The organism is Noviherbaspirillum sp. ST9 (genome assembly GCF_048799745.1).
Taxonomy (GTDB): Bacteria; Pseudomonadota; Gammaproteobacteria; order Burkholderiales; family Burkholderiaceae_D; genus Noviherbaspirillum.
Genome location: NZ_JBLWFR010000004.1, coordinates 507,882 through 563,967 on the forward strand (window position 1 = coordinate 507,882; position 56,086 = coordinate 563,967).

Genomic DNA, 56,086 nt, shown 5'->3' on the forward strand with positions numbered 1-56,086 from the left:
TTGGCGTGCATGACATCCGACATTTTCAGCTTGCCGAAGTCCTGGACGTTCTCGATCAGTCGGCGCAGGTCGCCGTCAGTGAAGATGCCGACGGCGCGTCCGGCATCGTCCACCACGGCCGTCATTGCCATGCCTTTCCGGGTGATTTCAAGCAGGGCGGCCGGCAGGGACACGTCCGGCTTGACCATGGGTACTGCGGCACCGCTGCGCATGACATCCCGCACATGGGTCAACAGGCGGCGACCAAGTGCACCGCCGGGATGGGAGCGTGCGAAATCTTCTTCGCGGAATCCGCGCGCGTCCAGCAAGGCCACGGCAAGCGCGTCGCCAATGGCCAGCGTCGCGGTCGTGCTCGCGGTCGGTGCGAGGTTAAGCGGGCAGGCTTCCTTGTCGACGTGGACGTTGAGGTGAACGTCGGCGAGTTGCGCCAGGCGCGAAGCGTCATTGCCGGTAATGGCGATCAGCTTGGCGCCCATGCGCTTGATGATGGGAATGATGGAAACGAATTCGGCCGCTTCGCCGGAATATGAAATCGCGATGACGGCATCGTTCTCCGTGATCATGCCAAGGTCGCCGTGCAGGGCTTCCGCGGCGTGCACGAACAAGGCAGGCGTGCCGGTAGAGGCCAGCGTGGCCGCAATTTTGCGGGCGATATGCCCGGACTTGCCAATGCCCGATACGACGACGCGCCCGCTGCATTGCATGAGCAAGCCCATGGCTTGGGCAAAGCTGTCGTCGGGGCTGTCGGAGAGCCTGCTCTTCAGTGCGAGCAGGGCGTCGGCTTCGATCTGGATCGTCTCGCGCGCAAGCTCAAGCGCGCGCCGCGCATTTTTCGCGTCGAAGTCTTTCGGCAAGGTTTTTGCATCGGTTACACTCATGCCGGAAGTATAAACGAATTACGAAAGCAAAAAATCTGCCAGTCAGAACAAAAAATTTAACTTTGAGGGCCATCAACGGCTGTTTTTATTTCGTAAGTCCTTCATTCTTAAAGCAATCGTGCAATTAGGAAAATGTGCCGGCGCACTCCAGCGTGTCCGCGCCGTTGTCGCCGCACCGCATTGCGGGAGTGGATGACCAACGCAGGCTTGCACCAGACCAGATCACTTGAATAACCATTAATGTTTTCGGCCCTCGAACTTACCTTGATCCTGCTGAGCGCCGCCGTGCTCGGCGTGGTCGCGTTCCGCATGCTGCACCTGCCGCCGATGCTGGGTTATCTCGTCGTTGGCATCGTGATCGGCCCGTTCGGCTTCGGCATGGCAGAGCAGAGTGCGACCACGCACGTGCTGGCCGAGTTTGGCGTGGTGTTCCTGATGTTTTCGATCGGGCTCGAATTCTCTCTGCCGAAACTTGTGTCCATGCGGCGCACGGTATTCGGACTCGGCATGGCGCAGGTGTTGCTGACGATCGCGGCAACCATGTTGTTCGGCTGGCTGATGGCGCATTTCCTTCCCCAGCTCGTCGATATCAGCTGGCGGGCGGCGTTTGCGCTTGGCGGCGCGCTCGCCATGTCCTCCACGGCCATCGTCTCCAAGCTGCTGACGGAACGCCTCGAGCTCGACAGCCCGCATGGACGTCAGATCTTCGGCATCCTGCTGTTCCAGGATCTGGCCGTCGTGCCGCTGCTCATCCTCGTGCCCGCGCTGGCCAAGAACACCAGCGACCTGCTGCCGACGCTGGCGCTGGCGACCATGAAGGCGGGCATCGTGCTCGTGCTCCTGCTCGTGATCGGCCAGCGCCTTATGCGCAGCTGGTTCCATATCGTGGTCAAGCGGCGGTCGCAGGAACTGTTCATGCTCAATCTGCTGCTCATCACGCTCGGGGCAGCATGGATCACCGAGAAGGCAGGCCTGTCGCTCGCGCTGGGCGCGTTTGTCGCCGGCATGCTCATCTCCGAAACGGAATACAGGCATCAGGTGGAGGAGGACATCAAGCCTTTCCGCGACGTCCTGCTGGGTCTGTTCTTCATTACCGTCGGCATGCTGCTTAATGTCAGGCTGGTGCTTGAAAACTGGTGGCTGGTGCTGTTGCTGCTGACCGGGCCGGTGCTGCTGAAGTTCGGCCTGATTGCCGCGCTGACAAAGTTGACCGGTGCGTCGACGGGTACGGCGCTGCGCACCGGCCTCGGCCTCGCCCAGGCCGGCGAATTCGGTTTCGTGCTGCTGAACCAGGCCGGCGGCCTGCAGCTGATGGATCCGCTGCTGATCCAGCTCATCCTGGCATCGATGGTGCTGTCCATGCTGGTTGCGCCGTTCATCATTGCCAAGTCCGATGCCATCGTGATGAAACTATCGGCAAACGAATGGATGATGCAGTCCCTGGCGTTGACGCAGATCGCGACGCGCACCATGAGCACGCAGAAGCACGTGCTGATTGCCGGCTTCGGGCGTTCCGGACAGAGCCTTGCCAAATTGCTGGAAGAGGAGGGCATCGCCTATCACGCGCTCGACCTTGATCCGGATCGTGTGCGCGAGGCGCAGGCGGCAGGCGCCAACGTTTCCTTCGGCGATGCCGCTCGACGCGAGAGCTTGGTCGCTGCTGGCATCCATCGCGCGGCTGCGCTGGTCGTGACCTATGCCAGCACGCCATCAGCACTGAAGGTGCTGCATTTTGCGCACGAACTTGCTCCCGCACTGCCGGTGATCGTACGCAGCCACGACGACTCGGACCTCGACAAGCTCCGCGAGGCCGGTGCTGCCGAAGTCGTCCCGGAAGCCATTGAAGGCAGCCTCATGCTGGCCTCGCATGCACTTGTGATGCTGGGCGTGCCGCTGCGCCGGGTCGTGCATCGCGTTCAGGCGGCGCGCGACGAGCGCTACGCCTCTCTGCGCGGCTATTTTCACGGCGCCAGCGACGCGCAGGAGGATGCGGAACACTTGCATGTGCGCTTGCACTCCGTGACCCTGCCCGAAGGTGCGAACGCCATCGGAAAACCGCTGTCGGCGCTGAAGCTGGCGGATGCCGGGGCTGAAGTCACCATCGTGCGACGGGGCAAGAGCCGCATCGATGTGACGCCGGAGACGGTTTTGCACGCGGCAGACATCATCGTGCTGCGCGGCACGACCGAAGGTGTGGCGCGTGCAGAGGAACGCCTGCTCAAATAAGCCGCGGCGCATGAATTATTACTGAGCGGAAACGCATTTCCGCCAATCTCGCTACAATGCCAGGTTAGCTTCGCCCTTTCCGAAAGAATCACGCCATGCAAGTGTTTGAGCGCATCCTCGGCATCATCCTGCCGGTCTTCATCATCATCGCAGTGGGGTACGGATATGCGCGGATCAGGGGCGAGCGTGTCCGGAATGACATGGCGTCGGTGAATCGCGTGAGCATGGATGTGCTGTGCCCGCTCCTGGTGTTCACGGCGCTTGCTGCAAAGGACTTCGACCTGGCCCATAACGGGATGCTCATCCTTGCCGGCGTGCTGATCGCCCTGGGCTCCGGGTTGATCGCCTGGCCCGTCGCGCGCCTGCTTGGGTACGACGTGCGCACCTTCATTCCCCCAATGATGTACAACAATTGCGGAAACATGGGCTTGCCGCTCGCGGTGCTGGCCTTCGGCACCTCGGGATTGTCCGCTGCGGTCGCCTTGTTCATGGCCTGCAACCTGATCTACTTTTCCGTCGGGATCAAGATCATTGAAAGCGGGCGCAGCTACCACACGCCGATGTGGAAATTCCTCGTCAGCCCGATGATGCTCTCGATGGTGATCGGCATGCTGTTCGCGATCTTCAAGATCGCACTGCCGGCGCCGCTGATGATGGCGCTGAAGATGCTGGGCGATTCGTGCATTCCGATCATGCTGTTCGCGCTTGGCGTGCGCATGCTCGATGTCAATTTCAAGAGCTGGCACATTGGACTGGTCGGCGCGGTGGTCTGCCCCGTCGCTGGCCTGATCGTCGCCTGGCTCCTCGATGGCGTGCTGAACTTGACCGAGGCGCAGCGCGGCCAGATGTACCTGTTCGCGTCGCTGCCGCCGGCGGTGTTCTGCTTCATGGTGGCGGAACAGTACAAGCAGGAGCCGGACAAGGTCGCGTCGATCGTGCTGCTCGGGAATCTTGCCGCGCTGGCGTTCGTGCCGCTCGGACTGTGGATGGGATTGCCGCGTTAAGCGGTCGGGCGCACGTCGAAGCGGCCGGGGGACAGGGTTGCGTCGTCAGTGTCGCTGACGACAACCTCTTTTACCTTTGCGGACGTGGGGCCGCGCCTGGACCACGCGATGATCTTCTCCACGGCGTCAGGCGCGCCCTGAATCATCGCTTCCACCGAACCATCCGCGCGATTGCGCACCCAGCCCGACAACTGGAGGGCGCGCGCCTGCGCTTCGAAGGACGCGCGATAGCCAACGCCTTGCACAAGTCCGACGATACGCAGGTGGGTCGCCATGGTTTCTCCTTGCCTTACTTTTTCTTGAGCATCGGGGCGAGATACTTGCCCGTCACGCTCGCCGCATTTTTTGCGACGTCTTCCGGCGAGCCGGAAGCAATGATCCGGCCTCCGCCCGCGCCGCCTTCCGGCCCGAGGTCGACGATCCAGTCCGCCGTCTTGATGACGTCCAGGTTGTGTTCGATGATTACCACCGTATTGCCCTGGTCGCGCAAGCGGTGGATCACTTTCAGCAGCAGGTCGATGTCGTGGAAGTGCAGGCCGGTGGTTGGCTCGTCGAGAATGTAGAGCGTGCGGCCGGTATCGCGCTTGGACAATTCCAGCGACAGCTTCACGCGCTGCGCCTCGCCGCCTGACAGCGTCGTCGCACTCTGGCCGAGCCGGATGTAGCCGAGGCCGACGTCGAGCAGGGTCTGCAGCTTGCGCGCCACGACCGGCACCGGCTTGAAGAACTCGTGCGCTTCCTCGACGGTCATCTCCAGCACTTCGTGGATGTTCTTGCCCTTGTACTGGACTTCCAGCGTCTCGCGGTTGTAGCGCTTGCCGTGGCAGACGTCGCAGGGGACGTACACGTCGGGCAGAAAGTGCATTTCTACCTTGAGCACGCCATCGCCCTGGCAGGCCTCACAGCGGCCGCCCTTGACGTTGAACGAGAAACGGCCAGCGCTGTAGCCGCGCTCCTTCGCTGAAGGTACTTCAGAAAACAGGTCACGGATCGGCGTGAAGACACCGGTATAAGTCGCCGGATTCGAGCGCGGCGTGCGGCCGATCGGCGCCTGGTCGACGGAAATGACCTTGTCGAAGTGCTCCAGTCCGCTGATCGTTTCATAGGCCGAAGGCTCGCTCTGCGAGCCATACAGATGGCGTGCAGCGGCGTGGTATAGCGTGTCATTGACCAGCGTCGACTTGCCCGAGCCGGAGACGCCGGTCACGCAGGTCAGCAGGCCGACCGGCAGTTCCAGCTTCACGTTCTTCAGGTTGTTGCCCGAGGCGCCAGTGATGACGAGCTGACGTTCCGGGTCGGCGGCGGTTCGCTTCTTCGGGACATGGATGGCCAGCGTCCCGTTCAGGTACTTCGCCGTCAGCGATTTCTTGTTCTTGAGGATGTCGTTGAGCGGCCCCTTGGCGATCACCTCGCCCCCGTGCACGCCGGCGCCCACGCCCATGTCGACAATGTAGTCGGCGCAGCGGATGGCGTCTTCATCATGCTCGACCACCAGCACGCTGTTGCCGATGTCGCGCAAATGCTTGAGCGTATTGATCAGGCGGTCGTTGTCGCGCTGGTGCAGGCCGATGGAAGGTTCGTCCAGCACATACATGACGCCCGTCAGGCCGGAACCGATTTGCGAGGCGAGTCGAATACGCTGCGCTTCGCCGCCAGAGAGCGTATCCGCACTGCGTTCCAGCGACAGGTAATCGAGACCCACGTTGTTCAGGAACTTCAGGCGCGACACGATTTCCTTGATGATGCGGTCGGCGATTTCCTTCTTCGCGCCAGTCAGCTTGAGCTTCTCGAAGAATTCCAGCGTATCGCGTAGTGGCGTGATCGCCACTTCATGGATCGAGCGTTCCTGCTTGCCCGTGCCGACCTTCACGTAGCGCGCTTCCACGCGCAGGCGCGCGCCCTTGCAGGTCGGGCATTCCTTCTGGTTGATGAACTTCGCGAGTTCTTCCTTCACCGCCATCGAATCGGTTTCGCGATAACGGCGCTGCAGGTTATTCACCACGCCTTCGAAGGTGTGCTCGCGCACCACGGCGCGGCCGCGTTCGTTGATATACGTGAACGGAATCGTCTGCCGGCCGGAGCCGTACAGCACCGCCTGCTGCGCTGAATCAGGCAGCTTTTCAAAGGGCATGTCGATGTCGAAGCGATAGTGCTCGGCGATGTTCGACAGCATCTGGAAATAGAACTGGTTGCGCCGGTCCCAGCCCTTGATTGCGCCGCTGGCGAGCGAGAGGTTGGGGAAGGCGACGATGCGCTTGGGGTCGAAGAATTCAATATGTCCCAGGCCGTCGCACTCCGGGCAGGCGCCCATCGGATTGTTGAACGAGAACAGGCGCGGCTCCAGTTCCTGCAGCGAGTAGCCGCAGGTCGGGCAGGCGAACTTGTTGGAAAACAGGTGCTCCTTGCCGCTGTCCATTTCCAGTGCGATGGCGCGGCCTTCGGCCAGACGCAGGGCCGTCTCGAAGCTTTCGGCGAGGCGCTGCTTTACTTCCGCCTTGATTTTCAGGCGGTCGATGACGACGTCGATGGTGTGCTTCTCCGTCTTCTTCAGCTTGGGCAGGTCGTCGATTTCGTAAATGCGCGCGGCGTGCGTGCCGCTCTGAATGCGGAAGCGGACAAAGCCTTGCGCCTGCATTTCCTCGAACAGGTCGACGTGTTCGCCCTTGCGGTTGGCGACCACGGGCGCGAGGATCATCAGCTTGGTATCGTCCGGCATGGCCAGAACGGCGTCGACCATCTGCGACACCGACTGCGCCGCCAGCGGATTCTCCGGATGGTCGGGGCAATATGGTGTGCCCACGCGTGCGTAGAGGAGGCGCAGGTAGTCGTGGATCTCGGTGACGGTGCCAACGGTCGAGCGCGGGTTGTGCGAGGTTGCCTTCTGCTCGATCGAGATCGCGGGCGAAAGGCCTTCGATCAGGTCCACGTCGGGCTTCTCCATCAGTTGCAGGAACTGGCGCGCATAGGCCGACAGCGATTCGACGTAGCGGCGCTGGCCTTCCGCATACAAGGTATCAAATGCCAGCGACGATTTTCCAGAGCCGGAGAGCCCGGTAATGACGATCAATTGGTTGCGGGGCAATTCCAGATTGATGTTCTTCAGGTTGTGCGTGCGCGCACCGCGAATTCTTATTTCTTCCATGAACTGCTTTCAACTTGCGTCCATCGGACGCTTTATACGGGTCAACCTGATACTATAACGGGTTTTGAAGGCCGCCGTATCGGCCCATGCCACTCTGTCTTTCTGCCTGATGTCATCGATTCCCTCCGCCGAACCTAGCCCGCGCATGTCGCGCCTGGAAATCCGGGCCAGCGCTTCCCTCGCGTCGATCTTCGCGCTGCGCATGCTCGGCATGTTCCTGATCCTTCCCGTGTTTGCCGTTCATGCAAGGTCGCTGCCCGGCGGCGACAGCGCCACCATGGTCGGACTGGCAATGGGGATCTACGGCCTGACGCAATCGTTCGGCCAGATTCCGTTCGGGGCGGCTTCGGACAAGTACGGCCGCAAGCGCGTCATCATCATCGGCCTGATCCTGTTCGCGATTGGCTCATTCATTGCGGCCGCGGCCTCCAACCTGACTTGGGTGATCTTCGGCCGGGCCATCCAGGGCGCTGGCGCGATTTCGGCGGCGGTCACCGCGTTCATCGCCGATTCGACACGCGACGAGCACCGCACCAAGGCCATGGCCATGGTGGGTGGATCGATCGGCCTGACCTTCGCCATTTCGCTGGTCGCCGCGCCCGCCATGTACAAGCTGATCGGCATGGAGGGCCTGTTTGCGCTGACCGGCATCCTGTCCATGCTGGCCATCCTCGTCGTGCTGTACGTCGTGCCGCCCGCGCCGCCCAAGCCGCCAGTCAAGAACGTGCCGTTTTCGGAAGTGCTCGCCGACCGCGAACTGATGCGCCTGAACTACGGCGTGTTTGCCCTGCATGTCACGCAGATGGCGATGTTCGTGATCGTTCCGTCGGCGCTGGTGAAGTACGCGGACCTGCCGCTCGCCACGCACTGGAAGGTCTACCTGCCGATCGTCCTGATTTCGTTTGCCGTGATGATGCCGCCGCTGCTCGCCGGCGAAAAGCGCGGTCTGATGAAACAGGTGTTCCTCGGCGCGATCGGGTTGATGGTCATCGTGCAGGCAGGGCTCTGGATGTTCCTGTCCTGGCCGACGATGCCGTCGACGATCCTGATTATCCTGTTGCTGATGTTCTTCGTCTCGTTCAACATACTGGAGGCCTGCCAGCCGTCGCTGGTTTCCCGCATTGCGCCCCCGGCTGCCAAAGGCGCGGCGCTCGGCGTCTACAACACCTTGCAGGCGCTTGGCCTGTTCTGCGGCGGCGCTCTCGGGGGCTGGCTGCAGCAGCATCTCGGCGCGCCGGCGGTGTTCATTTTGTGCGCGGTGCTTACAGTTGTCTGGCTTATAATTGCCGCCGGAATGAAGAACCTGCCACGTCGAGGAGCGGCGCGTGCCGCCTGATCCGTTTTACCCGTATACAACACGTTTGTTTGATTCAGCTTTAGGAGAAATTTATGGCATCCGTTAACAAAGTCATCATCGTCGGCAACCTGGGGCGCGACCCGGAAACGCGCTACATGCCGAACGGCGACGCGGTCACCAACGTCGCGGTAGCGACGACTGAAAGCTGGAAAGACAAGAATTCGGGCGAAAAGAAAGAGTTAACCGAATGGCATCGCATCACCTTCTATCGCAAGCTTGCCGAAATTGCCGGCCAGTACCTGAAGAAGGGTTCGCAGGTCTATGTCGAAGGCCGCCTGCAAACGCGCAAGTGGACCGACAAGGATGGCGTTGAGCGCTATACGACTGAAATCATCGCCGACACCATGCAGATGCTGGGCAGCCGCCAAGGCATGGGCGGTGGTGGCGGTGGCGGCGGTTCGATGGACGACGATTACGGAAGCGCACCGGCGCCGCGTCAAAGCTCGGGCGGCGGACAGGCGCGCCCTGCTTCCCGCCCCGCGCCGAATTTCAGCGATATGGACGACGACATCCCGTTCTGATGTCCGCCCAGGAAAGTTGGCAAACCCCGCTCCGTGCGGGGTTTTTTGCTTCTTGAATCAGATGTTTGTGACTTTTTCTGCATTTTCTGCAATAAGATTTCTACCGCGATTTATTTTCTTCCCTACAATTTGTTAAGATCAACTAACCAATGGTCGGCGCAGATGCCTGATGTATTCCTTTGGAAGACATCAAGGCGTCCGCGGTATTCTCCAACATCAGTCTCAGCCAATGTTTTCCATTCGTCGTGACCGGCCAGACGCATTAGCCAAAAACCCGTTGGAAAGCCTCATGGAGGCAGCCGGCGACGCCGTGTTTCGTCTGAACGCGGGAGGTTCCGTCGTGTACGCGAGCCAGCGGGCTGCCGAACTGATCGGGGATGTCGGCACGTCCGGCCGCCACTTGGCGGATCTGGTCGATCAGGCAGACCGGCCTGCTGTCGAAGCACTGATTGCGCAAGCTTCAGCGGCAAGCATGCCGAGTAAATCGAATGTCCGGATCCTCACCGCAAGCGGCCCGATCTGGATCGAGCTCCAGATTTCAGCGTTCACCGCTGCCAACGGCGAAACCGAGCTTCTGGCCGTCGGGCGCGACATTTCCAGCCAGCAGGCGACGGAAGAGCGCCTGCGCCACATGGCGACCCACGACGCGCTGACGGGTTTGCCGAATCGTTCCCTTCTGTCGGACCGCATCCGCATGGCGATCGCCCAGGCGCGGCGCACCGGGCGCGGCTTTTCGGTACTTGCGCTCGACCTCGATGGATTCAAGAAGGTCAACGATGCATTAGGCCACCCGGTTGGCGACGCCTTGCTGCGTGTCGCGGCCATGCGCCTGTCCGAAACCCTGCGCAATGCCGATACGCTCGCGCGCGTCGGCGGCGACGAGTTTGTCGCGGTATTGCCCGGGGCGGTGACCGAAACGGAAATCCAGACCATTGCGCGTCGGATGATTTCGACGATGCAACTGCCGTTTGATATCCAGGGTCACATCCTGTACGTAGGCACATCGATCGGCGCCGCCGTTTTTCCAGATCACGGGGACAGCGAAGTCAAGTTGCTGGCCCATGCCGACACGGCCATGTACCGAGCCAAGGAAACCGGCAAGGCGCGATGCGTCGTCTACAGCCATCAAAAATTCACGCAACCGGAACACGACGTGTCCATGGAAGCCGCGATGTTCCAGGCGGTGCGCGACGGCGAGTTTCTGCTGCATTACCAGCCCATCGTCGATGCACGCACGCGGCAGATCGTCGGATTCGAGGCATTGATGCGCTGGGGACGGGCCGAGCAGGGGATGGTATCGCCGTCGCAGTTCATCCCCATGGCCGAGAGCAACGGGCTGATCAACCTGCTCGGCGCGTGGGCCCTCAAGTCCGCCTGCGTACAGATCAAACGCTTCGAGGAAGTCGCGGGCCGACCGCTCTACGTGTCGGTCAACGTGAGTCCGAGGCAGTTCCGCAATGATAAATTTCTCGACGTGGTGGACGAGGCGATACGATTGTCCGGGCTGAATGGGCAACAGCTTCTCCTGGAAATCACTGAGGGCATTCTGATGTCGGATCCCGAACATGCCGAGTCGCTGTTGAATGCCATGGCAACGCGAAACGTGCGGATTGCCATCGATGACTTCGGCACCGGCTATTCGTCTCTCGCCTACCTGAAGCGTTTCCCCATCGCGACGTTGAAAATCGATCGCGCCTTCATCAAGGACTTGCCTGCTTCGGTCAAGGACGTCGCCATTTGCAACGTCGTGCTCAGCCTGGCGAACCACCTCAATCTGACCACGGTCGCGGAGGGTGTCGAAAACGAGGAACAACTGAAGTTCCTTGCCGCCCACGGCTGCGGCATGATCCAGGGGTATTTGACCGGGCGGCCGTTATTGCCGGAGCACGCGATCGAGATACTCAACAGTGGACGGCCGGTTGCCCAGCATGCCGTAGCAATGAAATAGCGGAACAGAGCGAATGACAGCACTTCCCCAGGCCGACCTGGCCTCCCCCGAAAGAACAATGGAACTCATCTGGGCGAGGGTGCGCCAGCGCGGCGACCTGCCCGGATTCTCCAAGGTCGTGACGGCCATTATCGGCGCCATGAGCGGCGACGACGACCGCGAGTTCAACATGACCAGGACAGTGCTGCAGGACCCGGCGCTCACGCAAAAGGTCCTGCGGCTCGCCAACAGCGCAATGTATTCGGTGTTCGGGCAGGGCATCAACACCGTATCCAAGGCTGTCATTGTCCTGGGCACCGAGGCTATCGGCCATCTCGCGCTGGGATTGAAGCTGGTGGACGGCCTGACCGCAGCGTCGGGCGACTCCGCGATGGCGCGGGCCGAGCTCGAAAAGTCCGTCATGGCCGGACATATTGCGCGGCAGGTGGTGTCGACGACGAGTTCGCGCGACGTCGAGGAGGCGGTTGTCTGCTCGATGCTGCACTCCCTCGGGCGCATGCTCGTCACGTTCTACCTGCCTGAATACTGGCAGCGCATCAAGGCCGATGCGACCGGCAAGGGGGCGGACGAGAACCGGGCCGCGCTCGATGTGCTGGGCGTCGGACTCGATGAAGTTGGCCGCCTGGCTGCCCAGCAATGGGGGCTGCCGGCCGGGCTCGTCGATACCCTCAGGGATATGCCGCCTAAACCCATTGGCGAACCCCTGGACCACGTTGACTGGCTTGCTGCGGTGTCCACACTTTCCTCTCGCTGCGCGGACGCCCTATGCGATGAAGGCGACGCGGGCCATGCGGCGCTGACGCGCCTTGCAGGAAGCTACGCTGACATGCTGGGTCTTGAGGCGGCCCAGCTCGTCACGGCGGTGGAAGCTGCGGAGCAGACCGCTGCGGAGGAGGAAATTGTGACGATCAAGCCCGCAAAACGCGCGGCGGGCAGGGCGGTACCTTCCGTGGGCGGAGGCAAGCCGGCCGATGCGGCGAGCATCCTCGCACGCGGCGTCGCCGATATGCGCGGTGTCCTGCACAGTGCGACCGCAAGCCAGTTCATGTCCATGGCGCTCGAGACCGTTTACCAGGGCCTCGCTTTTACGCGTGTTGTGGCCTTCCTGCGGGACACGGAAAATTCTACCTATGCTGCCCACATGTGCCTTGGCGAGGGCGGTCAGGAACTGCTTCCGCGCCTCGTGTTTAGTGACGCGTACCAGCCGGACGTTTTCCACGCGTCGCTTGCCAACGACAAGATGATTTTTGTCGAAAATGCGCGCGACCCCGCCTTTGTCAGCAAGGTGCCTCGATGGTGGAAGGAGGCCCTGCCAACCGTCCGCAGCTTTACCGTCCTGCCACTCACGGTCAGCCGCCACCCCGTCGGCTTCCTCTATGGGGATTGGGACCACGGCGCACCGCCCGCGCGCATCGAACAGGCCGAGATCGGGCCGCTCAATGAGATCCGGACCCTGTTGACGAACATGATTGAGCAGCGCCGGCAGAACGAACCCGCATGGGCGCGGAAAATCTTCTGACTTTCCCCGATTTGAGTTAACGCAAAGGCATTGTCGGTGGCGAAAATTTTTGCTGCAAAAATGTTAACAAATGGTAAAGTTATTGTCCTTTTGAAAACAAAGGGATGCATAACATGGAGACATTTGTTTTCGTAGCAATCATTCTCGCCGGTTTGTTCGGCTGGTTTGCAACGACGCGCATGAAGCCGGCGCGCTATCGAAAGAAAACCGTATTGACCGGCAGGGAGCGGGACCTCTATTTCAGGCTTTGCCAATCCCTCCCTGAATGCCACGTCTGTCCTCAGGTTGCCGTGTCCGCGCTGATCGAGCCGGCCGGCATGGGGAAAATGCGCCAGCGTGCGCTGGGCGCATTAGGGGGCAAGCGCGTCGGGTACGCCGTATTCGGCCAGGACATGGATCTCCTCGCCGTGGTGGAATTGGCGCACCGGTCGCGACCAACGCGGCTCGAGCGCGCCCGTGAAGCGTGCTTTGCCAGTGCGGGTATCCGGACACTACGATTTCAGGCGAAGCGCCTGCCGTCCGAGGACAAGATCCGGGCGAGCATCTTCGACCGCAGGGCGGCACGCTCGTCGTCGCGCCTGCCTCTGGATGCGGAAGGTGAGCTGGAATTCCGCAAATCCCCTTGGCGCAACACTGTCAACGCACATATCTGATTTGATATCCCGCAATCCTGCGGACAGCGGCGCCGCAGGATAAAATCGGCGTTGTCGCCGGCCACAAGAGCTGGCGCACTGACGATTCCAACATGGCCAGACTTCCACGACTTGTCGTTCCCAACCAGCCTCACCACATCATCCAAAGCGGGAATGACAGGCAGGTCGTTTTTCGGGATGCAGAGGATTACGCTGCCTTTCTGGGCTGGCTGAAAGAGGCCTCCAGGCAGTTCAAGGTTGCGGTGCATGCCTATGTTTTGATGCCCAATCATCTCCACCTGCTCGTCACGCCCGCCGATGAGGCGGGACTGGGAAGAATGATGCAGTGGATCGGTCGCCATTACGTGCCTTACTTCAACGGCAAATACAGCCGGACCGGCACTCTGTGGCAAGGGCGGTATCGTGCAACGGTCGTCGACTCGGAGCAATATTTCCTCCTGTGCAGCCGGTACATCGAATCGCATCCTGCGCGTGCCGGGCTGGTTTCCTCAGCCGAAGAATATGCCTGGTCGAGCATTTCTCACCACCTCGGCGTCAGACCGGACCCAATCATTACCGACCATCCCGTGTTCTGGGCGCTAGGCAATACCCCTTTTGACCGCGAGGCTAACTACAAAGCCTTGCTGGACCTCGGCATCAGTCAACGCGAAGCGGACGCGTTAACGCAAGCCACGCTCAAAGGCTGGCCCCTTGGTTCGGAGCGCTTCAAGGAAGCCCTTGCCAAGCAAGTCAGCCGCCGAGTCACTCCAGCAAAGCGAGGAAGGCCGCGCAAAATGACTGACGGCGAAAAAACCGCCACTTCGCTTTAAAAATCAAGCTCTTGCCCAATGTCCGGTTTTTAATCGATACGACTCTGTCCCTATTTAATAATGCACGAAAACAGCGCATATACAAATTCTACTCCGACCCTATTTATTTCAGTTGAACTAAGTATTGCACTGCACTATCCTTCTAGCTCGATATCACCAAAGTAGCGGAGAACGCTTATGCACGCGCAAGGTCTTTACGATCCTATTAACGAGCACGACGCCTGCGGCGTCGGTTTCATCGCCCACATTAAAGGCAAGAAAAGCCACTCGATCGTCGAGCAAGGCCTGCTGATCCTGAAAAACCTGGATCACCGGGGTGCGGTCGGTGCCGACAAGCTGATGGGCGATGGTGCCGGTATCCTGATCCAGATCCCGGACCAGTACTATCGTGAAGAAATGGCGAAGCAGGGCGTGGCCCTTCCGCCGCCTGGCGAGTACGGCGTCGGCATGGTCTTCCTGCCGAAGGAAAACGCATCCCGCATCGCCTGTGAGCAGGAAATCGAACGCGCCGTCCTGGCTGAAGGTCAGGTCGTCCTGGGCTGGCGCGATGTGCCGGTCGATTTCGACATGCCGATGTCGCCGACCGTCCGTGCCAAAGAGCCGGTCATCCGCCAGATTTTCATCGGCCGCGGTCCGGACATCATGGTGACCGATGCGCTGGAGCGTAAGCTGTACGTGATCCGCAAGTCGTCCGGCCACGCGATCCAGGCGCTGAACCTGCTGCACGGCAAGGAATTCTTCGTGCCGTCGATGTCCGCGCGTACCGTGGTCTACAAGGGTCTGCTGCTCGCCGACCAGGTTGGCGTCTACTACAGGGACCTGCAGGATTCGCGCTGCGTTTCCGCCTTGGCCCTGGTGCACCAGCGCTTCTCCACCAACACCTTCCCGGAATGGCCGCTGGCCCACCCGTACCGCCTGATTGCACACAACGGCGAAATCAACACCGTCAAGGGCAACTTCAACTGGATGCGCGCCCGTGAAGGCGTGATGAAGTCCGCCGTGCTGGGCGACGACCTGCAAAAGCTGTTCCCGCTGATTTATGAAGGCCAGTCCGACACCGCGTGCTTCGACAACGCGCTCGAACTGCTGCTGATGGCCGGCTATCCGCTCGCCCAGGCGATGATGATGATGATTCCGGAAGCGTGGGAAAACCACACGCTGATGGACGACAACCGCCGCGCCTTCTACGAATACCACGCCGCGATGATGGAGCCGTGGGACGGCCCCGCCGCGATGGCGTTCACCGACGGCCGTCATATCGGCGGTACCCTCGACCGCAACGGCCTGCGTCCGGCGCGTTATATCCAGACCGATGACGACCTCGTCGTCATGGCATCCGAGTCCGGCGTGCTGCCGATTCCCGAATCCAAGATCATCAAGAAGTGGCGCCTGCAGCCGGGCAAGATGTTCCTGATCGACCTCGACGCCGGCCGCATCATCGACGACAAGGAACTGAAGGACACCTACGCCAACGCCAAGCCGTACAAGCAGTGGATCGACTCCGTCCGCATCAAGCTCGACGAGCTCGAAAAGGAAGCGGAAGAGCCGAAGTCCGCGATGGCCTTGCTGGATCGCCAGCAAGTGTTCGGCTACACCCAGGAAGACATCAAGTTCCTGATGGCGCCGATGGCAGCAGGTGGCGAAGAAGCCATCGGATCGATGGGCAATGACTCGCCGCTGGCCGTCATGTCGAACAAGAACAAGCCGCTGTACAACTACTTCAAGCAGCTGTTCGCCCAGGTGACCAACCCGCCGATCGACCCGATCCGCGAAGCGATGGTCATGTCGCTGGTGTCCTTTATCGGCCCGCGCCCGAACCTGCTCGACACCAACAACATCAACCCGCCGATGCGCCTCGAAGTGTCGCAGCCTGTGCTCGACTACGCCGACATGGCCAAGCTGCGCAACATCAGCAAGCACACCGGCAACAAGTTCAAGTCGTACGAACTGAACATCTGCTATCCGGTCGCCTGGGGCAAGGAAGGCATCGAAGCACGCCTCGCCTCGCTGTGCGCGAAGGCCGTCGATGCGGTCAAGTCCGGCCACAACATCCTGATCGTCTCCGACCGCAAGTTCGACGCCGACCAGGTCGCGATTCCGGCACTGCTGGCAACGTCGGCAATCCACCTGCACCTCGTGAGCAAGGGCCTGCGCACCTCGACCGGCCTCGTCGTCGAGACCGGTTCCGCACGCGAGACGCACCACTTCGCATTGCTGGCCGGCTACGGCGCGGAAGCTGTCCACCCGTACCTCGCCATGGATACGCTGGTTGAACTGGCGAAGGGCCTGCCGGGCGAGCTGTCCGCTGAAAAGGCGATCTACAACTTCCAGAAGGCGATCGGCAAGGGCCTGATGAAGGTCATGTCCAAGATGGGCATTTCGACCTACATGTCCTACTGCGGCGCGCAGATCTTCGAAGCCATCGGCCTGAACAAGGCGCTGGTCGACAAGTACTTCAAGGGCACCGCGTCTAACGTCGAAGGCATCGGCGTGTTCGAAATCGCCGAAGAAGCGCTGCGTCTGCACAAGCTCGCCTTCAGCAACGACCCGGTCCTGGCCAACGCGCTGGATGCCGGCGGCGAGTACGCTTTCCGTGTCCGTGGTGAAGACCACATGTGGACGCCGGACGCGATCGCCAAGCTGCAGCATTCGACCCGTTCGAACAACTTCAACACGTACAAAGAGTACGCGCAGATCATCAACGACCAGTCCAAGCGCCACATGACGCTGCGCGGCCTGTTCGAATTCAAGATCGACCCGTCCAAGGTGGTCCCGATCGACGAAGTCGAACCGGCGAAGGAAATCGTCAAGCGCTTCGCCACTGGCGCGATGTCGCTCGGCTCGATCTCGACCGAAGCGCATGCCACCCTGGCCATCGCAATGAACCGTATCGGCGGCAAGTCGAACACCGGTGAAGGCGGTGAGGACGAAAACCGCTATCGCAACGAGCTGAAGGGCATCCCCATCAAGAAGGGCGAAACCCTGGCATCCGTTATCGGCAAGGACCGCGTCGAAGTCGACCTGCCGCTGCTGGCTGGCGATTCGCTGCGTTCCAAGATCAAGCAGGTGGCATCGGGCCGCTTCGGTGTGACCGCCGAGTACCTGACCTCCGCCGACCAGATCCAGATCAAGATGGCGCAGGGCGCGAAGCCGGGCGAAGGCGGCCAGCTGCCGGGCCACAAGGTGTCCGAATACATCGCGAAGCTGCGCTTCTCGGTGCCGGGCGTCGGCCTGATTTCCCCGCCGCCGCACCACGACATCTACTCGATCGAAGACCTGGCACAGCTGATCCATGACCTGAAGAACGCCAATCCGAAGGCATCGATCTCCGTCAAGCTGGTGTCCGAAGTCGGCGTCGGCACGGTGGCCGCGGGTGTTGCCAAGGCCAAGGCCGATCACGTCGTGATTGCAGGCCATGACGGCGGCACCGGCGCATCGCCGCTGTCCTCGATCAAGCACGCCGGTTCGCCATGGGAACTCGGCCTGGCCGAAACCCAGCAGACCCTGGTGCTGAACCGCCTGCGCAGCCGTATCCGCGTGCAGACCGACGGCCAGATCAAGACCGGTCGCGACGTCGTCATCGGCGCGATGCTGGGCGCGGACGAGTTCGGTTTCGCCACGGCTCCGCTGGTTGTCGAAGGCTGCATCATGATGCGCAAGTGCCACCTGAACACTTGCCCGGTCGGCGTCGCCACCCAGGATCCGGTGCTGCGCGCCAAGTTCTCCGGCAAGCCGGAACACGTCGTGAACTACTTCTTCTTCGTCGCCGAAGAAGTCCGCCAGATCATGGCGCAGCTCGGCATCCGCAGCTTCAACGAACTGATCGGCCGTTCCGACCTGCTCGACAAGTCCAAGGCGATCTCGCACTGGAAGGCGAAGGGCCTCGACTTCAGCAAGATCTTCTACCAGCCCGAAGTCCCGGCGTCCGAGCCGCGCTTCCAGGTCGAAGAGCAGGACCACGGCCTCGAAAAGGCACTGGACCACAAGCTGATCGCACAGGCGAAGGCCGCGCTGGAGAAGGGCGAGAAGGTGTCCTTCATCTCCCCGGTCAAGAACCTCAACCGCACCGTCGGCACCATGCTGTCGGGCGAAGTCGCGAAGAAGTACGGCCACGAAGGCCTGCCGGACGACACCATCCACATCCAGCTGCAGGGTACCGCGGGCCAGTCGGCCGGCGCATTCCTCGCACACGGCATCACGCTGGACCTGGTGGGCGAGGGCAACGACTACGTCGGCAAGGGCCTGTCGGGCGGCCGCATCATCGTTCGTCCGAACACCGAGTTCCGCGGCTGGGCGGTCGACAACATCATCATCGGCAACACCGTGCTGTACGGCGCGATTTCCGGTGAAGCCTTCTTCAACGGCGTGGCCGGCGAGCGTTTCGCGGTGCGTAACTCCGGTGCAATCACTGTTGTAGAAGGGACTGGCGACCACGGTTGCGAATACATGACCGGCGGCACCGTCGTCGTTCTCGGCGCCACCGGCCGTAACTTCGCGGCAGGCATGTCGGGCGGTATCGCCTACGTGTACGACCCGGACGGCGACTTCGCGAAGAAGTGCAACATGGCGATGGTCGCACTCGATCCGGTGCTCGCCAGCGCAGACCAGGAAGCGAAGATCGATCGGGCCATCTGGCACGCCACCACACGCGGCGGCGAAGGCCAGACTGACGAAGCGATCCTGAAGGGGCTGATCGAACGCCACTTCAAGTACACCGGCAGCACGCGCGCGCGCAACCTGCTGGATGACTGGGCGAATGCACGCAGCAAGTTCGTCAAGGTGTTCCCGACCGAGTACAAGCGGGCACTGGGCGAGCTGAACGCAGCGCAGTCCAAGGAAAAGATCGCAGCCTAATTGATAAAAACCATGGCGGCAGAGGTCCCGCAAGCGACCCCTGCTGCCAAGATTGTGAGTAAAAAATGGGAAAAGTAACCGGCTTTCTGGAATACCAACGCCTGCAAGAGGCGAGCGAAGCACCCCCACTGCGAAAGAAGCATTACAAGGAATTCGTGGTACACCTGTCCGACGCCGACGCCAAGGTACAAGGCGCGCGTTGCATGGACTGCGGCATCCCCTTCTGCAACAACGGCTGCCCGGTCAACAACATCATTCCGGACTGGAATGACCTGGTTTATCACGGCAACTACAAGGAGGCGCTGGACAACCTGCACTCCACCAACAACTTCCCCGAGTTCACCGGTCGCATCTGCCCGGCGCCCTGCGAAGCTGCCTGCACGCTCGGCATCAACAGCGACCCGGTCGGCATCAAGTCGATCGAGCACTTCATCATCGACAAGGGCTGGGAGAACGGCTGGGTAAAGCCGCAAGTCCCCGCCGCCAAGACCGGCAAGAAGGTCGCGATCGTCGGTGCCGGCCCTGCAGGCATGGCCGCTGCCCAGCAGCTGGCGCGCGCCGGCCATGACGTGACCCTGTTCGAGAAGAACGACCGCGTCGGCGGCCTGCTGCGCTACGGTATCCCCGACTTCAAGATGGAGAAGTCGCACATCGACCGTCGCGTCGAGCAGATGAAAGCTGAAGGCGTGACCTTCCGCACCGGCGTCTTCGTCGGCAAGGACTTCACCCCGAACGTCTACAACTGGGCAAAGGAAACGATTTCCCCCGACCAGCTGCAGAAGGATTTCGACGCCGTCATCATTACCGGTGGCGCTGAGCAGCCGCGCGACCTGCCGGTTCCCGGCCGCGAGCTGAAGGGCGTGCACTACGCGATGGAATTCCTGCCGCTGCAGAACAAGGTCAACGCCGGCGACAAGGTGAAGGACCAGATCATGGCGAGCGGCAAGCACGTCATTGTCATCGGCGGCGGCGACACCGGCTCCGACTGCGTGGGCACCTCCAACCGTCATGGCGCGGCCTCGGTCACCCAGTTCGAACTGCTGCCCCAGCCGCCGGAGCAGGAAAACAAGCCCCTGGTCTGGCCGTACTGGCCTACCAAGCTGCGTACCTCTTCCTCCCATGAGGAAGGCTGCGAGCGCGACTGGGCAGTGGCGACCAAGCGCCTCGAAGGCAAGAACGGCAAGGTCGAGAAGCTGATCGCCGCCCGTGTCGAGTGGAAGGACGGCAAGATGGTTGAAGTGCCGAACTCCGAATTCGAACTCAAGGCTGACCTGGTGCTGCTGGCGATGGGCTTTGTCTCGCCGGTGCAGCAGGTGCTGGATGCGTTCGGCGTCGACAAGGACGCACGCGGCAATGCCAAGGCGACCACTGACGGCGAAGGCTGCTACAAGACCTCGGTGGACAAGGTGTTTGCCGCCGGCGACATGCGCCGCGGCCAGTCCCTGGTGGTGTGGGCGATCCGTGAAGGCCGCCAATGCGCGCGTGCCGTGGACGAATTCCTGATGGGATCCTCGGTTCTGCCCCGCTGATCTGCGATTGCGCAGAAAACCCGCCAAGCCTTGCGGCCTGGCGGGTTTTGTCGTTTTTCACGTCTTTTTCCGGACGGACAATCCGGCCCGGTTGACCGTTTTGCACTACAATCTAACTTTTGAGTCAAATAAATCGTTGTGCCGAACCTCGTCGAAATCCACGACCTGCATTTTTCCTATGGAACACGCTCCATTCTTTCCGGTCTCCGGATGGACTTCCCGCGCGGGAAGGTGGTGGCAGTCATGGGTGGCTCCGGCTCGGGCAAAACGACCATCCTTCGCCTGATTGGGGGCCAACTGCAGGCGCAAAAGGGCCGCATCCAGTTTGATGGTCAGACTGTCAATGCGCGCGACGCGAAGCTGATGTATGAAATGCGCCGCCGGATGGGCATGCTGTTCCAGCACGGCGCGCTTTTCACCGATCTCACTGTGTACGAGAACGTCGCGTTTCCCCTGCGCGAGCACACCCGCCTTCCCGAAGAACTGATCCGTGACCTCGTGTTGATGAAGTTGCATGCGGTCGGATTGCGCAATGCCGCCTTGCTGAAGCCGTCCGAAATCTCGGGCGGCATGGCGCGCCGCGTCGCGCTTGCACGCGCCATTGCACTGGATCCGCAACTCATCATGTACGACGAGCCGTTCGCGGGCCTCGATCCAATTTCGATGGGCGTCGCCGCCAACCTGATCCGCCGCCTGAATGATGCACTCGGTTCCACCTCGATCGTGGTGTCGCACGATGTGCACGAAACCTTCCTGATCGCCGACCACGTGTACTTCCTGTCGCAAGGGAAAATCGTTGCGCACGGTACGCCGCAAGAGATGCTGGCGTCTGAAGACCCGTACGTGAAACAGTTTGTTCACGCGGAAGCGGACGGTCCCGTGCCCTTCCATTATCCGGGGCGTTCGCTCGAGGAAGACCTGTTCAGGGAGGTGGCGCAATGATCGGCGCTGTTGCCTCGCTTGGCAGGTTGGTCCGGGAATCGGTCGTGAACGTCGGTTTCGCCACGCGCGCATTTTTTGCCGTCCTGGCATCGTCGGGCGGCGTACTGCGCCGGCCGCGCCTGGTGACCGACCAGATCCATTTCATCGGCAATTATTCGCTGTTGATCATTGCCGTATCGGGGTTGTTCGTTGGTTTTGTGCTTGGCTTGCAGGGGTATTACACCCTGAACCGCTACGGCTCGGAGGAGGCGCTCGGCCTTCTCGTGGCATTGTCGCTGACGCGGGAGCTCGGGCCTGTGGTGACTGCCTTGCTGTTTGCCGGCCGGGCAGGAACCTCCCTGACCGCGGAAATCGGCCTGATGAAGGCCGGCGAGCAGCTGGCCGCCATGGAAATGATGGCCGTCAATCCGCTGGAGCGCGTGATCGCGCCGCGTTTCTGGGCAGGGGTGATTGCCATGCCGGTACTGGCCTCGATTTTCAGCGCGGTCGGCGTGCTTGGCGGTTATGTCGTCGGCGTCCTGATGATCGGCGTCGATGAAGGCTCGTTCTGGTCGCAAATGCAGGCCGGCGTGGATGTCTGGAAGGACATTGCCAACGGCGTCATCAAGAGCATCGTTTTCGGATTTGCCGTTACCTTTACGGCTCTCTTCCAGGGATACGAGGCGCAGCCGACACCGGAAGGCGTCGCCCGGGCGACAACGCGCACCGTCGTGATTGCCTCCCTGTCCGTACTGTGGCTGGACTTCCTGCTGACTGCGCTGATGTTCAGCTAACGTTGGGCAAGTAGATGCCGAAAGGATCTACGCGCAATATGGTTATTCGTTTTACGGCACCGCAAAGCGGTTCCGCATCCTATATTTAGGGTATTGGGTCATGCAAAGAAAATCTCTAGACTTGTGGGTGGGCTTATTCGTGCTGCTTGGCGCGGCCGCCCTGTTTTTTCTGGCGATGAAGGCGGGGAACATGAGTTCACTGTCCTTCGAGAAAACGTATCCGGTCGTCACCAAGTTCGACAATATCGGCGGGCTCAAGCCGCGTGCGCCCGTCAAGAGTGCGGGCGTGGTGGTTGGCCGTGTGGGAAACATCGCCTTTGACGACAAGTCCTATCAGGCCGTCGTGACGCTTGAGCTGGAAACGAACTACAAATTTCCCAAGGATACGTCCGCCAAGATCCTGACATCCGGCCTGCTTGGCGAGCAATACATCGGCCTTGAGGCCGGTGGCGATACGAACAACCTCGCTGCCGGCGATCGCATCAAGATGACGCAGTCCGCCGTGGTGCTGGAAAGCCTCATCAGTCAATTTTTGTACAGCAAAGCAGCCGAAGGAAAGGAAGGCGAGAAATAATGGGCCCTGCGTTACGAATCCTGATGCTTGCGGCAGCGCTCGCATTGACGGGCTGCGCCTCGACGCATCCCCAGGACCCGTTCGAGAAATTCAACCGTGCCATGTTCCAGTTCAACGACGCGGTCGACCAGGCCGCGGTGAAGCCGGCGGCGCAAGCATACAAAAACTTGCCTGATTTCGTGCAGATCGGCGTCGGTAATTTCTTCGGCAACCTGGAGGATGGCTGGACGGCGGTCAATAACCTGTTGCAGGGCAAGTTGGAGAACGGCCTGACGGACGTCATGCGCTTTACCTTCAACACCACGTTCGGTCTTGGTGGTCTGCTGGACATCGGTACGGAAGCGGGCCTGCCGAAACACAAGGAAGATTTCGGTCAGACCCTCGGCAAATGGGGCGTGAGATCGGGGCCGTATGTCGTGCTCCCACTGTTGGGTTCATCGACGCTGCGTGACGTTGCTGTCCTGCCAATTGATATCGAGGCCGATCCCTGGCACCACATTCGACCGGCGCATACACGCAACGTCGGCTCGGTCATTCGCGTCGTCGATCTGCGCGCGTCCGTGCTTGATGCCTCCAACCTGATCGAGGAGGCAGCGCTCGACCGTTACGAGTTCGTGCGCGACGCGTATCTGCAGCGCCGGCAGAGCAAGGTTTACGATGGAGACCCGCCGAGTAGCGCGTACGAATTCGATGTCGGGCCGAGTGAGGCAAGCGGCGAATCCGGACCCAGCGACCCGGCTGCTGTAACACATGGCACTCCGACAACAATTGAGGAACCTGCACAGGGAGCGGTTGTCAAAGTGGAACAAAACGGCGGCGCAGCCAGCATTAAGGTTGTGGAAAAGGAAGCAAAGCAATAGCCGACCTGTTTTGTCACCGTTTGGTACGATACCGGTTATCGAATGTGCCAACCTTTCCCGGACAAGCAGGCAGTCCGTCTTTTACTACCCAGGAAGATATGAACGTTTTCAAGAAATTGTTTGCAGTGGCCGGTTTTGCGCTCGCGGGCCTCGCGTTTGCGCCGGCAGCGGTGGCGCAGGAAGCCCCGGATGCCCTGGTCAAGCGCATCAGCCAGGAAGTGCTCGACACTGCCAAGAGCGACAAGGATATCCAGTCGGGCAACCAGAAGCGCGTGCTCGAACTCGTCGAAGCCAAGATCCTGCCGCACGTAGACTTCCAGCGCATGACCGCGCTGGCCGCCGGCCGGTTCTGGCGCGAAGCGACCCCCGAGCAGCAGAAGCAGTTGACCAATGAATTCCGCACCCTGCTGGTCTACACCTACTCGGGCGCGATATCCCAGGTCAAGGACCAGAAGCTGGAATTCAAGCCGATGCGGGCTGACGCCAGCGACACCGAGGTCGAAGTGCGCTCGCAGGTCCTGCAGCCGCGCGGCGGCGATCCCATCCAGCTCAACTATCGCCTCGAAAAATCGCCTTCCGGCTGGAAGATCTATGACGTCAACGTCCTCGGCGCATGGCTGGTGGAGACCTACAAGGGTAACTTCGCGGCGGAGATCGGCAAGGGCGGCATCGACGGCCTGATCAAGACCCTCTCCGACCGTAACAAGCGTCTCGCCGCCAGCGCGGCCAAGACCGGCAAGTCGTCCTGATGACCTACCGTCCCGCCCAGACGCTGACCGTGAACAACGCGACATCCGTGCTTGACGACGGATTGCGCGCGATCGCCGACGGGCAGACGCAGTTCGACCTCGCCGAGTTGACCTCGGTTGATTCCGCCGCCGTTGCCACCATGCTGGCTTGGCAACGCGCGGCGCGCAGCAACGGCAAGTCGCTGGAATTCAGCAATCTTCCCGCCAATCTCCAGAGCCTGGTCCACCTGTACGACGTGGATGGGCTGCTCCATACTTCGCCGCGCGCCGACCTGCCGCATCATTGACCCTCACCGGTCACTCTTCAGATCCGGCTTCCTGCCCGGAAATCCAATATAATCAAGGGTTTCGCCGCTCGTATCGCACCTGGCTGCGATACGTCGCCCGCCCTTCAGGAAAATCTAGCCGCCATGGCTGCTCTCCAAATCGTCAATGTCGAAAAACGCTACAAGTCGCTTCAGGCGCTTGGCGGCGTGTCGCTATCCATTGAGCAGGGCGAGTTCTTCGGCCTGCTCGGCCCGAACGGCGCGGGCAAGACCACACTGATCTCGATCATCGCCGGACTCAATCGCGCCGACGCCGGCAATGTTTCCATCCATGGCTACGACGTCGTGCGCGATTATCGCGAGGCCCGCAAGCGCCTCGGCGTCGTTCCGCAAGAGCTCGTCTTCGATCCTTTTTTCACCGTGCGCGAAACCCTGCGCATGCAATCCGGCTATTTCGGTCTGAAGAACAACGACAAGTGGATCGATGAGGTGATGGCCAACCTCGACCTGACCAACAAGGCCGATACCAATACGCGCGCGCTGTCCGGCGGCATGAAGCGCCGCGTGCTGGTTGCGCAGGCGCTTGTCCACAAACCGCCGGTCATCGTGCTGGATGAGCCGACGGCCGGCGTCGACGTCGAGTTGCGCCAGACGCTGTGGAAGTTCATCGCGCGCCTCAATCGCGAAGGGCACACCATCGTGCTGACGACGCACTATCTCGAAGAGGCGCAGGCGCTGTGCAATCGCATTGCGATGCTGAAGGCCGGCAAAGTGGTGGCGCTCGATTCCACCTCCGCCCTGATCAAGCGCATTTCCGGCTCGCAGCTGGTGGTTCGCCTCGCCAGGGGCGCGCTGCCGGACGGCCTCAAGCCGCTGGTTTCTCACCCCGACGAACTCATTGCCGGCAGCAAGTACACCTTGCGCGTCAACGAATACACCGAAGTCGAACCGATCCTCGCACGTCTGCGCGAGGCCGGCGCCGTGATCGAGGACATGCAGCTGCAGCAGGCAGACCTGGAAGACGTTTTCATCCAGATCATGGAGGGCGAGAAATGACCGGCTTCCGGACACTGCTCTACAAGGAAGTGCTGCGCTTCTGGAAGGTGGCGATGCAGACCATCACCGCGCCGATCCTGACCGCGATGCTGTACCTGCTGATCTTCGGCCACGTGCTGGAAGATCACGTGCAGGTGTACCCCGACGTGCGCTATACCTCGTTCCTGATTCCCGGCCTGGTGATGATGAGCGTCTTGCAGAATGCCTTCGCCAACAGCTCATCGTCGCTGATCCAGTCCAAGATCACCGGCAACCTCGTGTTCGTGCTGCTACCGCCGCTGTCGCACTGGGAGCTGTTCGGTGCGTATGTGCTCGCTTCCGTTATCCGCGGCCTTGCCGTTGGCGCCGGCGTATTCACTGTGACCATGTGGGCGGCGGATATTTCGTTCCATTCGCCATGGTGGATCGTCATCTTTGCGCTCTTGGGGGCTGCCATTCTTGGCACCATGGGCCTGATCGCCGGTATCTGGGCGGAAAAGTTCGACCAGCTTGCTGCCTTCCAGAACTTCCTGATCATGCCGGCGACTTTCCTTTCCGGCGTGTTCTACTCGATCCACTCGCTGCCTGCGTTCTGGCAAACGGTATCGCACTTCAACCCGTTTTTTTATATGATTGATGGCTTCCGTCATGGCTTTTTCGGCCAATCCGACGTCGATCCATCGACCAGTTTCATCATCGTCAGCGTATTTTTCCTTCTGCTCGCAGGCTTTGCCATCCGCCTGCTGAAGACCGGATACAAACTGCGCCACTAAAGGAATACCATGCTTCCCACCCCCGAGCTCATCAAAAGCTATATCGCCGCCGGCCTCGAATGCACCCACCTCGACGTGGAGGGCGACGGCCATCATTTCAGCGCGGTGATCGTCTCGCCGGCTTTTGCAGGCAAGCGCCCCATCCAGCGCCACCAGCTCGTGTATGCAGCACTCGGTGACCGCATGCGTGAGGAAATCCACGCGCTGTCGATGAAAACCCTGACTCCTGAAGAATTCCAGCAACAGTAATGGACAAACTGCTTATTACCGGCGGCAACCGCCTGTCGGGTGAAATCAATATCTCCGGTGCGAAGAATGCGGCCCTGCCCATCCTGTGCGCCGGCCTGCTCACCGCCGACACCGTGCAACTGTCCAACGTCCCGCACCTGCAGGACGTCAACACCATGCTCAAGCTGCTGCGCCAGATGGGCCTGCGTGTCGAGCAGGACGGCGACCGCATGTCGCTGAATGGCGGCGCCATCGAAAAGCTGGAAGCACCGTATGAGCTCGTGAAGACCATGCGCGCGGCCATCCTCGTGCTCGGACCGCTGGTGGCGCGCTTCGGCGAAGCCAAGGTATCCCTGCCGGGCGGATGCGCGATCGGATCGCGGCCTGTGGACCAGCACATCAAGGGGCTGCAGGCCATGGGTGCCGACATCGCGATCGAGGCCGGCTATATCCACGCCAAGGCGAAGAAGCTCAGGGGCGCGCGCATCGTCACCGACATGATCACCGTGACCGGCACCGAAAACCTGCTGATGGCCGCTGTGCTGGCCGAAGGTGAAACAGTCCTGGAAAACGCCGCGCGCGAACCGGAAGTGACCGACCTCGCCAACCTGCTCGTGCAGATGGGCGCAAAAATCGAAGGCATCGGTACCGACCGCCTCGTGATCCAGGGCGTGGAAAAACTCCACGGCGCGTCGCACAACGTCATTCCCGACCGCATTGAGACCGGCACCTTCCTGTGCGCGGTCGCTGCGGCGGGCGGCGATGTCACGCTGAAGAACACCCGTAGCGACATCCTCGACGTCGCCCTCGACAAGCTGCGCGAAGCAGGCGCCATCCTGACGACCGGCCCTGATTGGATTCGCGTGCAGATGGCGGCACGCCCGAAGGCAGTCAGCTTCCGTACCACCGAATACCCCGGTTTTCCGACCGACATGCAGGCGCAGTTCATGGCGCTCAACTGCATCGCCGACGGCAGCAGCCGCGTGACGGAAACCATCTTCGAAAACCGTTTCATGCACGTACAGGAACTGAATCGCCTCGGCGCATCGATCGACATCGACGGCCACACCGCAGTAGTGCAGGGTGTGGACAAGCTTGTCGGCGCACCGGTCATGGCAACCGACCTGCGTGCATCCGCATCGCTCGTGATCGCCGCGCTGGCCGCGCAAGGCGAGACGCTGGTCGATCGCATCTATCACCTGGACCGCGGCTACGACCGCATGGAAGCCAAACTTTCCGCCGTCGGCGCCAATATCCAGCGAGTGAAATGATGAGCCAGCAACTGACCCTCGCGCTGTCCAAGGGCCGCATTTTCGAAGAAACCATGCCGCTGCTGCAGGCCGCCGGCATCACCGTCACCGAAGATCCGGAAAAATCGCGCAAGCTGATCCTGCCGACCAACGATCCGGCGGTCCGCGTCATCATCGTGCGCGCTTCCGACGTGCCGACGTACGTGCAGTACGGCGCGGCCGACTTCGGCGTTGCGGGCAAGGATGTGCTGCTCGAGCATGGCGGCGAAGGACTCTACCAGCCGATCGACCTGAACATCGCGAAGTGCCGCCTGTCGGTCGCCGTGCCCTCCGGATTCGACTACGCCAGCGCCGTCCGCCAGGGCGCACGCCTGCGTGTCGTCACCAAGTACGTGAAATGCGCGCGCGAGCATTTCGCTGCCAAGGGCGTCCACGTCGATCTGATCAAACTGTATGGCTCCATGGAGCTCGGTCCGCTGGTCGGCCTGTCCGATGCGATTGTCGACTTGGTGAGCACCGGCAGCACGCTGCGCGCAAACAACCTGGTCGAAGTCGAGCACATCATGGAAATCTCCTCGCGCCTCGTGGTGAACCAGGCCGCGCTCAAGTTGAAACGCGAACGCCTGCAACCCATCCTGGAAGCCTTCGAAAAGGCTTCGAAAGCGGAATAAGGCCATGACCATCCAGATTCGCAAACTCGACTCCAGCCAGCCGGATTTCAAGGCGCAGCTCTCCGCCGTACTCGCGTTCGAAGCGAGCGAAGACGATGCGATCGACCGTGTAGCGGCACAGATCCTCGCCGAGGTGAAGGCGCGCGGCGATGCCGCTGTGATCGAGTACACCAATCGTTTCGACAAGCTTAGCGCAGCCGATGTTGCCAGCCTGGAAATCGGCAAGCCTGAACTGCAGGCCGCACTCGAAAGTCTGACGCCCGAGCGACGCAACGCGTTGCAGACGGCAGCGGATCGCGTACGCGCCTATCACGCGCGCCAGAAGGCGGAAACCGGCGGCGATGGCTTCACGTACACCGAAGCCGACGGTACCGTGCTCGGCCAGAAGGTGACACCGCTCGACCGCGTCGGCATCTACGTCCCCGGTGGCAAGGCAGCCTATCCCTCGTCCGTGCTGATGAATGCGATCCCGGCCAAGGTCGCCGGCGTGCAGGAAGTCATCATGGTCGTTCCCACCCCCGGCGGCGTGAAAAACGAACTGGTGCTGGCCGCTGCCGCGATTGCCGGTGTCGATCGCGTGTTCACCATCGGCGGAGCACAGGCTGTCGGTGCCCTGGCGTACGGCACCGCAACGATTCCCCAGGTTGACAAGATCGTCGGTCCCGGCAATGCCTACGTCGCCGCCGCAAAGCGCCGCGTCTTCGGCATCGTCGGCATCGACATGATTGCCGGTCCGTCCGAGATCCTCGTGGTTTGCGACGGCACGACCGATCCCGACTGGATCGCCATGGACCTGTTCTCCCAGGCAGAGCATGACGAATTGGCGCAGTCCATCCTCGTCTGTCCGGATGCAACGTATATCGAAAAGGTCGAAGCCAGCATCAACCGCCAGTTGGACGCCATGCCGCGCAAGGATGTAATCCGCACCTCGCTGGTCAACCGCGGCGCGATGGTCAAGGTCCGCGACATGGACGAGGCCTGCGAGATCGCCAACCTGATCGCCGCCGAGCACCTCGAGATCTCCACCGAAAATCCGCAGAAGTGGGCCGACAAGATCCGCCATGCGGGCGCGATGTTCCTTGGCCGTTTCTCCTCCGAATCGCTGGGCGATTACTGCGCCGGTCCGAACCATGTGCTGCCGACCTCGCGTACCGCACGCTTTTCGTCGCCGCTGGGTGTGTACGATTTCCAGAAGCGCTCCAGCATCATCCACGTGAGCGAAGCCGGCGCCCGGACGCTCGGCAAAGTTGCGGCCGAACTCGCCTATGGCGAGGGTCTGCAGGCACACGCCGGCTCGGCCGAGTACCGCCTGAAATGAGGCGGGTGCAGTGGTGACACCCTGGCTCAACCGCGTCTTCTGTGAAGATGCGTTGCAGGGCTTCGCCCGCATTCCTGACGGCAGCATCGACCTGCTGATCGCCGACCCGCCCTACGGGCTGGGCAAGGACTACGGCAACGATTCCGACAAACTCGATGCCGAAGCCTACATGAGCTGGACCGAACAATGGGTCCATGCAGCACTGCCTAAGCTCAAGCCCAACGGCAGCCTGTACATCTTCCTGACCTGGCGCTACTCGCCGGAAATCTTCGTCATGCTCAAGAAGCGCATGACGATGGTCAACGAAATCATCTGGGACCGCCGCGTGCCGTCGATGGGCGGCAGCACACGCAAGTTTTCCTCGGTGCACGATACCATCGGCTTTTTCGTCAAGGCGAAGGACTACTATTTCGACCTAGACGCGGTGCGCATTCCGTACGACGCGGAAACCAAGAAGGCCCGCTCCCGCTCGATCTTCGTCGGCGCGAAGTGGCTGGAAATCGGCTACAACCCGAAGGACGTGTGGAGCGTGTCACGCCTGCACCGTGAACACCGCGAGCGCGCCGACCATCCCACGCAGAAACCGCTGGAGATCGTCGAGCGCATGCTCAAGGCATCCTGTCCGCCGGCTGGCGTCGTGCTGGATCCCTTCATGGGCAGCGGGACCACCGCCGTCGCGGCGAAGCGCAGCGGCCGGAATTTCGTCGGATTCGAGCTGAATCCGGATTACTGTGCACTGATCGAAAACCGTCTGGCCGAGGTCGACAAGCCCGAGCCCGAAGCAGCCTGAAAGCAGAACATCATGTCCCTGATCGAAAACATCATCCGTCCCGAAGTCCGCGCGCTTTCCGCCTACCATGTGCCGGATGCCGGCGGCTTCGTTAAGCTGGACGCAATGGAGAACCCCTACGTCCTGCCGGAAACGCTGCGGGAAGAGTTGGGGCGCCGGCTGTCGGACGTCGCGCTGAACCGCTACCCGGTGCCGTCCTATTCCCAGCTCAAGGTGAAGATCTGCACAACGCAGGGCGTACCTGCCGGATTCGATGTCATCCTCGGCAATGGTTCCGACGAGCTCATCACCATTGTCTCGGTCGCCTGCGCAAAGCCGGGCGCGAAAGTGTTGGCGCCGACGCCTGGATTCGTCATGTACGCGATGTCCGCGAAATTTGCCGGCATGGAGTTTGTCGGCGTGCCGCTCAAGCCGGACTTCACCCTCGACAAGGCCGCCATGCTCGCCGCCATCAAGGAGCATAAGCCAGCGATCACTTATCTCGCGTACCCGAACAATCCGACCGGCAACCTGTTCGACGCCGACGATATGGTCGACATTCTTCGCGCAGCCGGTGATTCGGGCGTCGTCATCGTGGACGAGGCATACCAGCCTTTCGCCCAAGCGACCTTCATGCCCCGCCTGGCCGAATTCCCCAATCTCGTCGTGATGCGTACCGTGTCCAAGCTCGGCCTGGCAGGCATCCGCCTCGGCTATATGTCCTGCAGCAGCGCGCTTCTCGTGGAATTCGACAAGGTGCGCCCGCCCTATAACGTCAATGTGTTGACCCAGGCAGCCGCGGAGTTCGTGCTCGACCATGTCGACGTGCTGGACGCGCAGGCGACCTCTCTGCGTTGGGAGCGGACCAAGCTGATTGCCGATCTGGCGGCGCTTCCCGGCGTCGAGGTTTTCCCTTCGGCAGCGAATTTCCTGCTGATTCGCGTGAAAAATCCGAAGATTTCGGCCGACGGTGTATTTTCTGCATTATTGGATCGTAAGGTTTTGATCAAAAATGTCGGTAAAATGCATCCATTGCTGGAAAACTGTCTTCGTGTGACGGTCAGCACTCCGGAAGAGAACCGGATATTCCTCGACGCCATGAAAGCGTCGCTTGATTCGTAACTTTGGTAGTCCCCACTTAACATGTCCACGTCACGCATTGCCGAGGTCACTCGCAATACCAACGAAACGCAGATCCGCGTTGCGATCAACCTCGACGGCACCGGCCAGCAGAAGCTGAACACCGGTGTGCCCTTCCTCGATCACATGCTCGACCAGATCGCCCGTCATGGCCTGATCGACCTCGACATCGAAGCAAAGGGCGATTTGCATATCGACGCGCACCACACCGTCGAAGACGTCGGCATCACGCTCGGCCAGGCCTTCGCCAAGGCCATCGGCGACAAGAAGGGCATCCGCCGCTACGGCCATGCCTACGTGCCGCTCGACGAGGCGCTGTCGCGCGTCGTCGTCGATTTTTCCGGCCGTCCGGGCCTTGAGTTCCACGTCCCGTTCAAGCGTTCGATGATCGGCGCCTTCGACGTGGACCTGACCCACGAATTCTTCCAGGGCTTCGTCAATCATGCCCTGGTATCCCTTCACGTCGATAACCTGCGCGGCGAGAATGCACACCATCAGTGCGAAACCGTGTTCAAGGCATTCGGCCGCGCGCTGCGCATGGCCGCCGAACTCGACCCGCGCGCTGCAGGGACGATTCCTTCGACGAAAGGCAGTCTGTAACCGCGACGGATTCGCGGACCGACAACCCGATTTCTGACATGAAAAAGATCGTTGTAGTGGATTACGGCATGGGCAACCTGCGCTCCGTCGCGCAGGCGCTGCGTCATGTCGCTCCGGAAGCGGATGTGCGCATTTCCGGCGAACTGGCTGACATCAAATCCGCAGACCGCCTCGTATTGCCGGGGCAGGGCGCCATGCCCGACTGCATGCGTTGCCTGCGCGAATCCGGCTTGCAGGATGCCGTCGTGGAGTCGACGCGCACCAAGCCGATGCTTGGTGTGTGCGTGGGTGAGCAGTTACTGTTCGACTGGAGCGAAGAGGGCGACACCCCTGGCATTGGTTTGCTGCCCGGTAAAGTCGTGCGCTTCCGTCTCGACGGCCTGGCGCAGGAGGATGGCTCGCGCTTCAAGGTGCCCCAGATGGGCTGGAACCGTGTGAAACAGACATTGTCCCACCCGTTGTGGAATGGCATTGATGACAACAGCTATTTCTACTTCGTGCACAGCTATTACGCGGTTCCGTCCGACCCGGCAAACGTGGCCGGCGAAACCACCTACGGCGCCCCCTTCGCGTGCGCCGTGGCAAAAGACAATATATTTGCGACCCAGTTTCACCCGGAAAAAAGTGCGGCGGCGGGATTGCGCCTGTACAAGAACTTTGTAGACTGGAATCCATAGTCGTTATTGTTCAACCCCTCGACCCCAACCACACCCACCTAATGTAGCCATGCTGCTCATACCTGCCATCGACCTCAAGGACGGTCATTGCGTGCGCCTGAAACAAGGCGATATGGACCAAGCCACTGTGTTCTCGGATGATCCGGGACAGATGGCGCGACATTGGCTCGCCCAGGGCGCACGACGATTGCATCTGGTGGACCTGAACGGCGCGTTCGCCGGCAAGCCGAAGAACGAGCCTGCGGTCAAGGCCATCATCCAGGCGGTCCGTGCTTTCGCGCTCGAGAACGACGTCGACGAAATCCCGGTGCAGCTCGGCGGCGGCATCCGCGACCTCGACACCATCGAGCGCTTCCTCGACGACGGCCTGGCCTACATCATCATCGGCACGGCCGCCGTGAAGAACCCCGGTTTCCTGCACGACGCATGCAGCGCCTTCCCGGGGCAGATCATCGTCGGCCTCGACGCCAAGGACGGCAAGGTCGCCACTGACGGTTGGAGCAAGCTCTCCGGCCATGAAGTGATCGACCTCGCGAAGAAGTTCGAAGACTACGGCTGCGAAGCCATCGTCTATACCGACATCGGCCGCGACGGCATGATGGGCGGCGTGAACATCGAGGCGACCGTGAAGCTGGCGCAAGCCGTCCAGATCCCCATCATCGCCTCCGGCGGCGTCCACAACATCAAGGATGTGGAAGCGCTGTGCGGCGTGCAGGATGAAGGCATCGAAGGCGTGATCTGCGGCCGCTCCATCTATGAAGGCACGCTCGACCTGCGTGCCGCGCAACAACGCGCTGACGAGCTCAGCGGCCTCGAAGAGGCGGAAGAAGAGTAAGCATGACCCTCGCAAAACGCATCATCCCTTGCCTCGACGTAACCAATGGCCGCGTCGTCAAGGGCGTCAACTTCGTCGAACTGCGCGACGCCGGCGACCCGGTAGAGATTGCGCGCCGTTATGACGAGCAGGGCGCGGACGAACTGACCTTCCTCGACATCACCGCGACCTCGGACGGGCGCGACCTGATCCTGCATATCATCGAAGACGTCGCCTCCCAGGTCTTCATTCCACTGACCGTTGGTGGCGGCGTGCGCACCGTCGACGATGTGCGCCGACTGCTCAATGCCGGCGCCGACAAGATCAGCGTCAACAGCACCGCAGTGGCCAATCCGCAGATGGTGCAGGAAGCGGCACACAAATTCGGTTCGCAGTGCATCGTCGTCGCGATCGACGCCAAGAAGAGCGGCGAAGGCAAATGGGAAGTCTTTACCCACGGCGGCCGCAAGCCGACCGGACTCGACGTGGTCGAATGGGCGAAGAAGATGGAAAGCATCGGCGTCGGCGAAATCCTGCTCACCAGCATGGATCGCGACGGCACCAAGAGTGGTTTCGACCTGGCACTCACGCGCGCGGTTTCCGACGCCGTATCCATTCCAGTCATCGCTTCCGGCGGTGTCGGCGGACTGCAGGACCTCGCAGACGGTGTCAAACTGGGCAAGGCCGACGCTGTACTGGCCGCAAGCATCTTCCATTACGGCCAGCACACCGTGCAGGAAGCGAAGCAGTTCATGTCCGGGCAAGGCATCCCGATGAGGCTGGCATGAGCATCAGCGCCAAATGGCTGAACAAGGTGAAATGGGACGAGCACGGCCTGGTGCCGGTGATCGCCCAGGAAGTCGGCAGCAACGATGTGCTGATGTTCGCCTGGATGAACCGTGACGCGCTCGCGAAGACGGTGGAGCTTGGCGAGGCTGTTTACTGGAGCCGCTCCCGCAAGAAGCTGTGGCACAAGGGCGAAGAATCCGGCCACATCCAGAAAGTGCACGAAATCCGTCTCGATTGCGACGAGGACGTCGTCCTGCTGAAGATCGAGCAGACCGGTGGCATCGCCTGCCACACCGGGCGGCACTCCTGCTTCTTCCAGAGACTCGAGGGCGGCGCCGACAAGGGCGACTGGCAAGCCGTCGATCCGGTTCTCAAGGACCCGGAAAGCATCTACAAATAATCACGGCGGGCCATGCCCGACCAATCCCATGAGTGAAATCCTGAAACGCCTGGCCGACGTCATCGAGTCCCGCAAACCGGCAAACGGTGGCGACCCTGACAAATCCTATGTTGCCCGTCTGTTCAGCAAAGGCGACGACGCCATCCTGAAGAAAATCGGTGAAGAGGCAACCGAGACCGTGATGGCGGCCAAGGATGCGCGCGCCAGTGGCGACGCTTCCAAGGTTCTTTATGAATGCGCGGACCTATGGTTCCACTCCATGGTCATGCTGGCACAATTCAATTTGACCCCGGACGATGTTCTGCGGGAACTTGCTCGCCGGGAAGGACTCTCTGGTATCGAGGAAAAGGCGAGCCGTCAGCCGGATTGAACAGATTGTTGAAAATTCTTTGATCCATCAACGGGAAAGCCATGACAAACTGCATTTTCTGCAAAATCGCTTCCAAGCAGATTCCGTCAAAGACCGTTTATGAGGACGACGATGTCATTGCCTTTCATGACATCAATCCCGCGGCTCCGGTACATGTTCTCATCGTGCCGAAACAACATATCCCGACACTGTCGGATTGCGACGAAAGCCATGCGGCGCTGCTGAGCAAGATGATGCTCCTGGCGCCGAAGCTTGCAGAAGAGCAGGGATGCGGTTACACCTCGGTCGATGGTGGCGCGGGCAGTGGCGGCTTCAAGACGCTGTTCAATACCGGGCCCGATGGCGGTCAGGAGGTGTACCATCTCCATTTGCACGTGATCGGCGGTCCTCGCCCGTGGCGCGGCCAGCGATAAGCCGGCAGTTTATTTGTTTGAAGGACGTACGCGTCCGCTTAGGAGAAAGTAATGGGTTCGTTTAGCATTTGGCACTGGTTGATCGTGCTGGTTGTGATCGTGTTGATCTTCGGCACCAAGAAGCTCGGCAACGTTGGTTCCGACCTCGGCAAGGCCGTCAAGGGCTTCAAGGATGGCGTCAAGGGCGAAGAAGAAAAGTCGGCCGCCTCGGACAAGGCGACCATCGACGTCGACGCAAAGGAAAAGAAGAGCTGATGCATGCTTCCCTGCATTGCATCACTGACGGCCTACCGTCATGATTGATCTCGGTCTTTCCAAACTTGCCTTGATCGGCGTTGTGGCGCTGGTCGTCGTCGGCCCCGAGCGCCTGCCCAAGGTTGCACGCATGGCAGGCACCTTGTTCGGCCGTGCGCAGCGCTATATCAGCGATGTCAAGGCCGAGGTCAGCCGCGAGATTGAACTCGATGAGCTGCGCAAGATGCACAAGGATGTGCAGGAAGCGGCCACCGACGTCGAGCAATCGATCGCATCCAGTTTCTCCGAGCTTGAGTCCGACGTGCAGGAAGCCCTGCGCAATCCGCTGCTCGAGCCTCAAGAGCCCAACCAGATGGCGGTCAAGGCCAAGGACTTCCGCAAGAAGAAACTCGCTCGGACTTCCGCCATTCCTTCCTGGTACAAAAAACAGAGCGGCCGCAGGACCCGCGTGATTTCCGGCGCTGCGCGCGTCGCGAAATACCGGCCCGCAGGCGCCCGCAAGACACCCGCATCCTTCCACTGATGACCGACGACCAAAACTCGACTCCTCCGGGGGAAACCTTCGTCTCGCACCTCGTGGAGCTGCGCAATCGCCTCATGAAGGCGATGATTGCCATCATTGTCGTGTTCCTGGGGCTGATGCCGTTTGCGGGCAAGATCTATGACTTGCTCGCGCAGCCGATGATGTCCGCACTTCCCGCAGGGAGCAAGATGATTGCCACAGGTGTCATCACGCCGTTCCTGATCCCGGTGAAGGTCACCTTGCTGGTGGCGTTCCTGATTGCCTTGCCAGTCGTGCTCTATCAGGCATGGGCGTTCGTCGCGCCCGGCCTGTACGAGCACGAGAAGAAGCTCGTCGCGCCGCTGGTGGTGTCGTCTTCCCTGCTTTTCCTGGCCGGCGTGGCGTTCTGCTACTGGTTCGTGTTTGGTACCGTGTTCAAGTTCGTCAACGAATTCGCACCGGCCTCGGTGGCAGTGGCGCCGGATATCGAAAGCTATTTCGGCTTCGTGATGACGATGTTCATTGCATTCGGCATCACCTTCGAAGTGCCGATCGTGGTCATCGTTCTTGTGCGAATGGGGATTGTGTCGGTGGAGAAGCTGAAGGAATTCCGCCCCTACATGATCGTCGCCGCCTTCGTCATTGCCGCGGTCGTCACGCCGCCCGACGTCGTCAGTCAGCTGTTGCTCGCTGTCCCGCTATGCCTGCTGTACGAACTGGGCCTGCTCGTCGCGCCGATGTTTGCGCGCGCGACACGCGCACCGGAAGAGACTGCCTGATCCCTTATTTTGCCTCGCGCAGCCAGGCAATCAGGGGATAGGCGTCCTTGAATCCTGCAACCACTTCCTTGCCGAGATCCGCCGGAATCTTTTTCTTGATGCCGGTTTCCGTCCAGACGATGAAGCTCTTCATCTTGATGTACTCGATGTGCGGAGAATCCGCATCGAATCCTTTCGGCGGGCGCACCAGCTTGCCTTCGTCCTGAAGGTCGCCGAAGCGTTCCTTCAGCTTCTTGTTTTTCAGCACCTTGCCGAAACCTGCCGCATCGGCGATGACATGCTCTCGAATTGTTTTCAGCCGCGCCGGCGGAGGCATGTATTCGCCGCCCGCCACGAGCAGCATTCCGCTTGCGTCGATATGAAAGTAGTAGGCGGGGCCGCCGCCCTGGCTGGGCTTCTTCAATCCGCTCGCCGTAATGGCCGCGGAGAAGGTCGTTTTGTAAGGGCTCTTGTCTTTCGAAAAGCGCATGTCGCGGTTGATCCGGAACAGGGCCTTCTTCGGATTGCAGCCGGCAACGGCCGGATCGAACTTGGTGATATCCGCAATAAGTTGCGTGACCAGTTCGAGGAACTCCGCGCGCAGGATGTCGTAGCGCGGCTTGTTCATGACGAACCATGCACGATTGTTGTTCTCCGACAGTTCGGAGAGAAACTGAATCAGGTCGCGCGTATGCATGCGGTAAATCCTCGTTCTCAGCGTTATTCCTGATCTTCGCGGCGGGGACGCGGACGTTTGCCGACGGTCACCTCGACGCTCGCTTCCTGCCCCTTGCGCAGCAAGGTCATCTTCGCCTTGTTGCCCGGCGTGAGCTGCGCGATCAGGTTCAGCATGTCGGTCGTATCGCTCACCGGCTTGCCTTCCACTGCCACCAGGATGTCGCCGGGACGCATGCCGGCCTTGTCCGCCGGGCCGCCCTTCAGCACGCCGGCGATGATCGCGCCGGATTTCTTCGCGAGTCCGAAACTCTCAGCGAGCTCCGGCGTGATGTCTTGCGGCTCCACGCCGATCCAGCCGCGTACGACCTGGCCGGTGCTGATGATCGATTCCATCACTGACTTCACGGTAGTGACCGGAATGGCGAAACCGATGCCGAGCGAACCGCCGCTGCGCGAATAGATTGCGGTATTGATCCCGAGCAGGTTGCCATTCGCGTCAATCAGTGCGCCGCCAGAATTGCCCGGATTGATTGCGGCATCGGTCTGGATGAAATTCTCAAAGGTGTTGATGCCGAGATGGTTGCGTCCGAGTGCGGAAATAATCCCCATCGTCACGGTCTGGCCGACACCGAACGGATTGCCGATGGCGAGCACGACGTCCCCAACCTTGGCCTGGTCTGCGTGTCCGAGGGTGATGGCGGGCAGGTTCTGCAGGCTGATCTTGACTACGGCGAGGTCTGTTTCCGGATCCGTGCCAACCACTTTCGCTACCGCCTTGCGACCGTCCGCCAACGCGATCTCGATTTCGTCCGCTGTCTCGATGACGTGATTGTTGGTCAGGATGTAGCCTTCAGGACTAACCACCACGCCGGAGCCGAGGCTGAACTGGCGGTCCTCCTGCTCCCCGAAGAAGCGGCGGAACAACGGGTCATCCATGAAAGGAGTCTTCGGCTGGCGCGCACCTTTGGTCGTAAAGATATTCACGACAGCCGGCATTGCAAGCCTGGCCGCGTCGCGATAGGAACTCTGCCCTGGGCTGGCGGAGGAGGGCGCCTCCATCATCGGCACCGAGGATGCGACGCGCGTTGCACGGCCGCTGGCGGCCCATTCCGGCTTCAAGGTCGCTACAATGAACCAGATCGCCAGACCGACCGTGACGGTTTGCGCAAACAGAAGCCAGAGACGTCGCATAAAGGGTGAAAATGAGCCGTGAATCAATTAACAGGGAAGAATTTGCCAGATATATCGAGCAAACGCTCGATATTAACCGCTTTCGTGACTATTGCCCAAACGGTCTGCAGGTGGAAGGACGTCCTCACATCAGGAAACTGGTGACCGGCGTAACAGCCAGCCTTGCCCTGCTGGAAGCCGCGGCCGACACCGGTGCCGACGCCGTTCTGGTTCACCACGGCTACTTCTGGCGCGGAGAGGATCCGCGCGTCGTCGGCCCGAAGCAACGCCGCCTGAAACTTCTCCTGACGCGCGACATCAACCTGTTCGCCTATCATCTGCCCTTGGATATGCATGCGGAATTCGGCAATAACGCGCAGCTGGCCATGCATCTCGGGCTGGTCGCCGATGGTCGTTTCGGGGAGAACGACCTTGGCTGGCTTGGCATGCCGAGCAACGCGGACGTAAGCACTGTCGGCGCGCTCGCTCTACAGGTGGAGGAGCGATTGGGCCGTGCACCGCTGCTGATCGGCGATCCCGCGCAACCATTGAAGCGGGTCGGTTGGTGTACCGGTGCCGCACAAAACATGCTTGGCGATGCCATTGCCGCAGGCGCGTCCGTCTATCTCAGCGGAGAAGTGTCGGAGCCGACTGTCCATTTGGCGAGGGAGGCCGGAGTCGCTTACCTTGCATGTGGTCACCATGCCACGGAACGGTTTGGTGTACAGGCTCTTGGCAGGCATCTGGCGTCCCACTTCGGAATCGAGCATTGCTTTATCGATATCGCCAACCCGGTATAGAGGATGTTTACCAAGAGTCGGTCATTTTTCCTCAATGCACCATGGACAAGGTATCATTACTGGCAGTGAGGGAATGAATATGCTTCAAGAAACATCGCGCGCTCCCGTGGGAGTGCTGATCGTCGAAGACGACACCGTGACGCGAAAGACGCTGTGTCTGGCCATTGAATCGGATCCGGGGCTAAAGCTGCTTGGCGCCTTCGACAGTGTCCAGCCTGCGCTTGCGTGGCTGGAAACAGGGATGCCCGACGTTCTGATGACTGACCTCGGGCTGCCCGACGGTTCCGGAATCGATATCATCCATGCCTGCACCCGTCGCTATCCCGATACGGACATCATGGTCGTCAGCATGATGAGTGACGAGGCCAATGTGCTGGCCTGCATTGAGGCTGGTGCTTCTGGATACGTGCTCAAGGACGCCGGCAGAATGGATATAGCACGCGCGGTCCTCGATCTCCGCGCGGGCGGAGCTCCGATGAGTCCGGCTATCGCGCGCATGGTGCTGGCGAAAGTCAGGGATGGAAAAAAACCGGCGGCGTCGCAGGCTGCACCGAGCGCCGACGCCACGACGCTGACGAAACGTGAAGCCGCAATCCTTGACCTGATCGCACAGGGCGAAAGTTACGGCGATGTGGCGAAGACGCTTTCCGTCTCCGTCGGTACCGTACAAACGCACATCAAGAATATCTACGGCAAGCTGGCCGTGCACTCGCGCGGCGAGGCGGTGTACGAGGCGCACCGCCGCGGCCTGTTGCAGATCGGCCGGCCGCTCGCGAAGCGCTGACTTACTTCTTCAACGAATCCCGGATCTCGCGCAGGAGCACCACCTCTTCCGGCGTGGGAGCCGGTTCGGCCGCAGCCGCCGGTTCTTCCTTCTTCGCCTTGTTCAATGCGCGCACCATCTGGAAGATGATGAATGCCAGGATGATGAAGTTCAGCAGGATGGTGATGAAACTGCCGTAGGCAAAGACCGCCCCTGCCTTCTTTGCTTCAGCCAGGGCAAGGTGCGTGCCCTGGTTATTCAGTGGCAGGTAGTAGTTGGTGAAGTCCAGGCCGCCCAACAGCTTGCCTGCCACCGGCATGATCAAGTCCTGCACCATTGAATCGACGATCTTCGAAAAAGCGGCGCCGATAATGACACCGACCGCGAGATCGATCACATTCCCCTTGATGGCAAACGCCTTGAATTCCTGCATCATTCCCATCGAACACCCCCTTTATTGTTGTTAAATGCGCAATTTCGCTCGCCTTGATGGCAGGCGATCTTCAGACTATGACAGAGTTTGGATGACTTTTCCTGTGCTTCGCGCGCAAGTGTACGAAATTGCACGAAAAAGTTCCCGAATCCCGCGCAAAGTCTTTCATATTCACTTTAATTCAAATGTCCCGTCAGCTATAATCTAAGGTTGCTGAACTTTCCTACAGATTTTCGCTTTTTCACTGATTGGGGTTGGTATGAGTAACGAAAAGCAGGTCGATTCCGGTCGACGTGGCTTGCTCGTCGCGACATGTGCGGCGGGCGGTGTGGCCGGTCTGGCCACAGCAGGGGCCTTTGTGTCGACCTTCCAGCCGTCCGAGCGCGCGAAGGCCGCCGGCGCTCCGGTTGAAGTTGACATCGCCGGCCTCGCGCCGGGTGAAATGAAGACCGTCGAATGGCGCGGCAAGCCGGTCTGGATTCTCAAGCGTTCGCCGGAAATGGTCGCGTCGCTCAAGAAGACCGACGGCCAGGTCGCCGACCCCAAGTCCGAGCGCAATGCAAACGATTTGACGCCGGAATACGCACGCAACGAATACCGTTCGCGCAAGCCTGAAATCCTGGTCGCTGTCGGTATCTGCTCCCACCTGGGCTGCTCCCCGACCACCAAGCTGCAGCCGGGCGCTCAGCCCTCGCTGCCGGACGACTGGCAGGGTGGTTTCCTGTGCCCGTGCCACGGCTCCACGTTCGACCTCGCCGGTCGCGTGTTCAAGAACAAGCCGGCGCCGGACAACCTGCAAGTTCCCCCGCACATGTACCTCAGCGATACCAAGCTGATCATCGGCAAAGATGAGAAAGGTGAAGCATAACCATGGCATTCCAAGAAAAAAAGCTTCCCGCTGACGCTCCGGTGTCCGCCAAGGCCCTGAACTGGTTCGATGCCCGCTTCCCGGTCACCTCGACCTGGAAGGCGCACCTGTCCGAGTACTACGCGCCCAAGAACTTCAACTACTGGTATGCCTTCGGCTCGCTCGCACTGCTGGTGCTGGTGATCCAGATCGTGACCGGTATCTTCCTCGTGATGCACTACAAGCCGGACGCCAACCTCGCGTTTGCTTCCGTCGAGTACATCATGCGCGACGTGCCGTGGGGCTGGCTGGTGCGCTACATGCACTCCACCGGCGCATCCGCCTTCTTCATCGTCGTCTACCTGCACATGCTGCGCGGCCTGCTTTACGGTTCCTACCGCAAGCCCCGCGAACTGGTGTGGCTGTTCGGTGTCGGCATCTTCCTGTGCCTGATGGCGGAAGCCTTCTTCGGCTACCTGCTTCCCTGGGGCCAGATGTCCTACTGGGGCGCACAGGTGATCGTGAACCTGTTCGGCGCGATTCCGTTCATCGGCCCGGACCTGTCGCTGTGGATCCGCGGTGACTATGTCGTTTCCGATGCAACGCTGAACCGCTTCTTCTCCTTCCACGTCATCGCCATTCCGCTGGTGCTGCTGGGACTGGTCGTCGCGCACATCATCGCGCTGCACGAAGTGGGTTCCAACAATCCGGACGGCGTCGAAATCAAGGAAAAGACCGACTCCAACGGCGTTCCGCTCGACGGCATCCCGTTCCACCCGTACTACTCGGTGCACGACGTGTTCTGTGCCGCGGTCTTCCTGATCGTGTTCAGCGCCATCGTGTTCTTCGCACCGGAAATGGGCGGTTACTTCCTCGAGTACAACAACTTCATCCCGGCAGATCCGCTGAAGACCCCGCCGCACATCGCGCCGGTCTGGTACTTCACGCCGTTCTACTCGATCCTGCGTGCTACCACCTCCGAGTTCATGCTATACCTGGCGATCGGCCTGGCTGCTTACCTCGCGCTGGTCATGCTGAAGTCCAAGCTCGACGGCAAGACCAAGATGGGCATTCTGATCGTCGGCGTCGCTGCCGTGATCGGCATGTTCGTGTTCGATGCGAAGTTCTGGGGCGTTGTGCTGATGGGCGTGTCCGTAATGATCCTGGCTGGCCTGCCGTGGCTTGACCACTCTCCGGTCAAGTCCATCCGCTATCGTCCCGCTGGCCATGGCTACGTCTACCTGGTGTTCGGCATTGCGTTCGTGATCCTCGGTTACCTCGGCGTGCAACCGCCGACGCCGGTCGGTACCCTCGTCGCGCAGATCTGCACCTTCATCTACTTCGGCTTCTTCATGTTGATGCCGTGGTGGAGCAAGATGGGCCAGTTCAAGGCCGTGCCTGATCGTGTCACGTTCCACCCGCACTAAGCCGCAAAAGGGATATAAGAACCATGAACTTGTTGAAAAAACTGATTGCGGTCCTGGCACTCGTCCCGGCGGTTACGTTCGCCAGTGAAGCGACTTTCCCGCTGGATCAGGCTCCGAACCGTACCAAGGACCTGGCTGCGCTGCAAAACGGCGCCAAGCTGTTCGTCAACTACTGCCTGAACTGCCACTCGGCATCGGCCATGCGCTACAACCGCCTGACCGACATTGGCCTGACCGAAGACCAGATCAAGAACAACCTGCTGTTCACCAGCGACAAGGTTGGCGACTTGATGAAGGTGTCGATGGCGGCCAAGGACGCGAAGGAATGGTTCGGCGCAGTGCCGCCGGACCTGTCCGTCATCGCCCGCGCGAAGGCGTCGGGTGAAGGCTCCGGTCCGGATTGGCTGTACACCTACCTGCGCACGTTCTACAAGGACGACACCCGTCCGACCGGCTGGAACAACCTGGTTTTCCCGAACGTCGGCATGCCGCACGTGATGTGGGAACTGCAGGGCGTTCGTGTTGCAAAGTTCGCTGAAGAAAAGGACCCGCACGACGCAAGCAAGACGGTGCACAAGTTCGCCGGCTTCGAGCAGGTCAAGCCGGGCAAGCTGTCCGCAACCGACTTCGACAATGCGACGGCCGACCTGGTCGGATACCTGGAGTGGATGGGTGAACCGGCCCAGAACAAGCGCAAGCGCCTTGGCGTCGTTGTGCTGCTGTTCCTCGGCTTCTTCATGGTCCTCGCCTGGCTGCTGAACAAGTCGTACTGGAAAGACGTCAAGTAAAGTCTCGGCCCGCATCGCAAGGTGCGGGCAATTGTTTTGGGGTGAGCCGTAAGACGTCTCACCCTTTTGTTTCTAAGGAACTACAACATGATGGTTCTCTACTCGGGCACGACCTGCCCATTTTCGCAACGCTGCCGTCTCGTGCTGTTCGAGAAGGGCATGGATTTCGAAATCCGCGATGTTGACCTGTTCAACAAGCCGGAAGATATTTCGGTGATGAATCCCTACGGCCAGGTCCCGATCCTGGTTGAGCGCGACCTCATCCTGTACGAATCCAACATCATCAACGAGTACATCGACGAGCGCTTCCCGCATCCGCAACTGATGCCGGCGGATCCGCTCATGCGTGCGCGTGCGCGCCTGATGCTGTTCAATTTCGAGAAGGAATTGTTTGTCCACGTCCATACTCTGGAGAACGACAAGTCCAAGGGCGCGGAAAAGTCGCATGAAAAGGCACGCGCGGAAATTCGTGACCGTCTGACCACGCTGGCACCCTTGTTCATCAAGAACAAGTACATGCTTGGCGATGAGTTTTCCATGCTCGACGTGGCCATTGCGCCGTTGCTCTGGCGCCTGGACCACTACGGCATCGAACTATCGAAGACGGCTGCGCCTCTGATGAAATATGCGGAGCGGATTTTCTCCCGTCCCGCATATATCGAAGCACTGACGCCGTCCGAAAAGGTCATGCGTCGCTAAGACGAGCAAGGCGCCGCGCTATACGCCGGCGCCACGTTGTCCCAGAGACCGGAAGCCATGTCTGAAATTTCGACCAAGCCCTATCTGCTGCGCGCCATTTACGAATGGTGCACGGACAACGGCTACACCCCGTATCTTGCCGCGGCAGTGGATGCACGCACGCTGGTGCCGCGCGAGTTCGTGAAGAATGGAGAGATTGTCCTGAACATCAGCTTCACCGCGACCAGCGGGTTGAAGATGGACAACGACTTCATCAACTTCCATGCGCGCTTCGGCGGTGTGTCACGAGAGATCTCGATTCCGGTCGACAACGTCGTCGCCATTTATGCGCGCGAAAACGGGCAAGGAATGGCCTTTGAAGTGACGCCGCCGGCGCAGCAGCCGGAAGACGAGGCTGGCGAAGAGAAGCATAACGGTCCCGCGCTTGCCGCCGTTCCAACCCAGCAGGACAATGCGTCCGAAAGCGAATCCGAAGACGGTCCTGACGACAACGGCGATCCGCCAAAAAAAGGCGGGCGTCCGACGCTAACCCGAATCAAATAAAGTACAATACGGGACTTTCCAGTTACGCCGGCTTAGCTCATCTGGTAGAGCAGTTGATTTGTAATCATCAGGTGGCGGGTTCGAGTCCTGCAGCCGGCACCAATGAAAAAGCCCACGATCAGCGATGATCGTGGGCTTTTTTCTTTTCGCATTCAAGCCACGCTCAAGTTTCACCCTTCAGCCCGCTCCAGCGAGGCGTCAATGCATGCGGAATGGCAAACAGGTCGAGTACGCGGCCGACGGTGTGATCCACCATCTCTTCGATCGTCTTCGGCCGCTGGTAGAACCCGGGCAACGGCGGAAAGATGATGCCGCCCATTTCGGTGACGGCGGTCATGTTGCGGAGATGTGCCAGGTTGAAGGGCGTTTCGCGGACCATCAGGACCAGGCGTCGCCTTTCCTTGAGGACGACGTCCGCGGCGCGGGAGATCAGGTTGTCGGACAGGCCGTGTGCCACAGACGCAAGCGTCTTCATGGAACAGGGTGCGATGACCATCCCGTCGGATTGAAATGAGCCACTGGCGATCGATGCGCCCACGTCGCGCACGTTATGCACGACGTGCGCCAGCGCTTCGACTTCCTTGCGTCCGAGATCGAGTTCCTGATGCAGGTTCAGTACGCCTGCATCGGAAATCATGAGGTGGGTTTCAATGCCGGGCGTCTCGCGCAGCACCTGCAGCAGGCGCACGCCGTACACCGCACCGGTTGCTCCGGTGATGGCGATGATCAGGCGCTGGCCAGGCATCGGGAAGGGGAGCGCTTCAGGCCTTCAGCAGGGTCTGCAGTTCGCCCGACTCGTACATCTCGGTCATGATATCGGAGCCGCCGATGAACTCGCCTTTGACGAAGAGCTGCGGAATGGTCGGCCAGTTGGAGTATTCCTTGATACCCTGGCGGACTTCCGCATCTTCCAGCACGTTGACGGTGACGATGTTCTCGATGCCGCAGGCATTCAGGATCTGCACCGCACGGCCGGAAAAGCCGCACTGCGGGAACTGGGCCGTGCCCTTCATAAACAGCACGACGGGGTGGGAAGTGACGGTTTCTTTGATCCAGGCTTGTACATCGCTCATGGTTTTACCTCTCTACGCCTAAAAAATGGGGAATTCCACCATTATATGAAAAAGGGGGGTGCGATGCCGCGAAGCCCGGAGAAATAGCAGGGACATGCGGCGCAAACTTGCCGAAAAAACAAAAGGCGGGATTTCGTCACGGTGAAATCCCGCCGATTCGTAATGGAAAGGGCGCGTCAGCCTTTCAGCTTGGCGAATGCCGCGGCCATCGCGTTGTTCACCGCGGGTTGCGGGGCCCGCTGCTGATGCTGCGAAAGGCGGCGTGCATCGTTGCGGTCGCCACGCTGTTCAGGGCGCGCACCCGGCGTAGGCGCCGCGTCATTCAGACGCATCGTGAGGGCAATGCGGCGGCGTTTCTCATCCACCTCCAGCACCTTCACTTTGACTACCTGGCCCGCTTTGACGACCGTGTGCGGATCACGCACGAAGGTATTCGACAGTGCGGAAATATGCACGAGGCCGTCCTGGTGAACACCGATATCAACGAAGGCACCGAACGCGGCCACGTTGGTCACCACACCCTCGAGGATCATGTCCGGACGCAGGTCCTTGATGTCCTCCACGCCTTCCTTGAAGGTCGCGGTGGTAAATTCCGGGCGCGGATCGCGGCCGGGTTTTTCGAGTTCCTTCAGGATATCGGTGATGGTCGGCACGCCGAACTTCTCGTCCGCGTACTTCGAGGGAACGACCGACTTCAGCAGCTTTGCGTCGCCGATGACGCCTTTCACATCCTTCTTGATGTCAGCCAGGATCTTTTCGACGACAGGATAGGATTCCGGGTGCACGGCGGATGCATCCAGCGGATTGTCGCCGTTCATGATGCGCAGGAAGCCCGCTGCCTGTTCGAAGGTCTTTTCACCGAGGCGCGGTACAGACAGCAGTGCAGCGCGCGAGGCGAACATGCCTTTCATGTCGCGATAGTTGACAATGCTCTGCGCCACGCTGGCGTTGAGGCCCGATACGCGCGCCAGAAGCGGCGCAGAGGCCGTGTTGACGTCCACACCGACGGCGTTCACGCAGTCTTCGACTACGGCGTCCAGTGAGCGCGCGAGCTGCGACTGGCTGACGTCGTGCTGGTACTGGCCGACACCGATCGACTTCGGATCGATCTTGACCAGCTCGGCCAGCGGATCCTGCAGGCGGCGCGCAATGGAAACGGCGCCGCGCAGTGACACATCGAGTTCCGGCAATTCGCGCGAGGCAAACTCGGAGGCGGAATAGACCGACGCGCCCGCTTCGGATACGACGATCTTGGTCAGCTTGAGCTCCGGCTGCAGCTTGATCAGGTCTTGTGCCAGCTTGTCGGTTTCACGCGACGCGGTGCCGTTGCCGATCGAGATCAGCGAGACGTTGTGCTTGCGTGCAAGCAGTGCCAGCGTGTGCAGCGAGCCTTCCCAGTCATTACGCGGCTGGTGCGGGTAAATGGTCGTGGTGTCGACCACCTTGCCGGTGGCATCAACCACGGCCACTTTGACGCCAGTACGCAGCCCTGGATCCAGGCCCATGGTGGCACGGGGGCCAGCGGGGGCGGCCAGCAGCAGGTCTTTCAGGTTGCGCGCGAAGACGTTGATCGCTTCGATTTCGGCACGCTCACGCAGGCTGGTCATCAGTTCGGTTTCGAGGTGCATGAACACCTTCACCCGCCATGCCCAGCGCACCGTGTCACACAGCCACTTGTCAGCGGGGCGGCCCTTGCTGCTGACACCGAAACGGGCAGCGATGCGGCTCTCGCAGGGGTTGTGGGGCGCATCCCACTTCGGCTTCTCTTCCTCGCTGTCGAGGCGCAGGGAAACGTTCAGGATTTCCTCGCGGCGTCCGCGGAACAGGGCGAGCGCGCGGTGCGACGGGATGGTGCCGATGGTTTCGGAGTAATCAAAGTAGTCGGCAAACTTCGCGCCCGCGTCTTCCTTGCCCTCGACGACCTTGGACTCGACGACGCCGTGGTCGGTCAGGTACTCGCGCAGGGATTGCAGCAGCGTCGCGTCTTCGGCGAAGCGCTCCATCAGGATCTGGCGGGCGCCATCCAGCGCAGCCTTCGCATCCGGTACGCCGGGGTTGTCGCCGTTGTCGGTCGTGAAGGCCGGCTTGATGTACTTGGCGGCTTCCTCGTCCGGGGTCAATGTCGGATTGGCGAGCAGGGCGTCGGCCAGTTCCGTCAGGCCGGCTTCGGCGGCGATCTGGGCCTTGGTGCGGCGCTTGGGCTTGTAAGGCAGGTACAGGTCTTCGAGACGGGTCTTGTCCTCGGCGTGAGTGACGGCATCGAGCAGTGCCGGCGTCATCTTTCCCTGCTCCTCGATCGAAGCAATGATCGCCGCGCGGCGGTCTTCGAGCTCGCGCAGGTAGCGCAGGCGCTCTTCCAGCAGGCGCAACTGCGTATCGTCCAGGCCGCCCGTGGCTTCCTTGCGGTAACGCGCAATGAAGGGGACGGTGGCGCCTTCATCCAGCAGGGCGATGGCAGCGGCGACTTGCACCGGCTTGGCGGCGAGTTCAAGGGCGAGACGTTGTTCGATGGATGGCAGCATGGAGAATCAGAAAGGTAAAAACAAGCGGGTGATGATACGCAAATTGGGCGTTTGCGCCAGTCTTGACAGTCAAAAAAGGCAGGATTGATGCACTATCGCACGCCGCCGGTCACGCGCTCGATGCCCGCCAAGTCCTGCCAGCTTTGCACGTCGCGAAAACCTTGATGGATGAGCAATTCCCGCACCCGCGCTGCCTGGTCGTAGCCGTGCTCCATCAGGAGCCAGCCGCCGGGGATGAGGTGCGCCGGTGTTCCATCCACGATCGCGCGAATTGCGCGCAATCCGTCGCCATGGTCGGTCAATGCATCGACAGGTTCGAAGCGCAGGTCGCCCTGCGACAGGTGCGGGTCACCGGCCACAATGTAGGGCGGATTGGAAACGATCATGTCGAACTGCTCATTGTCGAGCGCAGCGTACCAGTCACTGTGGAGCAGGCGCACGCCTGCCTGATGGCGGCCGGCATTGCAGCGGGCGACGGCGAGGGCTGCTTCGCTGGCATCGAGGGCGGTGACCGTCGCGTCGGCGCGGCTGCGGGCAATCGCAATCGCAATGGCGCCCGAGCCGGTGCCCATGTCGAGCACGCGCGCCTTGTCCGGCACGCGATCCAGCGCCAGTTCGACAAGCAGTTCGGTTTCGGGACGGGGTATCAGTACGTCGGGCGTGGTGTGCAGTGCGAGGCCGAAGAATTCACGTTCGCCGAGGATGTAGGCGATCGGCTCGCCATTCAGCCGGCGACTGAACAGGGCCGCGACAGCATTGCATTCTTGCGCGGTGAGCGCGCGTTCCGATTGAGTAATGAGCTGCACGCGCGACAGTTGCAGCGCATGCGACAGCAGGATGCGTGCTTCGAATGCATCGAGCGGCGGCTGCCGCAGCAGACTGCCAAGGGTAGCGCCGGGCTCGATGGAAAACGGCTGCATCAGGACGGTCAGCGGCTGCGGCGCAATGCGGCCCAGATCATGACAAGGGCGAAGGTCAGGAACCAGATCAGCGACCACTGCGGATTGGACAGGCCGAGGATATTTGGATATTCCGCGGAGCAAAGGCCGTCCGCCTTGAACACGAACGGCAGCAGCTCCGCCGTCGGATAGCGGTTGAGTGCGGTTTCAAGTGGGTCGATGCCGCAGGATACGCTCGGGTGCGCCTTCACCCACACGTGCCAGCCGGCCACGCCTGCGCCGCCCAAGGCAGCCAGGGCGCCAAGACTGGCGCCGGCTTTGGTGGCGCCCCGCGGCAAGGCGGCGAAAATAAAGCACACCAAGGCAAGCAGGATGAACATGTAACGCTGGATCACACAGAGGGGACAGGGCATCTGGCCCTTCACATGCTGCAGATAAAGCGCAAAACCGACCAGCCCGAGGGCGATGAGACCAACAGCAACTAGCACCGGTTTGGATGTTTTCATGGGTCTTTGTTGTAAGAAGGAAATGCTTTCAGAGTAGTGGCGGCACGGAAAGTTCCGGAATGGCAATGACGGCCGCTTGTAATTATGCCTCGTCTGCGAGTGCCGCCAGCAATTCTGCCTGATGTTCGGCGAGTAGCGCGTTGGTCAGTTCGATCAAGTCGCCGTCCATGATGAAATCGAGCTTGTACAAGGTCAGGTTGATGCGGTGATCCGTCATCCGACCTTGCGGGAAATTGTAGGTGCGGATCCGCTCGCTGCGGTCGCCAGAGCCGATCAGCGACTTGCGGGTCGCTGCTTCCTTGGCCTGCTGTTCTCGCAGTTGCACGTCCTTGATGCGCGCGGCGAGCACCTTCAGTGCCGATGCCTTGTTTTTGTGCTGGCTGCGGTCGTCCTGGCATTCGACGACGATGCCGGTCGGCATGTGCGTGATGCGCACCGCCGAGTCAGTCTTGTTGATGTGCTGGCCGCCCGCGCCCGAGGCGCGGAAGGTGTCGATGCGGATGTCCGCCGGGTTGATGTCGACGTCTTCGACCTCGTCGGCTTCGGGCATCACCGCTACCGTGCAGGCGGACGTATGGATGCGGCCCTGCGTCTCGGTCGCGGGCACGCGCTGCACGCGATGACCGCCCGATTCGAATTTGAGGCGTGAGTAGGCCCCGTGGCCGATGATGCGCACGATCACTTCCTTGTAGCCGCCGATCTCGGAAGGCGACTCCGACACCATTTCCACCTGCCAGCGGTTGCGCTCGGCAAAGCGGCTGTACATGCGCAACAGGTCGCCCGCAAACAGCGCTGCTTCGTCGCCGCCCGTGCCCGCACGGATTTCGAGGTAGATGTTGCGTTCGTCGTTGGGGTCCTTCGGCAGCAGCATTTTTTGCAGCTCGGCTTCCAGCGCTTCGATGCGCGCCTTCGCTGCCGCAATTTCTTCCTGCGCGAGGTCCTTCATGTCGGGATCGGCAAGCATCTCGTTCGCAGTGGCGATGTCCTCGTGCGCCTGCTTGTAATCCTTGTACAGCGCGACCAGCGGTCCCAGCTCGGCGTGTTCGCGCGTGAACTTGCGGTACTGGTCCATGTCGTTCGTCGCGCCTTCCTGCATCAGCAGGTTGTTGAGTTCTTCCAGCCGTTCGGCAAGCTGGTCGAGCTTGGCAAGCATTGATGGTTTCATGGCGTTATGCGGTCGTGAAGTCGTCGGACGCCGCAGGAACGCGGCGCGGGCGGGGACTGCGGACAGTCCCCGGAGGCAGGGCGGCAGCTAGCGCTTGGTGCGGAAAAGCTGCGGGAGGAGGGTGGCCAGGCGAGCGCGTTCGTCGCCTTGTGCATTGTGCAGGGCTTGTTGCGGGCCATGCAGGAACTTGGCGGTGATGCCCTTGGAGAGTGCTTCGAGCACGACGTCGATGTCCTCGCCCTTGGCCAGGAGTTTCTTCGCGCGCTCGAGTTCGGCCACGCGCATGGCTTCGCTGTTGTCGTGCAGTTCGCGGATGATTGGAACGACAGCACGGCTCTCGATCCAGTGCATGAAGGATTGCACGCGGGTCTCGATGATCGCTTCGGCCTGCGCGACGGCGGCCTGGCGGTTCTCGATGCCGGTCTGCACAGCCGTGCCCAGGTCGTCGACGGTGTACAGGAAGACATCGTCGAGACGGCCGACTTCGGATTCGATATCGCGCGGCACGGCGAGGTCGACCATGAACATCGGCTTGTGGCGACGCGCCTTGATCGCGCGTTCCACCATGCCCAGGCCGATGATCGGCAGCGAGGATGCCGTACTGGAAACCACGATGTCGAAGTGCGACAACTGGTCCGGCAGGTCGGCCAGGCGGATTGCCTTGCCGCTGAAACGGTGCGCCAGCGCTTCGCCGCGCTCCATGGTGCGGTTGGCGACGGTTAGCGATTTCGGATTTTGCGCGGCGAAGTGGGTTGCGCACAATTCGATCATTTCACCGGCGCCGATGAACAGGACGTTTTGCTCGGAGATCTTGTCGAAAATGCGCTGCGACAGGCGTACCGCCGCGGCAGCCATGGACACGCTGTGCGCACCGATTTCGGTCGTGGTGCGGACTTCCTTTGCGACGGCAAAGGTGCGCTGGAACATCTGGTGCAGGTAAGTGCCGAGGCCGCCGGCGGCTTCCGCGCGGCGTACGGCTTCCTTCATCTGGCCAAGGATCTGTGCTTCACCGAGCACCATCGAATCCAGGCCGGACGCGACGCGGAAGGCGTGGCGCACTGCGTTGTCCTGCGGCAGGGTGTACAGATAGGGGCGCAGTTCCGCGTAGGACAGCTTGTGGTATTCCGCAAGGAAGCGCGCCGTCGTATCGATTGCCGCATCGACGCCGCCCGGAATATGGCTGGCCGCGTACAGTTCGGTACGGTTGCAGGTCGACAGGATCGCAGCCTCGTCCGACGTGCCGGAGGCGGTAGCGCGCCCGAACCAGGCGCGCGCGGAAGCGACTGCCTCGCCGATCGTATCGGCCGGGAAGGCGACTTTTTCGCGCAACGAGACGGGCGCGGTAGTGTGGTTGAGACCGACGGCTAGAAGCTGCATTCGGATTAAGTGCGGGAATTCCTGACCCTCTATTATAGCTTGTTGCGTCCTAGCATAACTTGAGGGATTTTTGTTAATAAAACGCTATCGTGGCGCGAAACAACGTGTATAGGACACTGTCACGATGCGCTTCGTTCACATGGACAACTGTTCAAGCTGGTAGCCGAAGCTGTACACCGGGGCCAGCCGGTAGCCGTTTTCGGGACGCAGTCCGAGCTTGCTGCGAACCCTGGACACATGCGTGTCGAGCGTTCGCGATGGCAGCTCGGATTCCCCCGGCCACACCGTCTCGCGAATATAGGCGCGCGACAGCGGCCGGCCGAGATGGCGAAACAGCAGCAGCGCGAGGTCGAATTCCTTCTGTGTCACCTCGATCGTCTTTCCCTCCCTCACGATGCGCGACGAGGCGGTGTCAAAGGAATACGCATTAAAGCGCAACGACTCGCCGGCATGCTGGTCGGGATAGGCGCGCCGGAGCAGCACCTGGATACGCAGGGCGAGCTCACCATGCCTGACGGGTTTGATCAGGTAATCGCTTGCGCCGGCTTCCAGCGCGGATGTCAATTCGTTTTCCGCAGCTCGCGGGCTGAGCAGGAGGACTGGAATGGCGTGCGGGGAGTGCCTTGCAGCATGGACAAGGTCTTTTACCGTGGCTGGATGCAAGGCGGCATCGAGAACCAGAAGGTCCATTTCTCCGTGACGGAGTTGCTCAAGGACCGCCGGGGCATCGGCAGCCAGGTACGGGAGGTGGCCAGCGGCACGCAGCGTCGTGCAGATCGCTTCAGCCAAGCCGGGGTCCTGATCCATGACGGTTATTCGCATGGATCAGGATGGTAGCGTATCCGGACACCTCGCTGGCGGGGTAACGCTGTGTGCGAAAACTGTCAGGAACCGATCACCTGGCAGTTGGAGGCCGCCTGGAGCAGGTGCCGGACCTGGCTCACGACGGTGCCAAAGAGCCGTTCCGGCAGTCCTGGCTGCGTTGCATGTCCCATAAGGATCTTGCTGCAGTTGAATTCCTGCGCAACACGTACGATGGTTTCCGCAGTGCGGCCGATCTCGATATGCATCTTGTAAGGAACGGCTGCGGCGTCGAGGAGCGACCTTGCTTCGGTCAATTCCTCCATGCCTGTTTCCATATGGATGCGGCGCAGCTCGGCGCTATCGAAAAAGTCGGATACATGGCGCGAAACAGGCACTTGCACGTTCAACAAATGCACACGCACATCCGGGTCCATCCGGTATATGACGATTGCCTCGGCCAGTGCGCTTTGAAGCTGACGCTCCGTCGTGTGAAGCGTGACCGGGATCAGCACCTGTTTCAGCCCCATGTTTTCTCCCTGTGGTTGGACAGACGTGCGTTCAGTTCAGTTGTTCAAGCGGTTCGGAAGCGCTGGGGGCACGGCTTTGCAGCCATTTGCCGACGGCGACCACCAGCAGGGCGCAGAGGACCGGCGGTACCAGGTGCAGGTTGTGGTGGGCTTCCGCAAAGGCCTTGACTGCCGGGTCGGAGAACGCCATTTCGCCCGCGACCCATCCAAGCAGTGCTGCACCGATGGTGATGATGACCGGGAAACGGTTCATCAATTTCAGGATCAGCGTGCTGCCGTAAATGATCAGCGGGATGCTGACGGCAAGGCCGACGACCAGCAGGACGATATTGCCCTTGGCGGCCGCTGCCACGCCAATCACGTTGTCCAGGCTCATGACGAGGTCGGCGATGACAATGGTCTTGATGGCGGCGGCGAGGTTGGAATGTCCTTCGAGCTCTTCTTCCTCATCTTCGCCCTTGAGCAGGTTCACGCCGATCCACAGCAACAGGACGGCGCCCGCGAGTTTCAGGTAGGGCAGGGACAGCAGGTAGACCGCGAAGAAGGTCAGCACGATACGCAGGACGATGGCGCCGACGCTGCCGCACAGGATCGCCATCTTTTGCTGCTTCGGCGGCAGCGAGCGGGATGCAAGCGCGATAACGACTGCGTTATCGCCGCTGAGGACAATGTTGATCAGGATGATTTGCGACAGGGCTACCCAGAATTCCGGGCTCGTGAGGAACGACATGACATCTCCTTGTTTATGATGACCGATGAAGACCGGTTGTCTTCGACTGTCCACAAGGATAAGGAAATGGGCTGTCTCCTCCCTGTCTGCTTCCTTACGCCAGGCTGAACGGATCCTGTCACGAAGCTTACAGCTTCGGACCCAGTGGGAATGCGGCGCGCTGTCAGCCCGGCGGCGGGCTGTCAGGGGTGGGAAATTCGACGGTGAATGTATTGCCGATGCCGTCGACATCTTCTTCCAGGGTGATCTGTGCCTTGTGCAGCGAGGCGATTTCACTGACGATGGCCAGCCCCAGCCCGCTACCGTCGGTATGCGTGCCGAGCAGGCGGTGGAAGCGTTCGAAAATCCGCTGCCGTTCTTCTACCGGGATCTTCGGCCCGTCGTCGCTGATGGAAAGCTGCGGCTGTGCTTCGCCACCCACACGCACCGTCACATGCCCGCCGTCCTGGCTGTAACGCACCGCATTGTCGACCAGATTGTTGATCAGCTCGCGCAGGCGGTGCGGATCGCCCTTGATCATGATTGGCTGGTCGCCTTCGAAGCCGAGGTCGACATTGCGTTTCAATGCCTCCGGCACCCATTCCATGGTCACCTCCAGCGCCAGGGCGTTCAGGTCCAGGCGCTGCAGGGCGAGCGATTCGACGGCGCCCGGTTCGTTGCGAGCCAGTGACAAGAGTTGGCCGACCAGGTGGGACAGGCGGTCGGCGCTCATGTAGAGCTGCGCCAGGGAGCGCTGCATTTCGCCGAGATTCTGCTCCCGCAGGGCGACTTCGATCTGTGCCTTGATGCCGGCGACGGGCGTCTTCAATTGATGCGCCGCGTCTGCAATGAATCGGGCCTGGAAATTCAGCGTCGTGCCGAGTCGCAGCATCAGCTCGTTCACCTCCTCAACAAGCGGCCTTACCTCGCCGGGAACGCCGGTCGTCGGGATCGGGCTGAGGTCGAGGTGGGAGCGGTCGGAGACGGCAC

The 56,086-nt window shown here is 60.9% G+C and carries 58 protein-coding genes and 1 tRNA gene (2 of these 59 only partly in view); 42 read left to right on the forward strand and 17 right to left on the reverse strand.

What is annotated here, in order from left to right; genetic code table 11:
* Positions 1–878, reverse strand: the 5' portion of a protein-coding gene (locus ACNOHI_RS11570; RefSeq protein WP_420474808.1) for a KpsF/GutQ family sugar-phosphate isomerase. The gene continues 151 nt to the left of window position 1, outside the view; the window shows 878 of its 1,029 coding nt (coding positions 1–878); the start codon lies at positions 876–878; its stop codon lies off the left edge, out of view.
* Positions 879–1,118: 240 nt separating this feature from the next.
* On the opposite strand from ACNOHI_RS11570, the gene ACNOHI_RS11575 reads away from it, so the two are divergent.
* Entirely contained in the window at positions 1,119–3,104 is a 1,986-nt protein-coding gene (locus ACNOHI_RS11575; RefSeq protein ID WP_420474809.1) for a monovalent cation:proton antiporter-2 (CPA2) family protein, read from the forward strand.
* Positions 3,105–3,199: 95 nt separating this feature from the next.
* Positions 3,200–4,108: an AEC family transporter gene (locus tag ACNOHI_RS11580; protein WP_420474810.1), complete on the forward strand. Its 909-nt coding sequence runs from the start codon at positions 3,200–3,202 to the stop codon at positions 4,106–4,108.
* Here ACNOHI_RS11580 and ACNOHI_RS11585 read toward each other — a convergent pair.
* Together ACNOHI_RS11585 and uvrA are read right to left on the reverse strand one after the other, a co-directional pair.
* On the reverse strand, positions 4,105–4,383 hold the full coding sequence (locus ACNOHI_RS11585) for an acylphosphatase (RefSeq protein ID WP_420474811.1): 279 nt from the start codon (positions 4,381–4,383) through the stop codon (positions 4,105–4,107). The two genes, ACNOHI_RS11580 and ACNOHI_RS11585, sit on opposite strands and share 4 nt — an antisense overlap.
* 14 nt (positions 4,384–4,397) lie before the next feature.
* A complete protein-coding gene (gene uvrA, locus ACNOHI_RS11590) occupies positions 4,398–7,250 on the reverse strand; it encodes an excinuclease ABC subunit UvrA (protein ID WP_420474812.1) in 2,853 nt (950 codons plus the stop codon).
* Between the two features lie 145 nt (positions 7,251–7,395).
* Between uvrA and ACNOHI_RS11595 the strand changes: the two genes are divergently transcribed.
* The 32 genes from ACNOHI_RS11595 to tatC all read left to right on the forward strand — a co-directional run bounded on the left by ACNOHI_RS11595 (position 7,396) and on the right by tatC (position 37,387).
* Complete coding sequence (locus ACNOHI_RS11595) at positions 7,396–8,586, forward strand: MFS transporter (protein ID WP_420474813.1); 1,191 nt, start codon at positions 7,396–7,398, stop codon at positions 8,584–8,586.
* 53 nt (positions 8,587–8,639) lie between these two features.
* Positions 8,640–9,128 carry a single-stranded DNA-binding protein gene (gene ssb / locus ACNOHI_RS11600; protein ID WP_420474814.1) on the forward strand — a complete coding sequence of 163 codons (489 nt, stop codon included), beginning with the start codon at positions 8,640–8,642 and terminating at the stop codon, positions 9,126–9,128.
* A gap of 289 nt (positions 9,129–9,417) precedes the next feature.
* Complete coding sequence (locus ACNOHI_RS11605; protein WP_420474815.1) at positions 9,418–11,076, forward strand: putative bifunctional diguanylate cyclase/phosphodiesterase; 1,659 nt, start codon at positions 9,418–9,420, stop codon at positions 11,074–11,076.
* Between the two features lie 13 nt (positions 11,077–11,089).
* Positions 11,090–12,595 carry an HDOD domain-containing protein gene (locus ACNOHI_RS11610; protein WP_420474816.1) on the forward strand — a complete coding sequence of 502 codons (1,506 nt, stop codon included), beginning with the start codon at positions 11,090–11,092 and terminating at the stop codon, positions 12,593–12,595.
* Positions 12,596–12,708: 113 nt separating this feature from the next.
* A complete protein-coding gene (locus ACNOHI_RS11615) occupies positions 12,709–13,248 on the forward strand; it encodes a DUF2726 domain-containing protein (RefSeq protein ID WP_420474817.1) in 540 nt (179 codons plus the stop codon).
* 92 nt (positions 13,249–13,340) lie between these two features.
* Complete coding sequence (locus tag ACNOHI_RS11620) at positions 13,341–14,057, forward strand: transposase (RefSeq protein ID WP_420474818.1); 717 nt, start codon at positions 13,341–13,343, stop codon at positions 14,055–14,057.
* A gap of 177 nt (positions 14,058–14,234) precedes the next feature.
* Complete coding sequence (locus ACNOHI_RS11625) at positions 14,235–18,911, forward strand: glutamate synthase-related protein (protein ID WP_420474819.1); 4,677 nt, start codon at positions 14,235–14,237, stop codon at positions 18,909–18,911.
* 65 nt (positions 18,912–18,976) lie between these two features.
* Positions 18,977–20,440: a glutamate synthase subunit beta gene (locus ACNOHI_RS11630; RefSeq protein ID WP_420474820.1), complete on the forward strand. Its 1,464-nt coding sequence runs from the start codon at positions 18,977–18,979 to the stop codon at positions 20,438–20,440.
* Positions 20,441–20,578: 138 nt separating this feature from the next.
* The gene (locus tag ACNOHI_RS11635; RefSeq protein ID WP_420474821.1) at positions 20,579–21,382 is read left to right on the forward strand and encodes an ABC transporter ATP-binding protein; all 804 of its coding nucleotides are present in this window, start codon (positions 20,579–20,581) and stop codon (positions 21,380–21,382) included.
* Positions 21,379–22,155: a lipid asymmetry maintenance ABC transporter permease subunit MlaE gene (gene mlaE, locus ACNOHI_RS11640; protein ID WP_420474822.1), complete on the forward strand. Its 777-nt coding sequence runs from the start codon at positions 21,379–21,381 to the stop codon at positions 22,153–22,155. Before ACNOHI_RS11635 ends, mlaE begins: the two co-directional genes overlap by 4 nt.
* A gap of 100 nt (positions 22,156–22,255) precedes the next feature.
* Positions 22,256–22,729, forward strand: coding sequence for an outer membrane lipid asymmetry maintenance protein MlaD (gene mlaD, locus ACNOHI_RS11645; RefSeq protein ID WP_420474823.1), 474 nt, complete (start codon positions 22,256–22,258; stop codon positions 22,727–22,729).
* Positions 22,729–23,589: a VacJ family lipoprotein gene (locus tag ACNOHI_RS11650; protein WP_420474824.1), complete on the forward strand. Its 861-nt coding sequence runs from the start codon at positions 22,729–22,731 to the stop codon at positions 23,587–23,589. The genes mlaD and ACNOHI_RS11650 overlap by 1 nt, the downstream gene beginning before the upstream one ends.
* Positions 23,590–23,687: 98 nt before the next feature.
* Positions 23,688–24,338, forward strand: a complete 651-nt coding sequence (locus ACNOHI_RS11655) for an MlaC/ttg2D family ABC transporter substrate-binding protein (RefSeq protein WP_420474825.1) — start codon at positions 23,688–23,690, stop codon at positions 24,336–24,338.
* Positions 24,338–24,625: an STAS domain-containing protein gene (locus ACNOHI_RS11660; protein WP_420474826.1), complete on the forward strand. Its 288-nt coding sequence runs from the start codon at positions 24,338–24,340 to the stop codon at positions 24,623–24,625. The genes ACNOHI_RS11655 and ACNOHI_RS11660 overlap by 1 nt, the downstream gene beginning before the upstream one ends.
* A 123-nt stretch (positions 24,626–24,748) precedes the next feature.
* Positions 24,749–25,660, forward strand: a complete 912-nt coding sequence (locus ACNOHI_RS11665; RefSeq protein WP_420474827.1) for an ABC transporter ATP-binding protein — start codon at positions 24,749–24,751, stop codon at positions 25,658–25,660.
* Positions 25,657–26,412, forward strand: coding sequence for an ABC transporter permease (locus tag ACNOHI_RS11670; RefSeq protein ID WP_420474828.1), 756 nt, complete (start codon positions 25,657–25,659; stop codon positions 26,410–26,412). The genes ACNOHI_RS11665 and ACNOHI_RS11670 overlap by 4 nt, the downstream gene beginning before the upstream one ends.
* A 9-nt stretch (positions 26,413–26,421) precedes the next feature.
* The gene (locus ACNOHI_RS11675) at positions 26,422–26,661 is read left to right on the forward strand and encodes a BolA family protein (protein ID WP_420474829.1); all 240 of its coding nucleotides are present in this window, start codon (positions 26,422–26,424) and stop codon (positions 26,659–26,661) included.
* Complete coding sequence (murA, locus tag ACNOHI_RS11680; RefSeq protein WP_420474830.1) at positions 26,661–27,911, forward strand: UDP-N-acetylglucosamine 1-carboxyvinyltransferase; 1,251 nt, start codon at positions 26,661–26,663, stop codon at positions 27,909–27,911. Before ACNOHI_RS11675 ends, murA begins: the two co-directional genes overlap by 1 nt.
* A complete protein-coding gene (hisG, locus tag ACNOHI_RS11685) occupies positions 27,911–28,561 on the forward strand; it encodes an ATP phosphoribosyltransferase (RefSeq protein WP_420474894.1) in 651 nt (216 codons plus the stop codon). Before murA ends, hisG begins: the two co-directional genes overlap by 1 nt.
* 4 nt (positions 28,562–28,565) lie before the next feature.
* A complete protein-coding gene (hisD, locus tag ACNOHI_RS11690) occupies positions 28,566–29,879 on the forward strand; it encodes a histidinol dehydrogenase (RefSeq protein WP_420474831.1) in 1,314 nt (437 codons plus the stop codon).
* Between the two features lie 13 nt (positions 29,880–29,892).
* Positions 29,893–30,669, forward strand: a complete 777-nt coding sequence (locus ACNOHI_RS11695; protein WP_420474895.1) for a DNA-methyltransferase — start codon at positions 29,893–29,895, stop codon at positions 30,667–30,669.
* A 12-nt stretch (positions 30,670–30,681) separates the two neighbouring features.
* Positions 30,682–31,770, forward strand: a complete 1,089-nt coding sequence (gene hisC / locus ACNOHI_RS11700; protein ID WP_420474832.1) for a histidinol-phosphate transaminase — start codon at positions 30,682–30,684, stop codon at positions 31,768–31,770.
* Positions 31,771–31,791: 21 nt separating this feature from the next.
* Positions 31,792–32,388, forward strand: a complete 597-nt coding sequence (hisB, locus tag ACNOHI_RS11705) for an imidazoleglycerol-phosphate dehydratase HisB (protein ID WP_420474833.1) — start codon at positions 31,792–31,794, stop codon at positions 32,386–32,388.
* Positions 32,389–32,426: 38 nt separating this feature from the next.
* Entirely contained in the window at positions 32,427–33,065 is a 639-nt protein-coding gene (gene hisH, locus ACNOHI_RS11710) for an imidazole glycerol phosphate synthase subunit HisH (protein WP_420474834.1), read from the forward strand.
* A 49-nt stretch (positions 33,066–33,114) separates the two neighbouring features.
* Positions 33,115–33,900, forward strand: a complete 786-nt coding sequence (gene hisA / locus ACNOHI_RS11715) for a 1-(5-phosphoribosyl)-5-[(5-phosphoribosylamino)methylideneamino]imidazole-4-carboxamide isomerase (protein ID WP_420474835.1) — start codon at positions 33,115–33,117, stop codon at positions 33,898–33,900.
* Positions 33,901–33,902: 2 nt separating this feature from the next.
* Positions 33,903–34,667, forward strand: a complete 765-nt coding sequence (hisF, locus tag ACNOHI_RS11720; RefSeq protein ID WP_420474836.1) for an imidazole glycerol phosphate synthase subunit HisF — start codon at positions 33,903–33,905, stop codon at positions 34,665–34,667.
* Entirely contained in the window at positions 34,664–35,068 is a 405-nt protein-coding gene (gene hisI, locus ACNOHI_RS11725) for a phosphoribosyl-AMP cyclohydrolase (protein WP_420474837.1), read from the forward strand. The genes hisF and hisI overlap by 4 nt, the downstream gene beginning before the upstream one ends.
* 28 nt (positions 35,069–35,096) lie before the next feature.
* Positions 35,097–35,438 carry a phosphoribosyl-ATP diphosphatase gene (locus tag ACNOHI_RS11730; RefSeq protein ID WP_420474838.1) on the forward strand — a complete coding sequence of 114 codons (342 nt, stop codon included), beginning with the start codon at positions 35,097–35,099 and terminating at the stop codon, positions 35,436–35,438.
* A 41-nt stretch (positions 35,439–35,479) separates the two neighbouring features.
* Positions 35,480–35,851, forward strand: coding sequence for a histidine triad nucleotide-binding protein (locus ACNOHI_RS11735; protein ID WP_420474839.1), 372 nt, complete (start codon positions 35,480–35,482; stop codon positions 35,849–35,851).
* 51 nt (positions 35,852–35,902) lie between these two features.
* Positions 35,903–36,106: a Sec-independent protein translocase subunit TatA gene (gene tatA / locus ACNOHI_RS11740; protein WP_420474840.1), complete on the forward strand. Its 204-nt coding sequence runs from the start codon at positions 35,903–35,905 to the stop codon at positions 36,104–36,106.
* A gap of 40 nt (positions 36,107–36,146) precedes the next feature.
* The gene (gene tatB / locus ACNOHI_RS11745) at positions 36,147–36,629 is read left to right on the forward strand and encodes a Sec-independent protein translocase protein TatB (RefSeq protein ID WP_420474841.1); all 483 of its coding nucleotides are present in this window, start codon (positions 36,147–36,149) and stop codon (positions 36,627–36,629) included.
* Positions 36,629–37,387 (forward strand): twin-arginine translocase subunit TatC, encoded by a 759-nt coding sequence (gene tatC / locus ACNOHI_RS11750; RefSeq protein ID WP_420474842.1) that lies wholly within the window; start codon positions 36,629–36,631, stop codon positions 37,385–37,387. The genes tatB and tatC overlap by 1 nt, the downstream gene beginning before the upstream one ends.
* Positions 37,388–37,391: 4 nt before the next feature.
* On the opposite strand, the gene ACNOHI_RS11755 is transcribed toward tatC, so the two are convergent.
* Both ACNOHI_RS11755 and ACNOHI_RS11760 read right to left on the reverse strand, forming a co-directional pair.
* Positions 37,392–38,063, reverse strand: coding sequence for a DUF2461 domain-containing protein (locus tag ACNOHI_RS11755; RefSeq protein WP_420474843.1), 672 nt, complete (start codon positions 38,061–38,063; stop codon positions 37,392–37,394).
* Positions 38,064–38,086: 23 nt separating this feature from the next.
* Positions 38,087–39,235, reverse strand: coding sequence for a Do family serine endopeptidase (locus ACNOHI_RS11760; protein ID WP_420474844.1), 1,149 nt, complete (start codon positions 39,233–39,235; stop codon positions 38,087–38,089).
* Positions 39,236–39,246: 11 nt separating this feature from the next.
* Between ACNOHI_RS11760 and ACNOHI_RS11765 the strand changes: the two genes are divergently transcribed.
* Entirely contained in the window at positions 39,247–40,014 is a 768-nt protein-coding gene (locus ACNOHI_RS11765; protein ID WP_420474845.1) for a Nif3-like dinuclear metal center hexameric protein, read from the forward strand.
* A gap of 73 nt (positions 40,015–40,087) precedes the next feature.
* Positions 40,088–40,798 carry a response regulator gene (locus tag ACNOHI_RS11770; protein ID WP_420474846.1) on the forward strand — a complete coding sequence of 237 codons (711 nt, stop codon included), beginning with the start codon at positions 40,088–40,090 and terminating at the stop codon, positions 40,796–40,798.
* A 1-nt stretch (position 40,799) separates the two neighbouring features.
* On the opposite strand, the gene mscL is transcribed toward ACNOHI_RS11770, so the two are convergent.
* A complete protein-coding gene (mscL, locus tag ACNOHI_RS11775; protein ID WP_420474847.1) occupies positions 40,800–41,219 on the reverse strand; it encodes a large conductance mechanosensitive channel protein MscL in 420 nt (139 codons plus the stop codon).
* Positions 41,220–41,469: 250 nt separating this feature from the next.
* Here mscL and petA point away from each other — a divergent pair, with 250 nt between their 5' ends.
* The 6 genes from petA to ACNOHI_RS11805 all read left to right on the forward strand — a co-directional run bounded on the left by petA (position 41,470) and on the right by ACNOHI_RS11805 (position 45,616).
* On the forward strand, positions 41,470–42,078 hold the full coding sequence (gene petA / locus ACNOHI_RS11780; protein ID WP_420474848.1) for a ubiquinol-cytochrome c reductase iron-sulfur subunit: 609 nt from the start codon (positions 41,470–41,472) through the stop codon (positions 42,076–42,078).
* Between the two features lie 2 nt (positions 42,079–42,080).
* On the forward strand, positions 42,081–43,484 hold the full coding sequence (locus tag ACNOHI_RS11785; protein ID WP_420474849.1) for a cytochrome b: 1,404 nt from the start codon (positions 42,081–42,083) through the stop codon (positions 43,482–43,484).
* Between the two features lie 23 nt (positions 43,485–43,507).
* On the forward strand, positions 43,508–44,272 hold the full coding sequence (locus ACNOHI_RS11790; RefSeq protein WP_420474850.1) for a cytochrome c1: 765 nt from the start codon (positions 43,508–43,510) through the stop codon (positions 44,270–44,272).
* A gap of 87 nt (positions 44,273–44,359) precedes the next feature.
* Positions 44,360–44,971, forward strand: coding sequence for a glutathione S-transferase N-terminal domain-containing protein (locus tag ACNOHI_RS11795; protein ID WP_420474851.1), 612 nt, complete (start codon positions 44,360–44,362; stop codon positions 44,969–44,971).
* A gap of 57 nt (positions 44,972–45,028) precedes the next feature.
* Positions 45,029–45,514: a ClpXP protease specificity-enhancing factor gene (locus ACNOHI_RS11800; RefSeq protein WP_420474852.1), complete on the forward strand. Its 486-nt coding sequence runs from the start codon at positions 45,029–45,031 to the stop codon at positions 45,512–45,514.
* 26 nt (positions 45,515–45,540) lie between these two features.
* Positions 45,541–45,616: transfer RNA gene (locus ACNOHI_RS11805), tRNA-Thr, on the forward strand.
* Between the two features lie 61 nt (positions 45,617–45,677).
* Here the strand turns inward: ACNOHI_RS11805 and ACNOHI_RS11810 are convergent.
* The 11 genes from ACNOHI_RS11810 to ACNOHI_RS11860 form a co-directional block, all read right to left on the reverse strand.
* The gene (locus ACNOHI_RS11810; protein ID WP_420474853.1) at positions 45,678–46,259 is read right to left on the reverse strand and encodes a UbiX family flavin prenyltransferase; all 582 of its coding nucleotides are present in this window, start codon (positions 46,257–46,259) and stop codon (positions 45,678–45,680) included.
* 16 nt (positions 46,260–46,275) lie between these two features.
* Positions 46,276–46,587: a Grx4 family monothiol glutaredoxin gene (grxD, locus tag ACNOHI_RS11815; protein ID WP_420474854.1), complete on the reverse strand. Its 312-nt coding sequence runs from the start codon at positions 46,585–46,587 to the stop codon at positions 46,276–46,278.
* Positions 46,588–46,763: 176 nt separating this feature from the next.
* On the reverse strand, positions 46,764–49,109 hold the full coding sequence (locus tag ACNOHI_RS11820) for a Tex family protein (protein WP_420474855.1): 2,346 nt from the start codon (positions 49,107–49,109) through the stop codon (positions 46,764–46,766).
* A 92-nt stretch (positions 49,110–49,201) separates the two neighbouring features.
* Positions 49,202–50,029, reverse strand: coding sequence for a peptide chain release factor N(5)-glutamine methyltransferase (gene prmC, locus ACNOHI_RS11825; protein ID WP_420474856.1), 828 nt, complete (start codon positions 50,027–50,029; stop codon positions 49,202–49,204).
* Positions 50,030–50,037: 8 nt separating this feature from the next.
* Positions 50,038–50,514: a disulfide bond formation protein B gene (locus tag ACNOHI_RS11830; RefSeq protein WP_420474857.1), complete on the reverse strand. Its 477-nt coding sequence runs from the start codon at positions 50,512–50,514 to the stop codon at positions 50,038–50,040.
* A gap of 82 nt (positions 50,515–50,596) precedes the next feature.
* A complete protein-coding gene (prfA, locus tag ACNOHI_RS11835) occupies positions 50,597–51,679 on the reverse strand; it encodes a peptide chain release factor 1 (protein WP_420474858.1) in 1,083 nt (360 codons plus the stop codon).
* An 87-nt stretch (positions 51,680–51,766) separates the two neighbouring features.
* On the reverse strand, positions 51,767–53,056 hold the full coding sequence (hemA, locus tag ACNOHI_RS11840; RefSeq protein WP_420474859.1) for a glutamyl-tRNA reductase: 1,290 nt from the start codon (positions 53,054–53,056) through the stop codon (positions 51,767–51,769).
* A 135-nt stretch (positions 53,057–53,191) separates the two neighbouring features.
* On the reverse strand, positions 53,192–53,878 hold the full coding sequence (locus ACNOHI_RS11845) for a response regulator transcription factor (protein WP_420474860.1): 687 nt from the start codon (positions 53,876–53,878) through the stop codon (positions 53,192–53,194).
* Positions 53,879–53,940: 62 nt separating this feature from the next.
* A complete protein-coding gene (locus ACNOHI_RS11850) occupies positions 53,941–54,387 on the reverse strand; it encodes a universal stress protein (protein ID WP_420474861.1) in 447 nt (148 codons plus the stop codon).
* A 31-nt stretch (positions 54,388–54,418) separates the two neighbouring features.
* The gene (locus tag ACNOHI_RS11855) at positions 54,419–55,117 is read right to left on the reverse strand and encodes a TerC family protein (protein ID WP_420474862.1); all 699 of its coding nucleotides are present in this window, start codon (positions 55,115–55,117) and stop codon (positions 54,419–54,421) included.
* A gap of 163 nt (positions 55,118–55,280) precedes the next feature.
* Positions 55,281–56,086 carry the 3' portion of a sensor histidine kinase gene (locus ACNOHI_RS11860; protein ID WP_420474863.1) on the reverse strand. It continues 595 nt past the right edge of the window, so only the last 806 of its 1,401 coding nucleotides appear in the window; the start codon falls outside the window, past its right edge — the gene reads right to left on this strand; its stop codon occupies positions 55,281–55,283.

Bases quoted from the DNA above. Each gene is read 5' to 3' on its own strand.
- ACNOHI_RS11660 (WP_420474826.1), top strand. From the start codon at position 24,338: ATGACCTACCGTCCCGCCCAGACGCTGACCGTGAACAACGCGACATCC.
- hisC (WP_420474832.1), top strand. From the start codon at position 30,682: ATGTCCCTGATCGAAAACATCATCCGTCCCGAAGTCCGCGCGCTTTCC.
- prmC (WP_420474856.1), bottom strand. From the start codon at position 50,029: ATGCAGCCGTTTTCCATCGAGCCCGGCGCTACCCTTGGCAGTCTGCTG.
- ACNOHI_RS11620 (WP_420474818.1), top strand. From the start codon at position 13,341: ATGGCCAGACTTCCACGACTTGTCGTTCCCAACCAGCCTCACCACATC.
- ACNOHI_RS11580 (WP_420474810.1), top strand. From the start codon at position 3,200: ATGCAAGTGTTTGAGCGCATCCTCGGCATCATCCTGCCGGTCTTCATC.
- ACNOHI_RS11735 (WP_420474839.1), top strand. From the start codon at position 35,480: ATGACAAACTGCATTTTCTGCAAAATCGCTTCCAAGCAGATTCCGTCA.
- ACNOHI_RS11585 (WP_420474811.1), bottom strand. From the start codon at position 4,383: ATGGCGACCCACCTGCGTATCGTCGGACTTGTGCAAGGCGTTGGCTAT.
- ACNOHI_RS11575 (WP_420474809.1), top strand. From the start codon at position 1,119: ATGTTTTCGGCCCTCGAACTTACCTTGATCCTGCTGAGCGCCGCCGTG.
- ACNOHI_RS11810 (WP_420474853.1), bottom strand. From the start codon at position 46,259: ATGCCTGGCCAGCGCCTGATCATCGCCATCACCGGAGCAACCGGTGCG.
- murA (WP_420474830.1), top strand. From the start codon at position 26,661: ATGGACAAACTGCTTATTACCGGCGGCAACCGCCTGTCGGGTGAAATC.
- uvrA (WP_420474812.1), bottom strand. From the start codon at position 7,250: ATGGAAGAAATAAGAATTCGCGGTGCGCGCACGCACAACCTGAAGAAC.
- ACNOHI_RS11845 (WP_420474860.1), bottom strand. From the start codon at position 53,878: ATGCGAATAACCGTCATGGATCAGGACCCCGGCTTGGCTGAAGCGATC.
- ACNOHI_RS11605 (WP_420474815.1), top strand. From the start codon at position 9,418: ATGGAGGCAGCCGGCGACGCCGTGTTTCGTCTGAACGCGGGAGGTTCC.
- hisB (WP_420474833.1), top strand. From the start codon at position 31,792: ATGTCCACGTCACGCATTGCCGAGGTCACTCGCAATACCAACGAAACG.
- ACNOHI_RS11730 (WP_420474838.1), top strand. From the start codon at position 35,097: ATGAGTGAAATCCTGAAACGCCTGGCCGACGTCATCGAGTCCCGCAAA.
- hemA (WP_420474859.1), bottom strand. From the start codon at position 53,056: ATGCAGCTTCTAGCCGTCGGTCTCAACCACACTACCGCGCCCGTCTCG.
- ACNOHI_RS11675 (WP_420474829.1), top strand. From the start codon at position 26,422: ATGCTTCCCACCCCCGAGCTCATCAAAAGCTATATCGCCGCCGGCCTC.
- ACNOHI_RS11855 (WP_420474862.1), bottom strand. From the start codon at position 55,117: ATGTCGTTCCTCACGAGCCCGGAATTCTGGGTAGCCCTGTCGCAAATC.
- ACNOHI_RS11850 (WP_420474861.1), bottom strand. From the start codon at position 54,387: ATGGGGCTGAAACAGGTGCTGATCCCGGTCACGCTTCACACGACGGAG.
- ACNOHI_RS11630 (WP_420474820.1), top strand. From the start codon at position 18,977: ATGGGAAAAGTAACCGGCTTTCTGGAATACCAACGCCTGCAAGAGGCG.
- ACNOHI_RS11625 (WP_420474819.1), top strand. From the start codon at position 14,235: ATGCACGCGCAAGGTCTTTACGATCCTATTAACGAGCACGACGCCTGC.
- hisI (WP_420474837.1), top strand. From the start codon at position 34,664: ATGAGCATCAGCGCCAAATGGCTGAACAAGGTGAAATGGGACGAGCAC.
- tatB (WP_420474841.1), top strand. From the start codon at position 36,147: ATGATTGATCTCGGTCTTTCCAAACTTGCCTTGATCGGCGTTGTGGCG.
- ACNOHI_RS11785 (WP_420474849.1), top strand. From the start codon at position 42,081: ATGGCATTCCAAGAAAAAAAGCTTCCCGCTGACGCTCCGGTGTCCGCC.
- hisF (WP_420474836.1), top strand. From the start codon at position 33,903: ATGACCCTCGCAAAACGCATCATCCCTTGCCTCGACGTAACCAATGGC.
- ACNOHI_RS11670 (WP_420474828.1), top strand. From the start codon at position 25,657: ATGACCGGCTTCCGGACACTGCTCTACAAGGAAGTGCTGCGCTTCTGG.
- ACNOHI_RS11760 (WP_420474844.1), bottom strand. From the start codon at position 39,235: ATGCGACGTCTCTGGCTTCTGTTTGCGCAAACCGTCACGGTCGGTCTG.
- hisD (WP_420474831.1), top strand. From the start codon at position 28,566: ATGACCATCCAGATTCGCAAACTCGACTCCAGCCAGCCGGATTTCAAG.
- hisH (WP_420474834.1), top strand. From the start codon at position 32,427: ATGAAAAAGATCGTTGTAGTGGATTACGGCATGGGCAACCTGCGCTCC.
- ACNOHI_RS11830 (WP_420474857.1), bottom strand. From the start codon at position 50,514: ATGAAAACATCCAAACCGGTGCTAGTTGCTGTTGGTCTCATCGCCCTC.
- ACNOHI_RS11595 (WP_420474813.1), top strand. From the start codon at position 7,396: ATGTCGCGCCTGGAAATCCGGGCCAGCGCTTCCCTCGCGTCGATCTTC.
- ACNOHI_RS11615 (WP_420474817.1), top strand. From the start codon at position 12,709: ATGGAGACATTTGTTTTCGTAGCAATCATTCTCGCCGGTTTGTTCGGC.
- tatC (WP_420474842.1), top strand. From the start codon at position 36,629: ATGACCGACGACCAAAACTCGACTCCTCCGGGGGAAACCTTCGTCTCG.
- ACNOHI_RS11765 (WP_420474845.1), top strand. From the start codon at position 39,247: ATGAGCCGTGAATCAATTAACAGGGAAGAATTTGCCAGATATATCGAG.
- ACNOHI_RS11820 (WP_420474855.1), bottom strand. From the start codon at position 49,109: ATGCTGCCATCCATCGAACAACGTCTCGCCCTTGAACTCGCCGCCAAG.
- ACNOHI_RS11790 (WP_420474850.1), top strand. From the start codon at position 43,508: ATGAACTTGTTGAAAAAACTGATTGCGGTCCTGGCACTCGTCCCGGCG.
- ACNOHI_RS11610 (WP_420474816.1), top strand. From the start codon at position 11,090: ATGACAGCACTTCCCCAGGCCGACCTGGCCTCCCCCGAAAGAACAATG.
- mscL (WP_420474847.1), bottom strand. From the start codon at position 41,219: ATGGGAATGATGCAGGAATTCAAGGCGTTTGCCATCAAGGGGAATGTG.
- petA (WP_420474848.1), top strand. From the start codon at position 41,470: ATGAGTAACGAAAAGCAGGTCGATTCCGGTCGACGTGGCTTGCTCGTC.
- ACNOHI_RS11755 (WP_420474843.1), bottom strand. From the start codon at position 38,063: ATGCATACGCGCGACCTGATTCAGTTTCTCTCCGAACTGTCGGAGAAC.
- prfA (WP_420474858.1), bottom strand. From the start codon at position 51,679: ATGAAACCATCAATGCTTGCCAAGCTCGACCAGCTTGCCGAACGGCTG.
- ACNOHI_RS11770 (WP_420474846.1), top strand. From the start codon at position 40,088: ATGAATATGCTTCAAGAAACATCGCGCGCTCCCGTGGGAGTGCTGATC.
- hisA (WP_420474835.1), top strand. From the start codon at position 33,115: ATGCTGCTCATACCTGCCATCGACCTCAAGGACGGTCATTGCGTGCGC.
- tatA (WP_420474840.1), top strand. From the start codon at position 35,903: ATGGGTTCGTTTAGCATTTGGCACTGGTTGATCGTGCTGGTTGTGATC.
- hisG (WP_420474894.1), top strand. From the start codon at position 27,911: ATGAGCCAGCAACTGACCCTCGCGCTGTCCAAGGGCCGCATTTTCGAA.
- ACNOHI_RS11800 (WP_420474852.1), top strand. From the start codon at position 45,029: ATGTCTGAAATTTCGACCAAGCCCTATCTGCTGCGCGCCATTTACGAA.
- ACNOHI_RS11795 (WP_420474851.1), top strand. From the start codon at position 44,360: ATGATGGTTCTCTACTCGGGCACGACCTGCCCATTTTCGCAACGCTGC.
- ACNOHI_RS11655 (WP_420474825.1), top strand. From the start codon at position 23,688: ATGAACGTTTTCAAGAAATTGTTTGCAGTGGCCGGTTTTGCGCTCGCG.
- grxD (WP_420474854.1), bottom strand. From the start codon at position 46,587: ATGAGCGATGTACAAGCCTGGATCAAAGAAACCGTCACTTCCCACCCC.
- ACNOHI_RS11665 (WP_420474827.1), top strand. From the start codon at position 24,749: ATGGCTGCTCTCCAAATCGTCAATGTCGAAAAACGCTACAAGTCGCTT.
- mlaD (WP_420474823.1), top strand. From the start codon at position 22,256: ATGCAAAGAAAATCTCTAGACTTGTGGGTGGGCTTATTCGTGCTGCTT.
- ACNOHI_RS11650 (WP_420474824.1), top strand. From the start codon at position 22,729: ATGGGCCCTGCGTTACGAATCCTGATGCTTGCGGCAGCGCTCGCATTG.
- mlaE (WP_420474822.1), top strand. From the start codon at position 21,379: ATGATCGGCGCTGTTGCCTCGCTTGGCAGGTTGGTCCGGGAATCGGTC.
- ssb (WP_420474814.1), top strand. From the start codon at position 8,640: ATGGCATCCGTTAACAAAGTCATCATCGTCGGCAACCTGGGGCGCGAC.